Below are 54,670 nucleotides of genomic sequence, written 5' to 3'. Positions count from 1 at the left end.
ATTGGTGATGCATCGCGCGTCGTGCGCTACCGAAGATGATCAGGCCCCCGCCCGCCGCGATCGCCAGGATCGCCCCGAGCCGCCACATCGCTGGATCCTCCGCACGCTTGCTGGCGAGCGCGAGCAGCGCGCCCAGTGCCGCGAGCACAAGTCCGGCAAGCCGGGTCCTGCGTGCGACCCCGCGCAATTCGCTGCGGTAGGCGGCGCGTTCGGCCGGATCGCTCAGATCGGGCGGCCGCAGTTCGGTCACCGCCATTCCTCCCCAAGCATTCCGAAGATCAGGCTGTCGCGCACGCCGATATGCGTGTGCCATTCGGCGCGCAGATGCCCCTCCAGACGAAAGCCGAGGCGTTCGAGCACGCGGATCGACCCCACATTGTCGGGATCGCAATCGGCGAAGATGCGCCGCAAGCCCATCACGGCGAACCCATGATCGACGACAGCGGCGGCCGCTTCGCCGACATAGCCCCGCCCCCAGCGATCACGATGCAGGATATAGCCGAGTTCGCGCACGCCATCGCGATGCGCGCTCAGCACCACCCAGCCAAGCGCCGGTCCACCGCCCTCGGTGATCGCCCAGGTAAGCCATTGATCCTGTTCGGCATTGCCCGCGACATAGTCGCGAGTCTCAGCGATCGCCTCGTGCGGCGGCGTCGCCCAATAACGCATCGTTTCCTCATCGGAGAGGACAGCATGAAGCCCATCGGCATCGTCGGAGACGAGCGGACGCAGGACAAGCCGATCGGTGGTGAATGTCGGGAGGTTCACTGCCCGGCCAGCGCCGCAACCAGCGCCTTCACCTTCTTCTGGCGCCATTGCGGCAAGGGCGCGATCAACCAATAGGCGAGCGGCGACGACTTCACCTCGCCGACCAAGGCCACGCGCCCCGACGCGATGTCGCTCTCGGCGAGCAAGGCCGGAACGCAGGCGCGACCGAAGCCGGCGGCCGCCGCGTCGATCGCCAGGCCAGCATCCGCGACGCTGACCTGCGCGGCGTCGGCATCGGCCGGACAGCCGGGCCAGGAGATCCGCGCATCCGCGCCATCGGGCGCGGCGACGGTGACGAAGCCGCCTTCCGCCAATGCCATGCCTTCGTGCTCGCCCGGCCCCTGGACGAGGCGAATGGCGAGGTCGAGATTGGCCTCGGTGAAGTCGAGATCGCCTTCGGCCGCGATCAGCGTGAAGCGCAGTTCCGGGTCCGAACGGCCATATTCGGCGAGCCGGGGGCTGAGCCATTTCGCGGTGAAGTCGCGCGGAGCGGCGATGGTGAGCGACTTGCTGCTTTGCCCCGCCTGCATCGCGCGAACCGACTCCTCGAACTGGAGGAAGCCGGCGCGCAGCGCGCCGAGGCCGGCATCGCCCTCCGGCGTCAGTTCCAGTCCCTTGGCGGTACGGCGGAACAGCACGACGCCCAGCGTATCCTCTAGCGCGCGGATCTGTTGCCCGACCGCCGCCGGCGTCACCGCAAGCTCGTCCGCCGCGCGCGTGAAGCTGAGATGGCGGGCGGCCGCGTCGAGGACGCGCAGGCCATTCAACGGAAGGTGCGTACGCTTCATGCCGTCACTCCGCCCCGACCGGTGCCAGCAGCGGGAAGCGGGGGATCTTCACGTCGAAGCCCGAACCATCCTCGCCGATCATGTGATAGCTGCCCTGCATCGATCCCGTGGGCGTGCTGAGCGGACAGCCGGAGACATAGTCATAGGCGGCCCCCGGCGCGATCACCGGCTGTTCGCCGACCACGCCCTCACCCTCCACCGAATGGCGGGCGCCGCGCCCGTCGGTGATCACCCAATGGCGCGCGAGAAGCTGGACAGCGGCATCGCCGCCATTCTCGACGCGGATGTGATAGGCCCAGAACCAGCGCCCGCGCTCGGGCTCGGACTGTTCGGGCAGATAGCTCACCGACACCCGCACGGTGACGCCGCGCGTGGTTTCCGCATAGGGAAACAGCGCGTTCATCGAGCGGGAAGGCGTGTTCATAGCCCGACCGCGCGCAGAGCCTGGTCGAAATCCTCGATCAGGTCATCAGGATCTTCCAGGCCGACATTCAGCCGCAACATGCCTTCCTCCACGCCCATCTCCGCGCGCACCTCGGCGGTCAGGCCGGCATGCGTCGTCGAACAGGGGTGCGTCATCAGGCTGCGCGAGTCGCCGATATTGTTCGAGATGTCGACAAGCTTCAGCGCATCGAGCAGGCCGTGCGCCTGGGCGCGGCCGCCATCGAGATAGATCGAGAAGATCGGCCCGCACGCCTTCATCTGGCGCATCGCCAGCGCGTGCTGCGGATGGCTCTCCAGCCCCGGATGCAGGATGCGCGGCACGCGGCCTTCCAGAAAACGGCCGACCTTCATCGCATTCTCGCTCTGCCGATGGATACGAAGATCCAGCGTCTCGAGTCCCTTGAGCACGACCCAGGCGTTGAACGCCGACAGCGTCGGGCCGGTGTTGCGTGTGAAAGGCAGCAGCACATCGTCGATAAAAGCGCGCGTTCCGCAGACCGCGCCGGCCAGCACCCTGCCCTGCCCGTCCATCATCTTCGTCGCCGAATAGGCGACGACATCGGCGCCGAAATCCATCGGCCGCTGCAAGACCGGCGTGGCGAAGGCGTTGTCGACCACCGTGGTGATGCCGTTTTCGCGTGCGATGCCGCACACCGCCGCCATATCGACGATATCCATCGTCGGGTTGGCCGGGGTTTCGAAGAAGAACACCTTGGTGTTGGGCTGGATCGCGTCGCGCCAGGCATCGGTGTCGCGGCCGTCGATAATCGTCGAGGTGATGCCGAAGCGCGGCATCAGCGAGTCGGTGAGCCAGCGGCACGATCCGAACGCCGCGCGACCGGCGACGACATGGTCGCCCTGGCTGAGCTGGCACAGCAGGGCCGCAGTCATCGCCGCCATGCCCGATGCCTGGCAGCGCGCGGCCTCCGCGCCTTCGAGCAGGGCGATGCGCTGTTCCAGCATCTCGACCGTGGGGTTCTGCAGCCGGCTATAGGTCATGCCCTGCTGCTCGCCAGCGAAGCGCGCGGCCGCGTCGCCCGCGCAGTCGTATGCGTAGCCGGAGGTCAGGAAGAGCGCCTCGCTCGTCTCCCCCCATTCCGAACGCGCGGTTCCGCCGCGCACGGCCTGCGTCGCCGGACGCCATGTTTCGGTGATCGAACGATCCTGGCCAGTCTTTCTTTTCATCGCGCGCCGCTTTGCAGCGCGGAGGCCGGGTGCGTCAATGCGCGATGCGCGTCCGACGCCTCCTGAAAACACAAAACCCCGCCGGGCGAGCTGCCGGGCGGGGCTTCGAAAGGGGGTTTTGGCCAAGCCGGGGATGCTCCGCATCCACGCCCTGGAACGCTCAGGCGCCCCGCTGGCCTGACCGGGCTTCGATGAGCAAGCTCATCAAGGCCCGGTTCAAGCCGCGAAGATCACGCCGATGGTGAGCGCCTGGGTGGCGAGAACCAGCACGATGCTGATCGCCGTTTCGAACGACTTCATTTCATTTCTCCTGTGAAGCGTGCCCGTGCAGGCAGGCGTGCGCGAACACGTCCACCTGAGCGGGTATCTTCTTTCCCTGCGAACTGCGGACATTGCCGCGCACCGCAATCTTGTCATGCGGTGAGGTTGAGATAATATTATTTCAAACTATCGCAACTTTGAAACCGGCAATCGCACATGCAGCTTTTGCAACCGGGGATCAGGCGAGCTGTTCGCCGATCGGCAGGCTGCGGATTCTCTTGCCGCTCGCCGCATAGATCGCGTTGGTGAGCGCGGCCGTGAACGGCGGCAGGCTGGGTTCACCCATGCCGCGCGGCGGCGCATCGCTCGGCACGATATGCGTTTCGATCCGCGTCGCGGCGCGATCGATCCGCATCATGGGATAATCGGCGAAGTTGCTCTGCTCCACCCGGCCGCCGCGAATCGTGATCGCCTGGCCCAGGGCGGTCGACAGCGCGTCGTTGATCGATCCCTCGTTCTGCATCGCGATGCCATTGGGATTGACCGCGATGCCGCAATCGATCGCGCTCGTCACGCGATCGACACTGAAGGCCCCGCCCGGCTTCATCGTGACCTGCACGACATGCGCGACATAGGATCCGAAGGAGAAGTGGCCGGCGATACCGCGACCGCTGCCCTTCGACAAAGCCCTTCCCCAATCGCCCTTCTCCGCCGCCAGCCGCAACACACCGGCCAGGCGCCCTGTCGAGAAGATAGGCCCACCATGGCTGTCATAGGGCAGGTCGCGGGCTTCACCGAGCAACGTCAGACGGAATGCCAGCGGATCCTGGCCCGCCGCCTCCGCCACTTCGTCCAGAAAGGCCTGCATCGTCCAGCCATTGATATTGTGGCCGGGCGCGCGCCAGGCGCCGCGCGGCGCCGCGCTCACGATCGGCACATAGTCGAAGCGCCGATTGGGAACGAGCGCGCCAGGATAATCAACGACAGGCACCTCGGACGCCGCGAGCGACGCCGCGCTCTGATCGGCCGGGCCGCGATAGCGGCGCGACTGGCTGGCAACGCCATGCATCCAGCCTGTCAACGCACCCTTGGCATCAAGCGCCGCGCGGAACCGGTGCGCGCCACCGGGCCGGTACAGATCGGTCGCGATATCGCATTCGCGCGTCCAGACCAGCTTCACTGGCACGCCAACCGCCCTGGCGATCAGCGCCGCCTCGGCGGTCATATCGGTATAGAGCCGTCGTCCGAACCCGCCGCCACAGCGCACGGGCACCACTTTCACCTTCTCCACAGGGATGCCGAGTATTTCCGCGACGGTGGCCGCGACACCCATCGGTTGCTGTGTTGGGGTCACCACCGTCGCACCATCGGCGGTCACGTGCGCCAGCGTATTCTGTGGCTCCATCGGCGCATGCGCCACCATCGGAGCGTCATAGCGCGCCTCGACCAGCTTCGCCGCGCGCGCGAAGGCAGCATCGACATCGCCGGCCTCGCCCAGGCGATGTCCCTTGCCTGCCGCCAGATCGGCCCAGGCGGCGGCGATCCGTTCGTCGCCATTCTCGTCCACGGCGCCGCCCGCCCATTCCACCTTGAGCGCCTCGCGCCCCTTGAGCGCCGCCCAATGGCTGTCGGCGACCACCGCCACGCCTTCCGCGAGCGGACGGTTGCGAAAGGCGCTGCCGGCCGTGATCGCGGGCAGGCGGACGATATGGCGAACGCCCGGCACGGCCCTCGCCGCCTTGTCGTCGACCGCGGCGACCGATGCGTCGAGAACAGGCGCACGGAGGATAACCGCATGGAGCATGCCGGGCATTGTCTGGTCGATGCCGAACAGCCGCTCGCCGGTGACGATCGCTCGCGCTTCCTTTTGCTTCTGCGGCGTCCCGATCAGCCGATGTTCGGCGCGCGCCTTCAGTGGTAGCGCTCCGGCGGGCACGGGCCGCCGCGCCGCGCCCTCGGCCAACGCGCCATAGGCCAGCCGCCGCTTGCTCGCGGCATGCATCACGAAACCATCCTGGGTCGACAGGTCAGCGATCGGCACCGACCAGCGCGCCGCCGCCTCCTGCATCAGCAGGTTGCGCGCGACGGCGCCCACCTGGCGCGCCGAATCATAGCTTTCCCAGATCGCAGTCGATCCGCCGGCACCGTCTGCGAAGGCGGCCGACTCGATCCGTCCCTCGGCATTGCGGCGCAGCGGCGGCGCGATATTCTCCACGCCCGTCCGCGCGAACGGAAAATCGAGTTCCTCGACGATCAGCATCGGGATCGACGTGTTCGTGCCCTGCCCGATCTCGGTCGTCGCGGTCCGGATGATCAGCCGGTTGTCGGGCGTCAGCCGGACATGAAGGCCGATATCGGCGCCGCTCCCGGCGGCGGCGAACGAATGGGGGCGCATCGTCAGCACCATCGCGCCCGAAACGGCGGCGACGCGCAGGAAGGCGCGGCGATCGAGCTGGATCGTCATGCCCCCTTCCCCTTCATCAGCGCCGCCGCACGATGGACGCCCTTGCGCAACCGCGCATAGCTGCCGCAACGGCAAAGATTGTTGAGGTTCTGGTCGATTTCCTCGTCGCTCGGATTCGGATTGCGTGCCAGCAGATCGGCGACCGCCATGATCTGCCCGGTCTGGCAATAGCCGCATTGCGCGACATCCTCGTCGATCCAGGCCTGCTGAACCGGATGGAGCATATCGCCCTTCGCCATGCCCTCGATGGTGGTGACCTTCACGCCATCGAGCTCCGACATCGGCGTGGAACAGGACCGGCGCGCCTCGCCCGCGACATGGACAGTGCAGGCCCCGCAGCTCGCGATGCCACAGCCAAACTTGGTGCCGACGAGATCGAGCTCGTCGCGCAGATACCAGAGCAGCGGCATGTCCGGATCGCCGCCATAGCGCCGCTGCGTGCCGTTGACCGTGAGCGTGATCGCCATTGTCGAAGTCCTCCCCAGGCGGATCGTAGCCATCAAAAGCTCCACTTTTGATGGTGGTTCGATCCGCACATCATCATTGCGCGGAGGCTATCGCGCACGATTGCGCCGCGCAAACCCCGTGGCCGCGCGGCGCAACAATTTTCGACGAACGACGCTGCGTTCGATCAGATCGCGATCAGGCGCCGAACACCCGCGCGAAGATCGTATCGACATGCTTGAAGTGATAATCGAGATCGAAGCGCGCCTCGATCTCCTCCGCCGACAGCGCGGCGCTCACTTCGGGATCGGCCTTGAGCAGTTCGAGCAGCGAGAGCTGACCATCCGATTCCCAAACCTTCATCGCGTTGCGCTGCACGAGGCGATAGGCGTCCTCGCGGCTGACACCCGCCTGGGTGAGCGCGAGCAGCACGCGCTGCGAATGAACGAGCCCGCCCATGCGATCGAGATTCTTCTGCATGCGCTCGGGATAGACGACCAGCTTGTCCATCACGCCGGTCAGCCTTGCCAGCGCGAAATCGAGCGTGATCGTGGCGTCGGGGCCGACATAGCGCTCGACCGAGCTGTGGCTGATATCGCGTTCGTGCCACAGCGCCACATTCTCGAGCGCGGGCGTGACATAGCCGCGCACCATCCGCGCCAGACCCGTCAGATTCTCGGTCAACACCGGGTTGCGCTTGTGCGGCATGGCGGAGCTGCCCTTCTGGCCGGGCGAGAAATATTCCTCCGCTTCCAGCACTTCGGTGCGCTGCAGGTGACGGACCTCCGTGGCGAGGCGCTCGATCGAGCTGGCGATGACGCCGAGCGTCGCGAAATACATCGCATGGCGGTCGCGCGGGATCACCTGGGTCGAAACGGGCTCGACGGTCAGCCCCATCTTCTCGGCGACATGCGCCTCGACGCGGGGATCGATATTGGCGAAGGTGCCGACCGCACCGGAAATCGCACAGGTGGCGACGTCGGCGCGCGCCGCGACGAGCCGGTCGCGATTGCGCGCGAACTCGGCATAGGCCTGGGCGAGCTTGAGGCCGAAGGTTACCGGCTCGGCATGGATGCCATGGCTGCGACCGATCGTCGGGGTCAGCTTGTGCTCGATCGCGCGGCGCTTGAGCACGTCGAGCAGCTTGTCGAGATCGTCGAGCAGGATATCGGACGCGCGCGCGAGCTGGACGGCCAGGCAGGTGTCGAGCACGTCGGAACTGGTCATGCCCTGGTGCATGAAGCGCGCTTCGTCACCGACATGCTCGGCGACGTTGGTGAGGAACGCGATCACGTCGTGCTTCACCTCGGCCTCGATCGCATCGATGCGATCGACCTCGAATGCGCCGCGTTCCCAGATCGCCTCGGCCGCCGCCTTGGGCACCACGCCCAGCTCGGCCAGTGCATCGGTGGCATGCGCCTCGATCTCGAACCAGATGCGGAATTTCGATTCGGGTTCCCAGATCGCGGTCATCGCGGGGCGGGCATAACGGGGGACCATGGCTGACCTTCGAATTTCGCCCCATCGCATTTGGAGCACGGTTGTGGACGGGGCGGGCGATAGCAGGGGCCGGACGCGGCATCAATCGAGCCGAACGCTGGCCTTTTCGATCAACGCGCGGCAGTCCATATGAGCGGTGCGCGGATATCCCCGGTCCGCGCGCCGCGCCTGGGGGACCAGTTGGAGCAACGTCATGATCCGTCCTCTCATAGCCCTTCTCGGCATATTGGCTGCGGGGCCGGCGCTTGCACAGACAACGCCCCAGTCCAACGCGGCGAACACCAGCGCCGCGGCTCAGATCGGCGCCGCAGTTGCCGCCGAGTGGCCCAAATATGACCAGGGCGGCAAAGGCCATCTGACCGAAAGCGAATTCGCGACCTGGCTGATCGCCCTGCGCGCCCGCGCTGGGAAGACCGAGGATGCCGCAAAGCTGAAGGCATGGGCCGATGGCGCGTTCCTGCAGGCCGACTCCAATGTTGATGCCAAAGTGACGCCGGAAGAGCTCACCGCGTTCCTGCAGAAGAAAGTGCGCCGTCCCGCCTCCGCAGGCCGCTGAATCCGAACGGATCGCCCCCGAGTCGGTTTTCCCGGACGACGAAGCGTTGCCGGTCTGGAAACCCCCGCCCCTACTGTTGGTTATATACCAAGTGGCGGAAAAACCGCGATTTCCCTTGATCGTTCCGCTGCGGAAAATGAGAATCCAGGAGAATGCAATGATACGCAACCTCATGCTCGTCAGCGCTTTCGCGCTCGCCGCACCCGCCTTTGCCCAGCAGACCCAGCCACCTCAGGAGTCCGCGACGGAAAGCACGGCGACCCAACCGCCAGCCGAAGCGCAGACCGCGCCTGAAGCCACAACGCCGAGCGCGACCACCACGCCGAGCCCGGCACCGGCCGAAGCCGCTCCCGCCAATAGCGCGAATACCGTCGCGGCTGTGGTCGATAATGATTTCCCCGCTTTCGACGCCGACAAGAACGGCGAACTGAGCAAGGAAGAGTTCGCGGCGTGGATGACCAAGCTGCGCGCCGCCCAGCCCAACGCCGCAGCGGCCAGCACTGATACGACAGCTTGGACCGAAGCAGCCTTCGCCCAGGCGGATACCGACAAGAACAAGTCGGTCAGCAAGGGCGAACTCACCACCTTCCTGCAGGGCTGACGCTTCGACAATCGGCTGATGGGGCGGCTCCCGGCGACGGGAGCCGCCCTTCATTTTTCAGGCAACAAGCCCCCAACGATATCGACCGGTGATCCGGTGATCGCCGAGCGCGTCTTCCTCGCGCGCACCTGCGCCGATATTGTGGATGACGAGCCACCCGTTCGCACCACGCCGATCCGAAACCAGACCTATATGCGGTAGCCGCCCATCGATCAGACTCGTGAAGATATCACCCGGCCGCCAGTCGGCCGGATCACGCGGAATCGCAAGCGCCGCGCCCTTGCGCGCCAGCCACGTCCGCAAATTGGGCACGCGGCGATGATCGATACTGCGATCCGGCCCACGCAGGCCCCAAAGTTTCGGATAGGTGGAGAACGCCGCCCGCATATCCGCATTGACCAGCGATTGAAGATCGCGCGCGAAGGCGTCGCGATAGGCGCGGACGATCACATCGGTGCACACACCCTTCGCCCTGGGTACGTCGCCATTGGGAAACGGCAATGTGGTATAGGCCGGATCGTAGCGGAGCGTGACGCCAACCTGTCGCCGCGCGGCGCCGATCAGCCGAGCCGCCGTTCGTTCCGACGCCTGGGCGTGCGCCGGCAGGGCGAATATCGCACCAAGGCCAACCAGAAGATCGCGGCGGTTCATATCAGGCCCAGCGCGCGCAGACTGGCATGGCCCTGCGTGCCGATAATCACATGATCATGCACCGCGATACCGAGGCCGCGCCCGGCCTCGACGATCTCGCGCGTCAGCGCGATGTCCTGGCGGCTGGGCGATGGATCGCCACTCGGATGGTTGTGGACCAAAATAATCGCGGCGGACCCCAGATCGATCGCGCGGCGGATCACCTCGCGAACATGCACCGCGGCTTCGTTGATCGAACCCTCACTCATCAGTTCGTCGCGGATCAGGAGATTGCGGCTGTTGAGGTGGAGCACGCGGACGCGCTCGACCATCGCATGCGCCATGTCCGCCCGCAGATAGTCGAGCAGCGCCTGCCAGCTTCCCAGCACCGGCCGATCGACGATCTCGGCACGAAGCAGGCGAACCGCCGTCGCCTGGACGATCTTGATCGCGGCGACGGCGCCCTCACCCACGCCATCGACGCGCGCCAACGCCTCGGCATCGGCGGCGAAAAGCCCGCCCATGCCACCGAATTCCTTCAGCAGCCTCTTGGCGAGCGGCTTGGTGTCGCGGCGCGGAATCGCGGTGGCCAGCAGATATTCGACGATCTCATGATCGAGCAGGGCTTCGCCGCCCCCTTCCAGCAACCGCTTGCGCAGCCGCGCGCGATGCCCCGTGCCGCCATGATCGCTTCCGCCTTCGTTCATCGCGGCACGCTATCCCACGATATGCGTTGCCACAATTGCGCGATGACGATTGCGGCCTATTCTGGTGGTGGCGCGTTGTGACGATGTCGACGGGGCAGGTGGCCGGGTGAACGAGAGTGAAGAACGCGCAGCAGCGGAGGTGCCGAAACGCCGGCGCGCGCGGCGCGTTGCGCTCGCGACCGGCGCGATTCTGCTCGTCGCGCTCGCCCTGGCCTGGACGCAGCGCAAGCCCATCGCCGACAGTTTCGTGGCCGATGCGCTGGAACAGCGCGGCGTTTCCGCGCGCTACGAGATCGCGGGAATCGGCTTCCGCACGCAGCGGCTGGAAAACATCAGCATCGGCGACCCCGCTCATCCGGACCTGACCGCTGATTGGGCGGAGATATTGATCGCGATTCGCGGCGGCGGCCCGACCGTTACCGGCGTTCGCGCCGGCGGCGTGCGGCTGCGCGGACGGCTGATCGACGGCAGCGTCTCGTTCGGCAGCGTCGATCGACTGCTGCCCGCTCCGTCGGGCAAGCCCTTCGCCCTGCCTGATCTCGATCTCGATCTGAACGACGCGCGTATGCGGCTCGATCTGCCAAACGGCGCTGTCGGCCTGAAGCTCGACGGACGCGGCAATCTGACCGGCGGATTCCGCGGCAAGCTGGCGGCGGTCGCACCCGAACTGACGATCGGCGGCTGCCCCTTGCGCGGCGCGACCGCCTGGCTCGACCTTTCGGTGTCCGACAAGGCGCCGCACGTTGCCGGTCCCGTGCGCGCCGCCGCTTTCGCCTGCCCCGACGCGTCGCTTGGATTGACCGCGCCGCAGGCCCGGGTCGACGCGATTTTCAACGAAGCATTGAACCGCTGGAAAGGATCGATGCGGCTGGACCTGCCGCGCGCGGCGCTGGGCGCCAATCGGCTCGACGGCGTCAGCGGCGCCATCGGTTTCGACGGCGGTCGAGCACGCACCGGCGGCGATTTGCGGATTGCCGCGAAGGCACTGACGCTACCGGGCGGATCGGGACAGGGTCTGACGCTCACCGGCGCCTATCGCATCGGCAACACGCCGCGCGGTTTCCAAGTCGGCCTGGGCGGCAAGGCGGCGATGGACAATGCCGCGCTCGATCGCGCGACTCTCGCACGGCTGGCATCGCTGAGCGGGACGGCCAAGGGCACGCCCGTAGCACCACTCGCCGCCGCGCTGGCCGAGGCGATCGGACGCGCCGGCGCGGGCATGCGCCTCTCCGGCGATTTCACGGTCGCCCAGCTCGGGAACACAGGCTCGCTTCAGCTCAATGCGCTCGACGCATCCAGCCGCAGCGGCGCGCGGTTCGTCATGGCCGGAGGCGTGAAGATCGGCTGGCCAGCCGGACTCCCGCAGGTCAACGGCCGCCTGAACCTGGCGGGCGGCGGTTTTCCCCAAACCATCATCGACCTTACCCAACCCGCTCCCGGCGCCCCCATTCGCGGCAATGCAACGATCGCCCCCTTCGCCTCGGGCGGGGCCCGGCTGGCGTTGAACAGGATCGATTTCACCGCAGCCCCCGATGGCGGAACCCGATTCGCGACCCGCATGACGCTGGACGGTCCCTTGGCGGACGGGCGCGTCACCGGGCTCACCCTGCCACTTGCGGGCCACATCGATGTCCGTGGCGGCTTCGCGCTCAATCCCGGCTGCGCACCGCTCGGCCTGACCTCGCTCAAGGCGGCGGCGCTCACCCTGGGTGCCACGCGACTGACGCTGTGCCCGATCGAAGGCCAGACGCTGTTCGCGCGCAGCGCCGGAGGCGGGATGAGCGGCGGCGCGCGCATCGCGGCGCCAAGGCTGTCGGGCCGATTGGGCGACAACCCGATCGAGATTGCCGCCGCCGATGCGCGCCTTGCGCTCCGCGCCGGCACGCTCGCCGCACAGGATATCGCGATCCGGCTCGGCGCGCCGGACCGGGCGACGCGGCTGGATATCGGCATATTGGAAGGCCGCATTGCCGGTTCGGGAATGGCCGGCCGCTTCGATCGGCTGGGCGGCCAGATCGGCAATGTTCCACTGATCGTGTCCGAAGCGGCCGGCAACTGGCGATTCGCTGGCGGATCACTCAAGCTCGATGGCGGACTCAAGGTTGCCGACACTGCCTCAACACCGCGATTCAACCCGTTGATTTCGGATGATTTCAACCTCAGCCTGATCGACGGAAAGATCGCCGCGAGCGGGTTGCTCCGCGAACCCACAGGGCGAACGCCGGTCACCGCCGTCACTATCGCGCATGATCTGTCGGCCGGAACCGGCCAGGCCATTCTCGACGTCCCCGAGCTCCGCTTCGGCAAGGCGCTCCAGCCCGATGCGCTGACACATCTGGCGTTCGGCGTGGTCGCGAATGTCGACGCACTGGTCAGCGGTCGCGGAGAGATCCGCTGGACGCCGGACGGCGTGACGAGCGACGGCATTTTCCGGACAAGCGGCGCCAATCTCGCGGCGGCGTTCGGCCCCGTCTCCAATCTCAGCGGCGAAATCCGCTTCACCGACCTGCTCGGCCTGGTGACGGCGCCCGGCCAGTCGGTCTCGATCGGCGAGATCAATCCCGGCCTGCCAGTCACCAACGGCGTGCTCCGCTACCATCTGCTTCCCAACCAGCAGGTCGCGATCGAGGGCGGCGAGTGGCCGTTCGCGAGCGGGCGACTGACGCTGGATCCCACCATTCTCGATCTGGGCGCGGCCAAGCCCCGCCACCTGACCTTCCGGGTCAGCGGCATGGACGCCGCCGCCTTCCTCCAGGGCTTCGATTTCGAGAATATCAACGCCACCGGCATCTTCGACGGCGTGTTGCCGATCGTCTTCGACGAGAAGGGCGGCCGGATCGTCGATGGACGACTCACCGTGCGCGAAGGCGGCGGATCGCTCGCCTATGTCGGCCAACTCACGCAGGAGGATCTCGGCAATTGGGGCAATATCGCTTTCCAGGCGCTGCGTGCCGTCCGCTACCGGTCGCTGGAGGTCATCCTCAACGGCGATCTCGATGGCGAAATGGTCACCCAGGTGCGATTCGCCGGACTGGGCCAGGGCGAGGGCACCAAGCAGAATTTCATCACGCGCAAGATCGCGGCGCTGCCGATCCGCTTCAACGTCACGATTCGCGCGCCGTTCCGGCAACTGCTTTTCTCCGCGCGCTCGCTTTACGATCCGACGTTGCTGATCGAGCAGAATCTGCCGGCGCTCATCGACGCGCAGAAGGCGCGCACGCAAGCCGCCCCGCCTCAGCCCGCCCCACCCCAGGCCGATAGCCCCAAGCCGCGCGGGCAAACGGCCGTTCAGCCTGCCGAAAGCGAAAACAAGCGATGAAGAATGCGATGTTGACCGAGGGACCGCAGGGTGAGATTCCCCCTTATATGGGGAAGACAACCGGATCGGCGATCGCCTTGGGCCTGACGTTGGCGGCGGCGTGCGCGGGCCTTGCGGGCTGCGTGACGCTTCAGGCGCCCGACAAGCCCATCGAGATCAACCTGAATATCAACATCAAGCAGGAAGTGGTCTATCGTCTCGATGGCGAGGCGAAGAACCTCATCAAGCAGGAAGCGGACATATTCTGATGAAGCGCATCACTCTGATCGGCCTCGGCCTCTCCATCGCCCTCGCGGCGGCGGCGGGCACTGCTTATGCGCAGCGCGACCCCGCCTATGAAGCCGCGCGCTCGGCCGGCAAGGTCGGCGAGAAGGTAGACGGCTATCTCGGCGTCGTCGGCAGCCAGGGTGCCGATGTCGAGGCGCTCGTCCGCGACATCAACATCAAGCGCAAGGCCGCCTACACGGCAAAGGCCGGATCGACAGGCTCGACGATCGAGCAGTTCGCCTTCACCACGGGCTGCAACCTGATCGCCAACACCAAGCCGGGCGAGAAGTACCAGGCGCCTGATGGAAGTTGGCAGACGCGCGGCAGCGGCGCACCGCAGCGCGACGGCCGCTGCGTATAAGCGGCTGCGATTCGATGGAAACCGGCCCGCCATTCCGATGGGGGCCGGAATCGGGGTGAAACGCCTGCCATGTGAACCGACGACGGAGATTCGCCGATCAAGCACCGATTACGGATAATACCGGAATTTCATGGCATTTGCGGCGGATTCGGCCTTCCCCTCCACTACGGTTGACTTCGCCCCACCCCCTCCCTAAACGGACCGCGCCTTGGCGGGTTCGCTCGTCTTTCATGCTTTGTCGATCGTCCGGAAAGCCTCGGCTCAAGGAGGAACGCGCATGGCGGAACGCGAATCCGGGCAAGACCCAATCGGCGAGAATGCGCGACTCCAGTCCCTCGATGAGCGGCTGAAGCGTGCACAGCACGACGAAGCGGTCAGGACCGGCATTGCACAAAAGGGCCAGGACGAAAGCTATCGTCTCGGCAACCGGGTGCTGGCGGAACTGATCGGGGGCATTGCTGGCGGCGCGCTGATCGGCTGGGTCATAGACCGTTTTGCCGGCACGTCGCCCTGGGGCCTGCTGGTGATGTTGTTCCTTGGGATCATCGTCGCCTTCAGAAACATCATCAGGATTTCGAACCAGCGTCCGAAGTGATATTTCGGGCGCTTTGGTCGCAGGATTTTGGGGTTTTTCGTGGCCGAGCCAGGTAAAGTCGATCCGATGCATCAGTTCACGATCGAGCCGTTGTTCGGCACCGATCATCTGTCCATCGCCGGCTATAATATCGCATTCACCAATTCAGCGCTCTGGATGGCGATCACCGCCGTCGTGCTGTGGGTGTTCATGCTGGGCGGCATGAAGCGCCAGCTCGTTCCCGGTCGCTGGCAGATGGCGGTCGAGAGCATGACCGGTTTCATCGATTCGATGCTGGCGGCCAATATCGGCCCCGCCGGGCGCAAATATGTGCCCTACATCTTTTCGATCTTCATGTTCATCCTGTTCGCCAACCTGCTGGGATTGCTTCCCCTCGGCCTGTTCGGCATCCACCCCTTCACCTTCACCAGCCACTTCACCGTCACCGGTGTGCTCGCGATCATGAGCTTCTCGATCGTGCTCATCGTCGGCTTCTGGCGGCACGGCCTCCACTTCTTCTCGTTGTTCGTGCCGCACGGCACGCCGATCTGGCTGATGTGGCTGATTCCGGTGATCGAGTTGATCTCGTTCCTCGTCCGCCCGTTCAGCCTTGGCCTGCGACTCTTCGTCGCGATGATGGCTGGCCACGTGCTGCTCGAGGTGCTTTCCAGCTTCGTGATCGACAGCGCCAATGCCGGTGCCGCCTATGGCGTGCTGATCGGCGGCCCCAGCTTCATCCTGATGATCGCGATCTGTGCCCTGGAAGTGCTGGTCGCCGGTATCCAGGCCTATGTCTTCGCATTGCTGACGTCGCTGTACCTCAACGACGCAGAGAATCTTCACTGAGTTTTCAACCCACTGTCATTTGAATTTACGAAGGGAGTTTAGAAATGGACGCAGAAGCAGCAAAGCTCGTCGGTGCCGGCCTGGCAGCCATCGGTGCGGGCATGGCCGCGATCGGCGTGGGCAACGTCTTCGGCTCGTTCCTCGAGAGCGCGCTCCGCAACCCGGCGGCCGCTGACGGCCAGCAGGGCCGCCTGTTCATCGGCTTCGCCGCTGCCGAACTTCTCGGCCTGCTGGCGTTCGTCGTCGCGATGATCCTGATCTTCGTCGCCTGATCACGACGACTCAAACCCTCCGCCCGGCCCCGGCCGGGCGGCAGGACAGGATACAGGTGCAATGCCCCAGATAGCTCAGCTCGCTGCGACCTATTCATCGCAGATTTTCTGGCTGCTGCTGACCTTCGGCTTCGTCTTCTTCGTGATCGGCCTCGGCATGGTGCCGAAGATCCAGGGGACGGTGGACCGCAGGGATCGGCAGATCGCGGACGATCTCGCGGCCGCCGAACGCGCTCGCCAGGAAGCGGACGCGCAGGACGAAGCCTATCGGGCGAAGGCGGAAGCCAGCCGCGCCGAAGCGCTCAAGCTGACGCAGGCCGCCAAGGCCGACGCGACCGCGGAGTCCGACAAGACCCTCGCCAAGGCCGATGCCGAATCGGCCGAGGTCCTGTCGGCTGCCGAAGCCCGTATCGCCGCAGCAACCGCCCAGGCGCTCGGTGAAATCGAGTCCGTCGCGGCCGAAGCCGCGCAGGACATGGTCGCCAAGCTTTCAGGCGCCAAGGTCAACGCGGCGGATGCCGCCAAGGCAGTAAAGGCTGCGCTCGCCAATGGCTGACACGGAAACCAACGGTTCGGCCGAAGTGGCCGCCAACCTGGCGCATGCCGATACCGCCGAAGGCCTGCACGCGGGCACCGAGGCGCATGGCGGCGGCGCGGAACACGCCACGCCTTCCGCCCTGGGGCTCAATCCAACGGCGTGGGTGGCACTGGCGATGGCGGTGTTCATCGTCATCCTGCTGGTGAAGAAGGTGCCGGCGCTGCTCGGCGGCGCGCTCGACAAGAAGATCGCGGCGATCCGTGAACAGCTTGACGAAGCCAAGGCGCTGCGCGCCGAAGCCGAAGCCCTCCGCGCCGAATATGCCGCCAAGGTGAAGGCCGCCGAGGCCGAAACTGTCGCGATGCGCGAACATGCCGAGGCCGAGGCGCAGCAGATCCTGGCCGACGCCCGCACGGCCGCCAAGGATCTCACTGTCCGCCGCGCCCGCATGGCCGAGGACAAGATCGCCGCCGCCGAGCGCGCCGCGATCGCCGAGATCCGCGAAAAGACCGTCAACGCTGCCGCCACGGCCGCCGCGACCCTGATCGCGCAAGGCCATGGCGCCGCGCAGGACAAGGCGCTCGTCGATCAGACCATTTCGGGTCTGGGCACACGCCTCAACTAAGCGGTTCGAACCGAATAACCGGGCCCTCCCCGCGCAAGCGGTGGAGGGCCTTGTTGTTTCAGGTCTCCGCGCGGCCATTCCTTCAGATCGCGACATGAGTTGGAGCGCTGGCATAGGCGCGCCAACCAAAGCTGTTCGCTGTCGCATCGTTTTTGCGGAAAACCGGTTCCCACTTTTCTACACGATGCTCTAAATCCCCTCCATGTCCGCCCCTTCCTCCCCCGATCGCTTCAACGAGGAAACCGCCACCTACGCCGTGCGTGGGGCGGAGAAGCCCGATCTGGATGCCGGCGTCGCGGCAATCCGCAACGTGCTGAAGACGCTGCCGTCGCGCCCCGGCGTCTACCGCATGCTCGATGCGCGCGGCGACGTGCTCTATGTCGGGAAGGCGCGCTCGCTCAAGAACCGGGTCAACAACTATACTCAGCCAGCACGCCTCTCGATCCGGCTGAAGCGGATGGTGGCGCAGACCCGGTCGATGACGATCGTCACGACCAACAACGAGGCGGAAGCGCTGCTGCTCGAAGCACAGCTCATCAAGCGTTATCGCCCCGCCTATAATGTGCTGCTGCGCGACGACAAAAGCTTCCCTTTCATCCTGCTGCGCGCCGACCATGCCTTCCCGCGCATCCAGAAGCATCGCGGCGCGCGCAAGATCAAGGGCGACTATTTCGGCCCGTTCGCCAGCGCCGGAGAGGTCGGCCGAACGCTCAACGCGCTGCAGAAGCTGTTCCTGTTGCGTAGCTGCACCGACAGCTTCTTCTCCAATCGTGACCGCCCCTGCCTCCTCTACCAGATCAAGCGCTGCTCGGCGCCTTGCGTGGGCCGTATCGACGAGGGGGACTATGCCGAACTGGTCGCGGACGCGCGCGACTTCCTGTCGGGCAAGTCGACCAAGGTCCAGGCCAAGCTGGCCGACGCGATGCAGACCGCCAGCGGCAACATGGATTTCGAGATGGCAGCCGTCTATCGCGACCGGCTGAAGGCGCTCACCTTCATCCAGGGCAGTCAGGCGGTGAATGCCGAGGGTGTCGGCGACGCCGATATCTTCGCGCTCGCCTGCAAGGGCGGCACGATGTGCATCCAGGCGTTTTTCATCCGAGGCGGGCAGAATTGGGGCCATCGCAGCTTCTTCCCCGCGCACACCAACGACGTGCCTGAGGACGAGGTGCTGACCAGCTTCCTGGTGCAGTTCTACGAGGATGTGCCGCCACCGCGCACAATCCTGCTCGATCGCGCGCTTGCCGAGGGTGAGTTGCTCGCCGAGGCGCTGGGCGAGGCGGCGGGCGGCAAGGTCGCGATCGCGGTGCCGCAGCGCGGCGACCGCGTCCGCCTGATCAAGCAGGCGACGCGCAATGCGGAGGAAGCGCTCGACCGTCACCTCGCCGAAAGCACCACCCAGGCCAAGATCTTCCGCGAAATGGCCGAACTGTTCGAGCTGGACGGACCACCCGACCGTATCGAAATCTACGACAACAGCCATATCCAGGGCACCAACGCCGTCGGCGCGATGGTCGTCGCGGGGCCAGAAGGCTTTCGCAAGGGCGCCTATCGCAAGTTCAACATCAAGCGCGCCGAGACCGTGCCCGGCGATGACTTCGCGATGATGCGCGAAGTGATGGAGCGCCGGTTCGGCCGCGCCCAGCGCGAGGATCCCGATCGTGAGGGCAAGGAATGGCCCGATCTGGTGCTGATCGACGGGGGCAAGGGGCAGGTCAGCGCGGTGAAGGCGATCCTCGACGAACTCGGGATCGAGGATGTGCCCTTTATCGGTGTCTCCAAGGGGCCGGACCGTAATGCCGGCCGCGAAACCTTTCATTTTCCCGACGGCCGCGAATTCACCCTGCCCGTCAACGCGCCGGTGATGTTCCACCTCCAGCGGCTGCGCGACGAGGCGCATCGCTTCGCGATCGGCGCGCATCGGCAGAAACGTGCCAAGGCGATCGGCGTGAGCACGCTCGACGATGTTCCCGGCATCGGCCCCGCGCGCAAGCGCGCGCTGCTGCTGCATTTCGGCACCGCCCGCGCAGTGCGCAACGCGGCGCTTGAGGATCTGCAAAAGGCGCCCGGCGTCTCCAAGGCGATGGCGCAGGGCATTTACGACTTCTTCCACGGCGGGCGCTGAGCATGCACGTCCGTGCCCGCGCGATCATCTGTTCGGTGCGGGCGCATGGCGAACATGGCGCAATCGTGCGGGCGCTGACCGCCGATGACGGGCTGCTTGCTGGCTATGTCCGCGGCGGACGATCGCGGACGATGCGGCCGGTGCTGATGCCATCGAACGTCGTGGTCGCCGAGTTCCGCGCGCGGACCGAAGACCAGCTCGCCGGATTGACCGTCGAACTCGTCCATAGCCGCGCGCCGCTGATGAGCGAGCCGCTCGCCGCCGCCGCGCTCGACTGGGCGACCGCGCTGAGCGCGAGCGCCTTGCCGGAGGGACTTGGCGACGCGCCGATGTTCCAGGCGCTGGAGGGCGTTCTCGACGCGATCGAGGCCGCCCCCTCCGCGCGGGGCTGGGCGCGGGCACTGGTGCTGTTCGAAGCGCTGGTGCTCGCCCGGTTGGGGCTGGGTCCACCGGCGACCGCCCGCCTCGACGACGAGGCGCAATGGCCCGCGATCCTCGCCGCGCTCGCCGACACCGGCCGACAGCTTGACGCCCATATCTTCGCCGAGCGCAGGATTGACGTCATGGCGGCGCGCGATCGCCTGACCGAACGGCTCAAAAGGACGGTTGCGTAAGCCCGACCATCCGGGCATTGGCGGCGCGACCCACCTGCTCCGTTCATCCCGAACCTGCCGCAGGCGCCGTCCCGCTGATATCGGATCGGCGGGGACAGGGCCTCAGCAGGTTCGATCCGAACGGCCTTTTTGAAAGATCGTGCCGATGCTGATCGCCTTGTTGCCCGGAGATGGAATTGGCCCTGAAGTGATCGCGCAGACGGTGCGCGTGCTCGATGCGGCAGGGTGCGGACTGACCTTCGAGACGGCCCCCGTGGGCGGCGCGGCATACAAGGCGACCGGCCATCCGCTCCCGACGTCGACGCTCGACCTGGCGCGCCGCGCCGACGCGATCCTGTTCGGCGCGGTCGGCGATCCCGAATGCGATGCGCTGGAACGCCATCTGCGCCCCGAACAGGCGATCCTGGGCCTGCGCAAGGAACTGGGCCTGTTCGCCAATCTGCGGCCGGTGAAGCTGTTCGCCGATCTGGCGGATGCGTCCACGCTCCGTCCCGACGTGGCGCGCGGCATCGACATGGTGATCGTCCGCGAGCTCAATGGCGACGTCTATTTCGGCGAGAAGGCGATGCGCACCACCCCTGAGGGGCTGCGCGAGGGCTATGATGTGATGTCGTACGACGAAAGCGAAGTCCGCCGCATCGCGCATAGCGGCTTTCAGACGGCCCGCGCGCGGCGCGGCAAGCTGTGCTCGGTCGACAAGGCCAATGTCCTCGAAACATCTCAGCTCTGGCGCGACGTGGTGATCGAGGTGGCGGCCGAATATCCCGACGTCGCGCTCAGCCATATGTATGTCGATAATGCCGCGATGCAGATCGTGCGCGATCCCGCGCAGTTCGACGTGATCGTCACCGGCAATCTGTTTGGCGACATCCTGTCGGACTTGGCGAGCATGTGCGCGGGATCGATCGGCATGCTGCCCTCGGCCGCGCTCGATACGTCGAGCAAGGGCCTGTACGAGCCCATCCACGGCAGCGCGCCCGATATCGCCGGACAGGGCAAGGCGAATCCGCTGGCGACGATCCTCTCCGCCGCGATGATGCTGCGCTATTCGCTCGGCATGGCCGAAGCCGCCGACCGGATCGAAGCTGCCGTCGCGGGCGCGCTGGCAAGCGGCGCCCGTACGCCCGACCTGGGTGGCGCGATGGACACCGTGACCATGGGCGACGCTGTGATCGCGGCATTGTAATAAGGCGTCATTCCGGCCTTCGTCGGAATGACGCCTATTCTGTGATATCAGGAGCGGACTAGAGCTCGTCCCACATCGTCTTGAGCTTCGAGAAGAAGCCCGTCGATTGCGGGCACTCCTCGCCGGTCTCGGTCTCGCGGAACTCCTCAAGCAGTTCCTTCTGCCGCGCTGAGAGGCGCGACGGCGTTTCCACGTCGATCTGCACGACCATGTCGCCATTGCCCCTGCCCTGCAGCACGGGCATGCCCGCACCACGCTGGCGCAACTGCTTGCCCGACTGGATGCCGGCGGGAATACGGATCTCGTGATCGACCTTGTCGAGACCGGGCACGGTGATCGAGCCGCCCAGCGCGGCGGTCGTGAAGCTGATCGGCGCGCGCGCGAACAGGGTGGTGCCCTCGCGCTGGAACACCGGGTGACGCTTCACATGGATGAAGATGTAGAGATCGCCCGCAGGCGCGCCGCGCGCGCCGGCTTCACCCTCGCCCGACAGGCGGATGCGCGTGCCCTCGTCAACGCCCGCCGGGATGTTGACCTCCAGCGTCTTCTGGCGATCGACCCGGCCTTCACCACGGCATGAGGTGCATGGTTCGGCGATCACCTGCCCCGCGCCATGGCAAGCGGGGCAGGTCCGCTCGACCACGAAGAAGCCCTGCTGTGCCCGCACCTGACCGCGCCCGCCACACTGACTGCATGTGTGGATGCTCGTGCCCGGCTTGGCGCCTGAACCGCTGCAAGGTTCGCACTGCGCCGACACGTCCAGCGCCACGCTGGTGCGCTTGCCGTGATAGGCCTCTTCCAGGCTGATCTCGAGATCGTAGCGCAGATCGGCGCCACGGCGCACATGCTGGCGCTGGTTGCCTCCACCGCCAAAGCCGGCGCCGAAGATCGTTTCGAATATGTCGCTGAAACCTTCGAAGCCGGCGCCCGGGCCGGCACCGCCGCCGCCGCCATTCTGGAAGGCGGCATGGCCGAAACGATCATAGGCGGCGCGCTTCTGCGGGTCCTTCAGGCAATCATAGGCTTCGCTGATCGCCTTGAACTTGCCCTCCGCATCCTTGCATCCGCCATTCTTGTCCGGATGATATTGCATCGCCAGCCGGCGATAGGACGACTTGATCCTGGCGTCGTCCGCTGTCCGCTCGACTTCGAGCAGCTCATAATAATCGACCTGACTGCTCATGCCGCCCCCGGCGCGATGCCCCTCCCCCGCGTACGGGGGAGGGTGTTCACGATGTTCGCCTTCATCGGCTTATGCCTTGTTATCGTCCACTTCCGAGAATTCGGCATCGACGACGTCGTCATCGGCCTTGGGCGCATCGCCTTCGGCAGCCGGAGACGCGGCCGAAGCCTGCTCCTTCTCGTAGATCGCCTGGCCAAGCTTCATCGCGACCTGGGCAAGTGCCTGGGCCTTCTCGGTCATCGCGGCAGCGTCACCACCCTCGACCGCGGACTTCGCCTCGGCGACAGCCGCCTCGATTTCGGACTTGAGCGCCGCATCGACCTTGTCGCCATGCTCCTCGAGCTGGCGCTCGGTCGTGTGGATCAGGCTTTCGGCGTTGTTCTTCGCCTCGGCCGCCTCACGGCGCTTCTTGTCGTCCTCGGCGAACTGCTCGGCGTCGCGAACCATCTGGTCGATGTCTGAATCGCTGAGCCCGCCCGAGGCCTGGATCTTGATCTGTTGTTCCTTGCCTGTGCCCTTGTCCTTGGCAGTCACGTTGACGATGCCATTGGCGTCGATGTCGAAGATGACCTCGATCTGCGGCACGCCGCGCGGCGCGGGCGGAATGCCGACCAGATCGAACTGGCCGAGCAGCTTGTTGTCCGCCGCCATCTCACGTTCGCCCTGAAACACGCGGATCGTCACGGCCTGCTGATTGTCATCTGCGGTCGAATAGACCTGCGACTTCTTGGTCGGGATCGTGGTGTTACGGTCGATCATGCGCGTGAACACGCCGCCCAGCGTCTCGATGCCCAGCGACAGCGGGGTCACGTCGAGCAACAGCACGTCCTTGACGTCGCCCTGGAGCACGCCGGCCTGGATCGCGGCGCCCATCGCGACGACCTCATCGGGGTTGACGCCCGTATGCGGTTCCTTGCCGAAAAAGCCCTTCACGACTTCGCGAACCTTGGGCATGCGCGTCATGCCGCCGACGAGCACCACCTCAGCGATCTCGTCCGCCTTCACGCCGGCATCGGCGAGCGCCTTCTTGCAGGGTTCAAGCGTGCGCTTGATCAGATCGTCGACCAGACGCTCCAGATCGGCGCGCGTGATCGCCTTCACCAAATGCTTGGGACCATTCTGGTCAGCGGTGATGAAAGGCAGGTTCACTTCGGTGCTTGCCGCCGAGCTCAGCTCGATCTTCGCCTTTTCCGAGGCTTCCTTGAGACGCTGGAGAGCCAGCTTGTCCTTGGTGAGGTCGATGCCTTCAGCCTTCTTGAAATCCTCCGCGAGGAAGGAAACCAGCTTGGCGTCGAAATCCTCGCCGCCCAGGAAGGTGTCGCCATTGGTGGCCTTCACCTCGAACACGCCATCGCCGATCTCGAGAATCGAGATGTCGAAGGTACCGCCGCCAAGGTCGTAGACCGCGATGGTCTTGCCGTCCTGCTTATCAAGCCCATAGGCGAGCGCGGCCGCGGTCGGCTCGTTGATGATGCGCAGCACTTCGAGGCCCGCGATCTTGCCGGCATCCTTGGTCGCCTGCCGCTGCGCGTCGTTGAAATAGGCCGGAACGGTGATGACCGCCTGCGTCACCGTCTCACCCAGATAGGATTCGGCGGTTTCCTTCATCTTCTGCAGCGTGAAGGCCGAGATCTGCGACGGCGAATAATCCTCGCCGCCCGCCTTCACCCAGGCGTCGCCATTCGAGCCCTTGACGATCGTATAGGGAACCAGTTCGGTGTCCTTGCGCGTCACCGGATCGTCAAAGCGGCGGCCGATCAGGCGCTTCACCGCGAAAATGGTGTTGTCCGGATTGGTGACCGCCTGGCGCTTGGCCGGCTGGCCGATCAGGCGCTCGCCATCCTTCGCGAACGCGACGATCGAGGGCGTGGTGCGCGCGCCCTCGGCATTTTCGATGACCTTCGGCTTGCCACCTTCCATAACGGCAACGCAGCTATTCGTTGTGCCGAGATCGATCCCGATAACCTTCGCCATATTCTTCCCTCATACCCCGCATAATCATGTGGACGGCCCGGACCTCGAAAGCATCCGAACCGAAGTAACCCGCGCGATATAGGTGGGCTTTTTCTTGTCGCAAGCATAAGCGGGGAGTAGTTGATCGCTATGTCCCATTCAGGAGCCAAATCGATGCGCCTGCCCGTCGTCGTCGCCGCGCTGTTTTCGGCCCTCGCCTTGTCGAGCTGCGCGAAGGATGAGTATCTCTATATCGACAAGGGATGGGTCAATCTCGCCGCGGTGGATGGTAATCCGGCTGCCGCTTATTTCACGATTCACGGCGGGCCGCAGGCGGATACGCTGATCGGCGTCAGCTCTCCTGTCGCGATCCGGTCTGAAATGCACGACATGTCCAACGAGGGCGGCGTGATGAAGATGCAGCCGCTCAAATCCGTGCCGGTTCCAGCCAAGGGCACCGTCGAATTCGCGCCCGGCGGCAAGCATGTGATGCTTTTCGAACTGCGCCCCAACTACAAGACGGGCGACAAGATCCGGCTCGACTTCACCTTCGCCAGCGGCGAACAGGTCTATATCGAGGCACTCGCGCAGTCCGCAGGCGCGCCCTCGCCGCACGATAAGCATTGACCCGCCGCCCCCTGACCGAAGGCGAGCGCGTGCTCGCCGCATCGGTCTTCGGCGACGCGATCGATTATACGCGCGTCACCGTCAACAATCGCAAATGGTGGCCGTTCCAGCCACAGGGCGTCACCATGGCGCCAGATGGCCATTTATGGTTCCACCCGGGTGGCGGCCGCTACTGCGGCGATTTCGCCTGTGCCGACCTGTCCGCACAAGGCCTGTTCATCCATGAAATGACGCATGTCGCGCAGACCGCGCATGGCGGCCGTTGGTATCTTCCGCTGATGCGTCATGCCTTCTGCCGGTATGACTATCGGATCGAGGCGGGAAAGCCCTTTCATCGCTATGGCATCGAGCAACAAGCCGAGATCGTCCGCCATGCCTTCCTGATGCGCCGGGGCATGATCCTGGCGGACAAGCCGCCGCTCGACGTCTATGAGGCGCTGCTGCCGTACGGGCGCTGACCTGCCGTCCCCGGCGTCGTGGATCAACGTTTGCGCCTGAATGTCGGCGCATGGAAATCCGCTGGTTTGTTCGCGATCCATTTGAGGAATTTCGCGATTTCTCCATCCGCGCGAAGCGCCTCGGCCGACGCATGGGCCTTCGCCAGATCCGTATTGCCGAACGATGCGTGGATCGCGCGGTGACAGATCGGATGAAGCGCGGCCACCTCGCGTCCGCCACGGCTTTTGGGCACCCAGTGATGCCATTCGATCCGCCGCCCCAGCGGGCGTTCGCACAGGGCGCAGGTTTCGGGAGCGCTTGTGCTCATCGCCCTGACGATACACACTCCGTTCCAGAACAGGGAGATGCCAGATGCCCCAACCGCTCGACTCGTTCCGCTCGTCCACCTGGGGCTGGCTGCGCGGCACCCTGCTCGGCTGGCTCACGCTGGCGCTCTGCCTCGTCCTGGTCGGTTTCGTCATCATCCTGATCAAATGGGTCCAGAATCTGGCGACCACCTATGAAGTGAGCGAGGATCGACTGATCCTGCGCAAGGGCATCTTCGTGAAGTCGATCGATGAGATCGAACTTTATCGGGTCAAGGATATCCGGATCGATTTCACGTTGATCAACCAATGGGCGGGCATCGGGACGATCACCGTGCTGTCGAGCGACGAGACGACGCGAGACGCGCCGCTCATCATGCCCGACATCGAAAATGCCCAGGCCCGGCGCGAATCGCTCCGCCTGCTTGTCGACACCGCCCGGCAGAAGCGCCGCGTTCGCGAGGTCGACATGGTTCATGAGGATCTCTGATCCCGCGATGTCACATTCCATCGTCCCCGATCGTCTCGGGTGCGAAGGAGACAAGATATGACGATCGATTCGATGAAACCGGCAGCGTTGGCGATGACAGCGCTGGCGCTGCTGCTTGGCGCACTGATGCTGGCAAATGGCATTGCGATGCTGGCAAATCCGCTTGCCTGGTATGGCCACGTGCCCGGTGTGGTCCAGACTGGTCCGTTCAACCAGCATTTCATCCGCGATATCGGACTGATCTATGCGATGACCGGCATCGGTTTCGCCCTGGGCGCCGTGATTGCGCGCCAACGCCTGCTGTTATGGAGCGCCGCGACCGTGTTCCTGACCGGCCATGCCTTGTTCCATTTCTGGGAAGTCGCCGTCGGCATCTGTTCGGCGGATGCCATTCCGCGTGACTTTATCGGCGTCACGCTCCCGGCATTGATCGGTCTGTTGCTGTCAGGCTGGGCGGTCATGCCGCGTCGAAACACGGCATGACCTTTTGAACGGCAATCAGCCTGCCTTCGCTACGCCCACCAGCGCCGGGCGCAGCAGGCGATCCTTGATCATGTAGCCCGCCTGCATTTCCTGTACGATCGTGCCGGGCGCGGCATCGGCGCTCGGAATCTCGACCATCGCCTGGTGGCGATTGGGATCGAGCACCTCACCCAGCGCGGTGATGCGTGTGATGCCGTTACGCTCGAAAACGCTGGTCAGTTCGCGGCCCGTGGCATCCAGGCCGGTCACCAGGCCCTTGAACTTGTCGTCCTCGCGCAGTTCCGCCGGGATCGCATCGAGCGCGCGTTGCAAATTATCAGCCACCGAGAGGATGTCGCGGGCAAAGCCGGTCGCCGCATATGCGCGGGCGTCCTGCGCATCCTTTTCCAGCCTGCGGCGGACATTCTGCGTCTCGGCCTGCGCATAGAGCACTGCCTGCCTGGCTTCCGCCAGATCGCGCTCCAGCCTCACGAGATCGCCTCCAAGGCTCAATGCCTCGTCATGCTCCTTCACCTCGGGCGCGGAGTCCGCGGTCTCGGCGCGCAGCGTGTCGTCAAGCTTCTGTTCTTCGTTCATCCGATCAATCTCGATAATGTCTGTGCGGTGAAATCCACCATGGGAACCACGCGGGCATAGTTCAAGCGCGTCGGCCCGATCACACCGACCACACCGACCACGCGTCCGTCCTGCCCGCGATAAGGAGCGGCTATGACCGACGAACCCGATAACGAAAAGAGCTTGTTTTCGGATCCGATGAAGATCCGCGTCGCGGTTCCCTCACGCGCGCTGTCGAGCAGCCGGGCGATTTCCTCGGCGCTTTCGAGTTCGTCGAGCAGTTGACGGACGCGTTCCAGATCGGCCGATGCAGCCGCGTCGATCAGATTCGCCTGGCCACGCACGATCAGCACCGGGCGCCGCGCCGGATCCTCGGACCAGACCGCCAGACCACGCGAAACCAGTTCCTGCGAAGCCGAATCGAGAGCCGCACGCCCCTGCCCGATCTCGCGCGCGATGCGCATGCGCGCATCGGAGAGGGTCAAGCCCGACAACCGGGCATTCATATAGTTCGCGGCCTCGACGAGCGCGACATGGCCCATGCCCGGCGGAAGATCGACCACACGGTTCTCGACCGAACCATCGGCGCCGACCAACACCGCCAAAGCCTGGGTTTCCGAAAGCGACACGAATCCCACCTGCCGGAGAACCGGCTCGCGCTTGGGTACCAGCACAAGTCCGGCACAGGCGGATAGGCCGGACAGGGTGGCCGTAGCGGCCGCAAGCGCTTCCTCGATCGGGCCACCGCGTTCGACACGCGATTCGATCGCGGCGCGCTCCTCGGCTGAAGGCTCAGCCGCCTGCATCATGCCGTCGACGAACAGACGCAGCCCGGTTTCAGTGGGCATGCGGCCCGCCGAGGTGTGCGGCGCCGCGAGCAGGCCCAGTTCCTCCAGATCCTGCATGACATTGCGGATCGAGGCCGGCGACAGGCTGAGCGCGGACAATTTCGAAATGGTCCGCGAGCCAACGGGAGCGCCGCTCTCCAGATAGCTCTCGACAACGACGCGAAAAATATCGCGCGCGCGGTCGGTCAATTCGGAGACGGGCGGTGTCGTCATGTCCCCGATGTAGGCGCGGCCGGCCCGATGCTCAATCCGCGTCGACCGACCAGCCTATTTCCGCGCCAGCACGATCAGCAGCAGCCCGGCGGCAGCCATCATCGCGCCCCGCACCGTCCATTCCCGCATGCCGATCATGAAGCTGTCCGCCGGCCAGTGCACCAGGCCCAACCCCTGCCCCATCCAGAGCAGTCCGAGCGCCACCGCCAATGTCGCGAGCGCGGTGATCGCGAACTTGAATATCGCCATCGCTTCCCCTCCCCACATGTCCAGTCTATCCGCTTGTCGCGTCATGAAAAGCGGAATGACTGGATTGCAGGGTCCAGCCGGTCTAAAGCCCGCGCCGAACCGTCATAGTCCAGGAGACCAGCATGCGCCCTTCCGGCCGCGCACCCGATCAGATGCGTCCCATCACCATCGAGCCCCGCTTTACCCGCCATGCGGAGGGATCGTGCCTGATCGGATTCGGCGATACCAAGGTGCTGGTGACCGCGTCCGTCGAGGAGCGCCTGCCGCCTTGGCTGCGCGGCAAGGGCGAAGGCTGGGTGACGGCCGAATACGGCATGCTGCCGCGCGCCACCCACACGCGCGGAAATCGCGAGGCGGCCAAGGGCAAGCAATCGGGCCGCACCCAGGAAATCCAGCGGCTCATCGGCCGTTCGCTGCGCGCGGTGGTCGATCTGAAGGCACTGGGTGAGCGCCAGATCACGCTCGATTGCGACGTGATCCAGGCCGATGGCGGCACACGCACCGCCTCGATTTCTGGCGCATGGGTCGCGCTGCGGCTCGCCGTCGATTCGCTGATCGAACGCAAGCTCATCGAAACCGATCCGATCCGCCAGAAGGTCGCCGCGATCTCGTGCGGCATCCATCAGGGCGTGCCTGTGCTCGATCTCGATTATGTCGAGGATTCGAACGCCGGCGCCGACGCCAATTTCGTACTGACCGAGGACGGGAATATCGCAGAGGCGCAGGCGACCGCCGAAGGCGAGACCTATGACGAGGAAGCGCTGCTGCGCCTGCTGCGTCTGGCCCGGATCGGCTGCCGCGAAATCTTCGCCGCGCAGGCGGCGGCAACCGGACGCGCGGCGTGACGATCGCGCCGCAGGCCATCCGCAAGCTCGGCCCCGGCAAGCTTGTCGTGGCCAGCCACAACGAAGGCAAGGTCCGCGAGATCGCGGCCTTGCTTGCGGGGCATGGCGTGGAACCGGTCTCGGCTGCGGCGCTCGATCTGCCTGAACCCGAGGAAACCGGCACGACCTTCATCGCCAATGCGGAATTGAAGGCACGCCAGGCGGCCGATCTCTCGGGTCTTCCCGCACTCGCCGACGATAGCGGCCTGTGCGTCGAGGCGCTGGGTGGCGAACCCGGCATCTTCTCCGCCCGCTGGGCAGGCTCCAAGCGCGATTTCGGCGATGCGATGCGGCTGGTCGAGCAAAAGCTGGAACAGGCGGGCGAGGATGCCGGTCGCGATGCGCACTTCGTCTGCGCGCTCGCGCTCGCCTGGCCAGACGGCCATATCGAAAGCTTCGAAGGGCGCGTCGATGGCGTGATGGTCTGGCCGCCGCGCGGCACACAGGGCTTCGGCTATGATCCGGTGTTCCAGCCGATCGGCCATGACCAGACCTTTGGCGAGATGGAGCCCGAAGCGAAGCATGCGATGAGCCATCGTGCCGACGCCTTCGCCAAGCTTGTGGCGGCGGTGTTCTGACCGAAACCCGATCTCGCGCGGAGCGGAACGGGCCGCTTGCCCTTTATGTCCACTGGCCCTTCTGCGTCTCCAAATGCCCCTATTGCGATTTCAACAGCCATGTTCGCGATACGGTGGACCAAGCGGCATGGCGCGGCGCGCTGCTCGCCGACCTCGCGCATGAAGCCGCGCAGACGCCGGGCCGCGAACTTGGCTCGATCTTCTTCGGTGGCGGCACGCCATCGCTGATGCCTCCCGACACGGTCGCCGCGCTGATCGATGCAGCAGCAGGCCACTGGGCGATCGCCAATGATGTCGAGATCACGCTGGAGGCGAATCCTTCCTCGGTCGAAGCCGCGCGCTTCGGCGATCTCGCGCGCGCCGGCGTCAATCGCGTCTCGCTGGGTCTCCAGGCGCTCGACGACGAGGCGCTTGTCTTTCTCGGTCGCGCGCACGGCGTCGCCGAGGGGCTGGGCGCGCTCGACACCGCTCAGGCAGCCTTTGCGCGGGTCAGTTTCGATCTGATCTATGCCCGGCCGGGCCAGTCGCCCGAGGACTGGGATGCGGAACTCGCCCGCGCGCTCGGCTTCGGCACCGAACACCTTTCGCTCTACCAGCTCACCATCGAACCCGGCACCCGCTTCGCGACGCTGGCAGCGCAAGGCCGGCTCGATCCCGTCGATCCCGATCTCGGCGCGGACCTGTTCGAGCAGACCCGCGCAATGACGGCAACGGCCGGGTTGCCGGCCTATGAGATCTCAAATCATGCCCGCCCCGGCGCGGAAAGCCGCCACAACCTGACCTATTGGCGTTATGGCGATTATGTTGGCGTCGGCCCCGGCGCGCATGGCCGTCGCAGGGGGATGGCCACCATTCGCCGCAAGAAACCGGAAAACTGGATGTCGGCGGTCGAGCGCAATGGCCACGGCACCGAAAGCGAGACCGCGCTCGCCGCGGACGAGCAAGCTTCGGAAGCCCTGCTGATGGGATTGCGGCTCGGCGAGGGCATCGATCTCGCGCGCATCGCCAAACGGAGCGGCATCGCACAGGAAGCACTGCTCGATGGCAAGGCGGTCGCGTCCCTGTCTCGGCAAGGACTGCTCTCGATCGAGGGCAGCCGGCTGATCGTCACCGACGCCGGAATGCCCCTGCTCGACCGCGTGCTCGCTGAAATCGTCGCGGTCTGACCGTCCTACTCGGCGAAGCGTGCAGGTGCGGCGCTTACCGTGGTGAACTTGCCCGCGTCGATCTGCTGCACCTCCAGCGAGCGTTCGGCGATGCCGTCGCGGCCGAAGCGGAATGCGCCATCGATGCCGGAGAAACCGCCCTGATCGGCGAGCGCGCGCGCCGGGAAGGCGGTGCCCGGCTTCCAGTCGCGCGCGACGCGAGTCACCAGCAGCACCGCATCATAACCCAGGCTGGACAGCCGATAGGGCGCCTTCCCGTAACGGGCACGGTATTTGGCGGCGAGCTGGTTGTAGAGACCGTTGGAAACGCTGGCGAACCAGGCGCCACGCAGCGCCGGGCTGGTGGCAAGCGACGGTTCGGTGTTCCACAATTCCGTACCCAGGAAGCGGGCCGAAGGGCCGCTGCCCTTGCGGACGAGCGGTGCGGCCTGAAGCGCCACGCCGCCGCTGTCGGCGATCAACAGCGCATCATAGGAGCTGGTCTGGCCAAGCCGGGTGACCGCCGCCGCGATCGAACGCTGCGACCGGTCGTAATTCTGCATGCCGACCACGCGCCCGCCCGCCCCTTCGACCGCGCGGATGAAGGCGGTGGAGGCGCGCTGGCCATAAACACCGTTGGGCATCAAGCCGGCAAAGCTGGTCACGCCGCGCGAACGCGCATGGCCGACGACGCGCTCGATCGCCTGCGCGGGACTGTAGCCGAGCAGATAGACGCCGTTACCGGCAACCGTCGAATCGTTGGAGAAGCTGAGCAATGGCACGTTCGCCCGCCGGGAGATCGGCGCGACCGCCGCGACATCCTCGCTCAGCAGCGGCCCAAGAATGACCCGATTGCCCTCCGCGATCGCCTTTTGCGCGGCCGCGGCGGCACCCAGCGCCGTGTCGTAGGTGGTGATGCGGATGCGCTGGCCGCCCGTATCGAGCACGGCGAGATTGGCCGCGTTGGCGATCGACTGGCCCACAGCCGCATTGGCGCCGGTCATCGGTACCAGCAGCGCGATACGATGCCGCTCCTGATCGTCCGGGAGGCCCGGCGTGATCGGCGTGTCGACCTGCGGCGGACGATCCGGCCCCTGTGTCGGCGGCTTGTCGCCGCGCGGTACGATCGTCTGGCAGCCGGCGACGAGCAAAGCCGCCACAAGCACCCCCAGGCGCAACCGCATCCTACCTGCCGGTTGCGGCGCAACCCCTGCCTCTGCCATGACATCCTCCGATGAACGCAAAACTTGATCCCGGTCTCTACATCGTTGCCACCCCGATCGGCAATCTGTCCGATCTATCGCCGCGCGCGGGAGCGATCCTGTCGTCCGCCGACGCGATCGCGTGCGAAGACAGCCGTGTAACCGCCAAACTGCTCAACCATCTCGGCGTCAGGCGGCCGATGATCCCCTATCACGATCACAGCACGCCGCATGTGCGCGAGGGACTGATCGCGCGCATGGCGCGCGAATCGATCGCACTCGTCAGCGATGCGGGCACGCCGCTCATCTCCGATCCCGGCTATAAGCTGGTCCGCGAGGCGCGGGCCGCAGGCATAGCGGTGACGACGATTCCCGGCCCCTCGGCGGCGATCGCCGCGCTCACGCTGGCCGGACTCCCCACGGACCGCTTCCTGTTCCTGGGCTTCCTGCCCAACAAGGCGAAAGCGCGCGCCGACACCATTGCGGAGGTGGCGGGCGTGCGCGCCACCCTGATCTTCTACGAATCGGGGCCGCGCCTGGCCGCCACGCTCGCCGCACTGGCCGAAGGACTGGGTGATCGCGAAGCGGGAGTCGCGCGCGAGATCAGCAAACGCTTCGAGGAATGCGTGACCGATACGCTTTCGGCGCTGGCCGAACGCTATGCCGAACATCCGCCCAAGGGTGAGATCGTCGTCGTCGTCGCGCCGCCCGGCGAAGCGCCGCCGCCGGCGGCCGGGGATGCGGACGCCGCGCTGGCCGAGGCATTGACCCGCCTGCCCCCGGCGAAGGCCGCGGGCGAAGTCGCCAAGGCGTTTGGCCTCGACCGCAAGACGCTTTACGCGCGCGCCATGGCGATGAAGAACGCGGGATGACGCGACGCGCCGCCGAACGGCGCGGTCGAGCGGCCGAATCGCTGGCCGCCTGGTGGCTTCGCTTCCATGGCTGGCGCATATTGGACCGGCGGGTACGGACACGGGTGGGTGAAGTCGACCTGATCGTAAGGCGTGGACGCGTCGTCGCCTTTGTCGAGGTGAAGGCGCGCACCACGAGCGCCGCGCTCGATCTGGCTATCGACCGGCACAGGCTGTCACGCGTCGCCGCGGCCGCGAATGCCGTGGCGGCACGCTATGCTTCAGGCGGAGAGGATATCCGCATCGACGTGATCCTGCTCGCGCCATGGCGTTGCCCACGACATATCGTCAACGCGTGGCATGGGTGACAGCTTCGCCACTCTCGCCTAAAGCCGCGCAACCCGCAGGCGGAGCACAAGCATGTCCCTGAATGTCGCCGTCCAGATGGACCCGATGGAGACCATCAACATCGCGGGGGATTCGACCTTCGCTCTCATGCTGTCGGCGCAATCGCGCGGCCATCGCCTATGGCATTATGACGCGTCCGACCTCAGCTATTCAGCCGGAAAGGTCTGGGCGCGCGCGCATCCCGTGATGGTCCAGCGTGTCGCCGGCGATCATTTCGCGTTCGGCGCCGCCGAGAATATCGATCTGGGCGAACAGATCGACGTGGTGCTGATGCGCCAGGATCCACCCTTCGACCTCGGCTACATCACCGCGACTCACCTGCTCGAACGGATCAGCGATCGCACGCTTATCGTCAACGATCCGGAATCGGTGCGCAACGCGCCCGAAAAGATCTTTGTGCTCGATTACGCCCAGTTCATGCCGCCGACACTGGTGACGCGTTCGCTCGACGAAGCGCGTGCCTTCCTGGCCGAACATGGAGAGATCGTCGTCAAGCCGCTGCACGGCAATGGCGGCAAGGCAATCTTCAAGGTCGGCAGCGACGGCGCCAATCTCGCCTCGCTGATCGAGGTGTTCAACACCGCGTATCGCGAACCGCACATGATCCAGGCATTCATTCCGGCAGTCAGCCAGGGCGACAAGCGGATCGTGCTTGTCGACGGCGAAGTTGCCGGCGCGGTCAATCGCATCCCCGGCGAAGGCGAGATCCGCTCCAACCTGGCCGTCGGCGGATCGGCGGCGAAGACCGAACTCACGGAACGCGAGGCGGAGATCTGCGCGGTGCTTGGGCCCGAACTCAAGCGGCGCGGCCTCCTGTTCGTCGGCATCGACGTGATCGGCGGCGAATGGCTGACCGAGATCAATGTGACGAGCCCGACCGGTATCGTCGCGATCGACCGTTTCAACGGCACCGATACCAGGGCGATGATCTGGGATGCGATCGAGCGGAAGGTTGCGGCGAAGCGCTGATGTCCGAGTGGATCGTCAATCTCATCGACCAGTCGGGCTATCTCGGCGTCGCGTTCCTGATGTTCTTGGAGACGATGTTTCCGCCGATCCCGTCGGAAGTGATCATGCCGATCGCCGGAGTGCACGCGGCCAAGGGAGATATGTCGCTTGGTCTCGTCATCGCCAGCGGCACGGCCGGCGCGATGCTCGGCAATTATTTCTGGTATCTCGCCGCGCGCGTGATCGGCGTCGAACGCTTCCGCCCCTTCATCGAGCGGTTCGGCCGCTGGCTCACCATCGACTGGCATGAAGTGGAACGTGCTGAAAAGCTGTTCGGCCGCTATGGATCCGCCTTCGTTTTCTTCGCGCGCATGCTGCCCACGCTGCGGTCGCTGATCTCGATTCCCGCTGGCCTGCTGCACATGCGGCTCTCCACCTTCGTGATCTGGTCGACGATCGGCACGGCGGGATGGACCAGCCTGCTCGCCGTCTCCGGCTGGATGCTCGGGCGCAATGTCGACAAGGTCGATGATTTCGTCGGTCCGGTTTCGAGCGCGGTCATCGTGTTGATCATCGCCGCCTATGTGTGGCGGGTGATCTTTTGGCGCCCCAAGCGCTGATGTGACGCTGGCGCCGGCGCGATTCATAGTTCGATCGAACCATCGACTACAAATCACGGCAGAATAGCAACACGCTTCCGTCTCACCGCTCCGCCAACCAGGAATCGCGAAACATCATCGACATCATAGCAGCCCAGCGCTCGGTGGGGTCGACGATCTTCTGATAACACGGCGGCCCTATTTCCCTGGACGCCACGTCGATATGCCGCAGCTTCGCGCGATGACACCGGCCGTGACGGAGACCTTCAAGGGGGGCGATCGCTTCACGGCAGTTTTGGGCTCTCCGAATTGAGCCCACCCGTAGCCGGTGCCCTGGCCAAAGGAAAAGGGGCGGCCCTTTCGGACCACCCCTGATTCCTGTTCCCGATCTCTACGATCAGAAGTTGCGATACTGCTCGTTGCCGACGAAGCCCATTTTGGTGACTTCGGACTTCTTGATGATCGCAAGCACCTGATCGACCGTGTCGTAACGGGCCTGCGCGTCGGGCGCGAAGTGCAGCTCGGGCTCGGGCTCCATCACCTTGGTGCGGTCGAGATACTGGCGCAGCGTGACCCGATCGATCGGGGCGCCGTTCCAATAGACCACGCCAGCGGGGTCGATGGTGATCTTGTTCTTCTCGGGATCGATCGGCGGCGGGTTCTGCCGCGCATTCGGATCGTCGATCGGAAGGTCGATCTTAACCGCATGGGTCTGGATCGGGATGGTGATGATGAACATGATGAGGAGCACGAGCATGACGTCGATCAACGGCGTCGTGTTCATTTCCATCATCGGCTCGCCGTCGTCGCGGCCACCGCTCATTGCCATGTCAAACTACTCCTGATCTCAGAGGCGCTGGGCCACGAAGCTGCCCGCAGGCGGCTCCGAGATGAAACCGACACGCGCGAAACCGGCCATCTGCATCGTGAAGATCGTACCGCCGATGCAGCGATAAGGTGTGTTCACGTCGCCGCGAATATGCGCTTCGGGCATGTCTTCCGCAGTGAAGTTCTGCAGGCCGCCCTTCTTGTCGATTTCCGCCTTGAGCTTGGTAACCGCACGATCGAGCAGTTCCTGCGAATTGACGCGCGTGAGGTTCCAATAAACCTCGCACTCGCCGTTCGAGCTTGCCCTGACCGAAAGCGAAACGTTTTCGGGCTTGGTGGTCGTCGGATCGTGGCGAACTTCGGGAAGCTTCACGTCGATCGTCTGAATCACGACGGGAACGGCGATCAGGAAGATGATGAGGAGCACCAGCATGACGTCCACGAGAGGCGTCGTGTTGATGTCGGACATCGGGGTTTCGTCGCCACCCGCGTCGCCTACGCTCATTGCCATTGTATTAGGATCCTATCCTGCTGAATTCGGGGAGCCCTTGCGGCCGCCCCCAAATGGCGGCGGCGATACTCCCGAGAGAGCATCGCCGCTGTCCGTTCAGGCCTTGGGCGCACCAGCCGTGGTCGTGCCGACGCCGGGCTTCGGAGCCGCAGCCGGAGGAGCAACCTTGGCGGCGCCACGAGCGGCGACGGTCGGCTTCACAGCGCCGTTCGAAGCCATGTAGCCGAGCACGTCGTTCGCGAAGGCCGACAGGTCTTCGGCGATCGACTTGTTGCGGCGCTGCAGCCAGTTGTACGCGAGCACCGCAGGAACGGCGACGACCAGGCCGAGCGCGGTCATGATGAGCGCTTCACCGACCGGACCGGCGACGACGTCGATCGACGCCTGACCCGACGCACCGATCTTCACGAGCGCGCGGTAGATGCCGACCACGGTACCGAACAGGCCGATGAAGGGAGCCGTCGCGCCGACGGTGGCGAGGAAGGCCAGGCCGCCGTTGAGCTTCGAATTGATCGCAGCCTGGCTGCGGCTGAGCGAACCGTGCAGCCAGTCATGGGCCTCGACGGGATCGGTCAGCTTGCTGTGCTGATCCTGCGCGGTCAGGCCGTCGTCGACGATCTGCTTGTAGGCCGAGTTCTTCTCGAGCTTCGCGGCGCCTTCACGCAGGCTGGGGTTGCCCCAGAAGCTGGCGCGGACGCGCTTCGACTGGTTGATGATCTTCTGCTGATCGAACAGCTTGGTGAACATGATGTAGAACGAGAAGATCGACATCGCGACCAGGATCAGGAACACGGCCCAGGCGATGGCACCGCCCTGCTCGAGCGCGGCCCACAGACCATAGGGGTTCTCCCCGCCATGTGCGGCGGCGGCGTTGGCGGCTCCGGCCGCAGCAGCAAACTGGATCAACATTCGGGTTATTCCTCTTCAAAATCTGAAAATGTTCAGGATGTTCTGGTTTACGTTATTTCGAGAACTCAATCTTCCGGCAGCACCCACCGCACACGGCGCGACGACTTGGAACGGGTCGGTGCTCCATTCGAATCGACGGCTGGCGTGTAGCGGGCGCGGCGCGTCAGCGCGGCACAGGCGGCGCGATCGAGATCGGAGTTGCCGCTCGAAGCGGTCACCACGCAATTCTCGACGCGGCCTTCGGCATTGATATCCCAAGAGATTCCGGTGGTACCCTGCGCGCCGGCGCGGATGGCCGAAGGCGGATAGTCGTCGTTGGTGATCCATTTGGCCGGATCACCCTTGGCGCCGGCGGCCTTGCTGACAGTCGGAGCTGGCGGCGGCGGCGGCGGCGGAGCGACCGGCGTCGGCGGAACCGGCGGACGGATGACCGGAGTCATCTGGATCGGCGGCGGCGGCGCGACGTTCGTCTGGACGATCGGCGGCGGAGTCACGACGGGCGGCGGCTCGATCTGCTTTTCGGGCGGCGGCGGCGGCGGCTCTTCCTCGGGTGGCGGGGGTTCGTCTTCGACATCGAAGACGTTCAGATCCTCGGCCGCCTTCTTGACCACATTGAAGGCCAATCCGGTGACGAAGGCGTAGCCGAGTACCGCATGCAATAGGACGACGATAACAATCGCCACCATGCGGCTCGAACTCATCGATTGATCAGCGTAAGCCATTCAGAAACGACACTCCCTCATATTCCTCGGATCGCGGAGGCTTCGGACGATGGACGCACCAAGGCAAGGCGCCAGGAGAACATCCACGATCCGGTCCCGCCACGATTTTATGTCCTAAGGCAGAACGCGAGTCTCTATCGCTCCGTGCATTTTGACGCAATTGCTTTGTTTCGCCCGCAACGCTCGGCATCTCAGGAGAGTTGCATGCCCCGTTAATCCGATTTTTGCCATAAGCCCGCTGCCACGTTACGGAGAGTTTATGACGTTTGAAAGACTGGCGTTTCCGCTGTTCGCGGCACTCGCCCTCGCCCCCGCGGATCTCCTCGCGCAGACCCCGGCCGCGCCTACCGCCGCGGCATCGGGTTATGCCGCCACGGCATACACCTATGCCGATTTGGCCGATCTTTCGGTCAATGCGCCCGTTGTCATCGACGCACAGATCAAGTCGGCGATTCGCATCGAGGAGGGCGCGCCTGCCGGCATGGCGCGCTTCTATGTGGAAGCGACCGTCCGCTCACTGATTCGCGGCCCGGCGGGCAGCCCGGCACTGGTCACCTATGTCGCCGACGTGCCGATAGACGCGCGCGGGAAGCCACCCAAGCTGAAGAAGATGCGCGTATTGCTGCTTGCCCGTCAGGTTCCGGGCAAGCCCGGGGCGCTGCAATTGCTCGCCCCACACGCCCAGATCCCGTGGAGTCAACCGGTGGACACCCAGCTCCGCGCCATCCTGGGTGAGTTGACCGCGGCCGGCGCGCCGCCCAGGATCACCGGCATCCGCAGCGCCTTCCACGTGCCTGGCACCGTCCAGGGCGAGGGCGAGACACAGATCTTCATTCAGACCGAGACTGGAAATCCCGTTTCCTTCTCGATCCTACGGCGCCCTGGCGAGATCGCGCGCTGGTCGGTCGCGCTCGGCGAGATCGTCGATGAAGCCGCCGGCCCGCCCAAGCCGGGCACGCTGCTCTGGTACAGGCTCGCCTGCTCACTGCCGCCGCAACTGCCCGAACGCGCGATCGATCCCGGCGATCCTGCCAATGCCGCCCGCGCGCGCGAGGATTATCGCGTCGTGCGTGACGGGTTGGGCGCCTGCGAGCGCAAACACCCGGCGATTCAGGCCTCTTCACGCCCCAGATAGAGGAAATCGCGGCCGAAGCTGCGCAGATGCGCGCCGCCATCGACGAAGATCGTCTGACCGGTGACCGCGTTGGCCCCGGCCAGATAGACGACGGCCTCCGCCACATCCTCAGGATCGGGGAGCATGCCCAAGGGCATTTCCTGCTCCAGCCGGACCATCTGCGCGGGCAGATAATCCTCCGTCGGCAGCGTCAGCCCCGGCGCGACCGCACAGACGCGCGCTTGCGGTGCCAGCGCACGCGCGAGCATGTCGGTGGCGCCAGCCAGCGCCAGCTTGGAGAGCGTATAGCTCGCCTGGTCGCCCGCCGGATGGACGATGCGCTGATCCAGGATGTTGACGATCGCCGCCGGCGCGCCCGGTTGCGCGCGCGCCGCCACATCGCGCGCCAGCAGCACTGGCGCGGCACTGTTGATCGTGAAATGCGCGAGCAGCGTATCCGCCGTCATGTCCTCCGGCCCGTCGAGCCCGAACATAGAGGCATTGTTGACCAGCAATGTCGGCGGCTGGCCGAAATGAGCGGTCACGCGATCCACCAGCCCGGCCACCTGTCCGGTATCCGAAAGATCGGCGGCGAAGCCGTCCCAGATCGCACCCCATTGGGTCAACCGGGCACGCAAGGCGGGATCGGGCTCCGGATGCTCGCGCGAATGGAGCGCCAATGCCCAGCCCGACTCGGCGAGACGGCCCGAGATCGCGGCACCCAGCCTGTGGCAACCGCCGGTGACGAGTGCGAGTTTCACCGCGCGCTCACCGCCGGTGCCTCACCAGCGAAATGCCGATCGACTCGTCCGCCTCGGCGATGGCGATCTTGACGATCTCGACTTCGACTCGCTGCACCCGCGCATCCTGCACCATCAGCGTTTCAACGATATGATCGGCGATCGCCTCGACCAGCGTGAAATGCTGCCCCTCCGGCAAGGCCGAGGTCACCGCATGCTTCAGGTCCATGTAGTTCTTCGACGCGGAAAGCGGCGTTTCCGGCGCGAAATGCGCGGGGCAGTCGATATCGACACGCACCGAGATCCGCAGCGGCTGGGGAAGATGCGTTTCCTCTGAATAGATGCCGGTGAGCACCGGAACCTCCAGATCGAGCACGCGCAACTGAAGACGATCGTCCATTGAGACCCTGTTCCAAGGCTGTTTCGGCCTCCGTATCACGGCTGGCGCGCGATTCACGCTTTTCTTGCGTGCCGGAATCGCTAAATGCCCGCGACCGCCGGCCCCTGCCCGGCCCGATGAAAGGATCCAGGTGTCGCATCCCGTAAAGATCGACGCCGCGAACATAAACGCGGCGGACGCGATCGATATCGTCCCTATCGCCCATGTCTCCGAAGACGCGGTCGAAGCCTTGCTCGACGATGCGTTCGGGACCGATCGACACGGCCGCACCGCCTATCGCCTGCGCGCAGGGACCCGCGCGATTCCCGCGCTGAGCTTCGCCGCGCTCGACAGGGCCGGTGCGCTGCTCGGCACGATCCAGTGCTGGCCGGTCAGGATCGGCGACGCAGCGATGGTGATGGTCGGGCCGGTCGCGGTGGAGCCCGCCGTGCAACGCGGGGGCATCGGCCGCGCGCTGATGCAGGCGATGCTCGACGCTGCGGATGCCGGCGGCTGGCCACCGCTGATGATGATCGGCGATCCCGAATATTATGGGCGCTTCTTCGGTTTCAGCGCCGATGGAACCGCGGGCTGGATCGTGGACGGGCCGGTCGAGCGCCGCCGCCTGCTCGCCCGCGCCCGCGCCGGGCAACCGATGCCTGCCGCTGGCGAAGTCCTGCCGCGCCCCGCGTGACGCGCCAATATCCGACCAGATGACAGCCGGATGACATTGCGTACGTCTCGCCGACGCCCTAACTCCGCGCCATGCCTTCGATCGAACCGCCCGCCGACCTGACCGGCCTTTCGCTCGCCGAGATCGCTCGGCTTGCCGAGGAGCGGCGGCTGCCGCCTGTCGAGAAATGGAATCCCACCCATTGCGGCGATAGCGAGATGCGGATTGCGCGCGACGGCACCTGGTATCATCAAGGTTCGCCAATTGGCCGGCCAGCGATGGTGCGGCTCTTCTCGACGATCCTGCGGCGCGAGCCCGATGGCGGCTATGTGCTCGTCACGCCGGTCGAGAAACTCGACATCATGGTCGACGACGCCCCGTTCGTCGCGGTCGAGGTCAGGGCGGAGAGCGAAGCGCTCGCCTTTCGGCTGAATACCGGCGACATCATCGTGGCCGGCCCGGATCATCCGCTGCGTTTCGCCGAAACCGCGGACGGCCCGCATCTCTATCTTCATGTGCGCAGCGGGCTTGAGGCGCTTGTCGCCCGCTCTGTCTGGTATGAACTCGCCGATCTCGCGCTCGATCATGATCCGCCCGGCCTGTGGAGCCGTGACACCTTTTTTCCGATCGAGGAGGCGGCATGATCCTGGTGGACAAATTGCGCCGTGCGCTCGACGCCGGGCACCGAGGATCGCCGATCCTGCTGGCGGGCGACAATCGTGACGCCGTGCCCGGCAAGCAGGATATATTGGTTCCGGCTGCCGTGCTCGTCGCGGTGACAGATCGCACCGATCCCGGCGTGATCCTGACGCAGCGCACCGAGACGCTGCGCAAACATGCCGGCCAGATCGCCTTTCCCGGCGGCAGGATCGACGCCGGAGATACGGGCGCAGTGGGTGCCGCATTGCGCGAGGCCGAGGAAGAGATCGCGCTGCCGCCATCGGCGGTCACGGTGATCGGAGAGACCGATCCCTATCGTACCATCACGGGCTTTCAGGTGACCCCGGTGGTGGGCGTGGTGCGACCCGACATTGTGCTACGCGCCAACGACGCCGAGGTCGCCGACGTCTTCGAAGTGCCCCTTTCCTTCCTGCTCGAACCCATGAACCATCTCGAACAGGCGGTGGAGTGGCAGGGCCGGGAGCGCCATTATTACGAGATCACATATGGTGAACGGCGAATCTGGGGGGCGACCGCAGCGATGATCGTGAACCTGGCGCGGAGGCTCGCTTGGACGGAGTGACGCTGCCTGAAGCCGCGTGGCGGACACGCGAAGGACTGGACAGGCTGCTCCATGCGATGGGCGCCGATGACGGGCTGGCGCGCTATGTCGGCGGCGCCGTGCGCGACACGATCATGGGCATTGCGGTCAACGATATCGATATCGCCACGCCGCTGGCGCCCGACGATGCGATGCGCCGGCTGCAACAGGCGGGAATCAAGGTGATTCCCACCGGCATCGCGCATGGCACGGTGACCGCCGTGCTGGCCGGCGGGCCGATCGAGATCACCACGCTGCGGCGCGACGTTTCCACCGACGGCCGCCGCGCGACCGTCGCCTTTTCCAACGATTGGCGCGAGGACGCGGCACGGCGCGATTTCACGATCAACGCGCTTTACGCCGATCCACTGACTGGCGCCGTGTTCGATTATTTCGGCGGCCTGGCCGATCTGGAGGCCGGACGCATCCGCTTCATCGGCGACGCGCTGACCCGGATCGCCGAGGATCATCTGCGGATCCTGCGCTTCTTCCGTTTCCACGCCCGGTTCGGCCGTGGCGCGCCCGACGCGGAAGCGCTCACCGCCTGCAGGCAACGCGCGCGCGACCTGATGGCGCTTTCGCGCGAGCGCATCGCCGACGAACTGACAAAACTGCTCACGCTGCCCGATCCCTTTCCCACCATCGCGCTGATGCTGGAGAACGGCATATTGGCACCTGCCCTGCCAGAGATCGATCAAGCCGGGCTCGACCGGCTTGGCGCCCTGCTGATCCAGGAACGGGAGATCGGCGCTTCGCCGGATGCGATCCGCCGGCTGATCGCGCTGCTGCCCCAGGATACCGCCGCCGCCGATGGCGTGGCTTCACGGCTGCGCCTGTCCAATGCGCAGCGCAAACGCATCGCCGCCGCGCTTGCACCCGATCCCAGGGATCCGGTGGAAGCCCTCTACCGGCTTGGCGAAGAGGGCGCGCTCGATCGGCTGCTGCTGGATTGTGATGCGGCCACGCAATGGGCGCGCATCCGTGATCGCGATCGCCCAGTCTTCCCGCTGCGCGGCGGCACGCTGGTCGCGCGCGGACTAACCGCCGGCCCGCGCGTGGCGCAGGCAATGCAGGCGATCGAGCGGCGCTGGATCGAGGAAGGCTTTCCGGGAGGAGCACGCATCGACGAAATCGCCGACGCCGAAGTCGATCAGCTGTTGCGCGCGAGCAGATAATTGTAGGCCTGATCCGTATCGAGCGGATCGGAGTAGAAATAGCCCTGCCCCGTCGCGCAGCCCAGCGCGGCTAGGGTTCGCGAAAGCTCGAACGACTCGATGCCTTCCGCGGTGGTCTTCATGCCCAGCGCGTCGGCGAGCGACAGCACGGCGCGGACGATCGCGATCTTGTTCTTGTCGAGCAGCATGCCGGTGATGAAACTGCGGTCGATCTTCAATATGTCGATCGGCAGGCGCTGGAGATAGGCGAGGCTGGAATAACCCGTGCCGAAATCGTCCATCGCGATCGTGGTATCGAGCGCCTTCAGCCCGTCCAGCACGCGCACCGCGCGTTCCGGATCGGCGATGATCGCGCTTTCGGTCAGCTCCAGCGTCAGTCGATTGCCTGCGATGCCCGTCGCTGCCAGCGCTTCCGCCACGGCGGCGCACATATCATCTCGCACGATCTGGATCGCGGACAGGTTGACGCTCATCCGCACCGGCAGCGCCGATCCCGCGCGTCGATCCCATTCAGCAAGAGTGCGGGCAGCATTGGTCAGCGCCCAACGGCCGAGCGGGACGATCAGCCCCGACTCCTCTGCGACGGGGATGAAATCCTGCGGGCCGATCGTGCCATGTTCGGGATGCTCCCAGCGCGCCAGTGCCTCGAAGCCAGACACATTTTCCGAGGAGAGATCGATAAGTGGCTGAAAGGCAAGGTGGAGCTGCCCGACTTCGATCGCGCGGCGCAGTTCGGTCTCCATGCTGAAACGATGGCGCGCGAGATGGAAGGCGGTGGGTTGGTAGATCTCGATCTTGCCGGTTTCCTTCGCGCGCTTGAGCGCGAACTGGGCGTGGCGGACAAGCTTTTCGACATCACTCTGCTCGTCAAGCATCAGCGCGCAGCCGACGCTGCAATCGACGCGAATCTCAAGATCGGTGAGCCTGAACGGCGATGCCAGCGCCTCCTTGATCCGGCGGCCGACATGCAGCGCGTCACCCGGCCCGTCGACAAGCCGGATCAGCATGCCGAACTCATCCCCCCCGGTGCGCGCCAGCCGATCGCCCGAACGCATCGCCTTGAGCAGGCGTCGTGCGACGGTGATGATCAGTTCGTCGCCAGCGATCGCGCCGATACATTCATTGATCCGGCTGAAACGGACCAGATCGATGACAAGCACCGCGAAATGCCCGTCCTGTTCGGCGGCGTCCTCGAGCAACTCGGTGAAACCGGCGCGATTGGGCAAGCCGGTCAGGCTGTCCGACAGCATCTCCCGACGGAGATTCTGTTCGGTCCGCACCTGCGCCGTCTGGTCAAGCAGGAAGACCATACAGCGCCGCTTGTCGTCGGGCGTATCGACCAGCCGCGTCATCTTGACGGTGAAATGGCGCTGTTCGATCGGGCTGCCGTCATTCCAGACGAACTCGTCGCTCGCCTCTCCGCTCGCCAGGAAGGCGCAGACACGCGCGCCCAATCCGTTGCGCTCCAGGATCGGCGCATCGTCGCCATCGAAGGTCGAGATCGGCGTTTCATACCGCTTGAAGATCGGATTGCTGCATTCGACGAACGGCTTGCCGGACTTGCTGACGGCAACCAGCGCGGCGGCGATCGGCAAGGTATCCAGAAGCTGCTGGCGCGCCTCGAAAAACTGCTGAAGCGGGGTTTCGGCCACGCGCAGCCCAAGGGGTAGCTGCGCCGGAATTCCGGCCTGCCGTTCGGGGCGTTTGTCGCCCCTGATTTTCGACACAACACGCATGCAGATCCGGCCTAGCCCGGATCAGGTAAATTCTTCGTGAAACGAGGTTAATGGCAACGATAACACCGCCACATCGAAGAAGGGGCCAAAGCCCCCCTTCTCACACGAAGCGGTTGTTGCGGGGAAAGCCCGTGGGCGGCATGCGGCCTGCCGCGCCGCGGGCGACACGCCATGGCGTCAGATCGGTCTCCGTCCGCGTACGACCGGTCTCGCCGCCCATCGTCCAGCTCAGCCCTTCCTCGAAGCGGAAGGCGATCACATCGGACAGGCCGCCATCGCGATATTTCTGGATGGTGACGCCCTGTCCGCGCCCCATCTCCGGAAGCTCGTTCAGCGGGAATACCACCAGCTTGCGATTATCGCCGATCGCCGCGACATAGTCGGCCTCGGCCGGAACCGCCCTTACCACCTTCAGCTTGGCGCCGGGGCGGAGATTGACGAGTTGCTTGCCCTTGCGCGTCTCCGCGACCGCCTCCGCCGTCGCGGCGACGAAACCGCGACCGTCGGACGATGCGACCAGCAGCTTGGCCGATGCCGAAACCGGCACCAGCGCGACGATTCCCGCATCGCCCTCCATGTCGATCATCAGCCGCACCGGCTCACCGAAGCCGCGACCGCCCGGCAACTTGTCGCCACCCAGCGTGTAGAACCGCCCGGTATCGGCGGCGAGCAGGATCTTGTCGGTGGTCTGCGCGTGAAAAGCGAAGGCGGGCCCATCGCCTTCCTTGAACTTGACCGCATCGGCCGACGCGAGATCGATATGGCCGCGCATCGCACGGATCCAGCCACGCTGCGACATGATCACCGTGATCGGCTCGCGCTCGATCATCGCCTCCAGCGGGATTTCGCGCGCGGGCGCGGCTTCCTCGATCGTGGTCCGTCGCGCACCAAGCGCGGTTTCCAGTCCATAACGTTCGCGCAGCACGCCCAGATCGCGCTTCAGCCGGGTGCGCTGACGCGCCGGGCTTTCGATCAGCGCGACCAGCCCCTCGCGCTCCTTGGCCAGATCGTCACGCTCCTTGCGGATCTCCATTTCCTCAAGCTTGCGCAGCGAACGCAGCCGCATGTTGAGGATCGCTTCGGTCTGACGGTCGGTCAGCCCGAACTCGGCCATCATCACTGCCTTGGGCTCATCCTCCGTCCGGATGATCTCGATCACGCGGTCGAGATTGAGATAGGCGATCAGATAGCCGTCGAGCAGTTCGACGCGGTCGTCGATCTTTGCCAGCCGGTGTTGCGAGCGGCGGATCAGCACTTCGATCTGATGACGAAGCCATGACGTCAGAACCTCCTTCAGCCCCATGACACGGGGTGTCCGGTTCGCATCGAGCACGTTCAGGTTGAGCGAGATGCGCGATTCGAGATCGGTGAGCCGGAACAGGCTTTCCATCAGCATCTCGGGCTCGACGGTGCGGCTGCGCGGTTCGAGCACCAGCCGGATCTTCTCGTCGGATTCGTCACGGACATCCGCCAGGATCGGCAGCTTCTTGTCGTTGATCAGCGTCGCGATCTGCTCGATCAGCTTCGATTTCTGGACGCCATAGGGAATCTCGGTGACCACCGCGACCCAGGTGCCCCGGCCCTCGTCCTGCTTTTCCCAACGCGAGCGGACGCGGAACCCGCCGCGCCCGGTGGCATAGGCCTCCGCGATCGACGCCGCGCTGTCGATCACGATGCCGCCGGTCGGGAAATCGGGCCCCTTCACATATTGCAGCAATTGCGCGGGCTCGGCTGCGGGCTGGTCGATCAGCAGCATCGCGGCGTCGATCAGTTCGGCCGCGTTGTGCGGCGGGATGTTCGTCGCCATGCCCACCGCGATTCCGCTCGCGCCATTGGCGAGCAGATTGGGGAACAGGCCGGGCATCACCTCCGGCTCTTCATCCTCGCCATTATAAGTCGGACGATAATCGACCGTGCCTTCGTCGAGCCCGGCCATCAGATCGATCGCGACCTGGGTCAACCGCGCTTCGGTGTAGCGATAGGCCGCGGCATTATCGCCGTCGATATTGCCGAAATTGCCCTGGCCGTCGACCAGCGGGTACCGCAGCGCGAAATCCTGCGCCAGGCGCACCATCGCGTCATAGACCGAGACGTCGCCATGCGGATGATATTTACCGATCACGTCACCGACGACGCGCGCGCATTTTTTGTAGCCCTGCCCCGGATCGAGCTTGAGCAGCCGCATCGCCCAAAGCAGCCGCCGGTGCACCGGTTTCAGCCCGTCGCGCACATCCGGCAGCGATCGCGCGGTGATGGTCGACAGGGCATAGACCAGATAGCGTTCGCTGAGCGCGGTATCGAAGGGAGCGTCGACGATCTGATCGAAAGGATCGGAAAATTCAGTGGCCATGACCAGGCGATAGCAGCGCGGATTCGGCGTGGCGAGTACCCCCGATCATCTCGACAGCGCTTTCCGGGACCGCCCTATCGAAGACACAATCGCATGTGAGGCTGAGCAGATGACGGCGGGGAGATCCGTGTGGCAGCCTTTTTCCTGTTCGCTTTGCAGGCAACCGCCGCGCTGGCCGCCCCAGACATCCCTGCCGATTTCGACTTGCGCAAGCTGCCCGAACATGAGGAGGAACCGCTTGATCTGACCGGATCGCGGCATTGCCGATCGGAAGACGGCACGGAGATCGTTGTCTGCGCGCGTCGCGGCGGCGAGCAACGCCATCGGCTGCGCGCTCTTTCGGATGCCGCTTATGCAAGCGCGCCAGTGCGCGCCGAAATGAGCGCCTTCGGTAACAGCAAAGTCGCGGTCGAAACCGATAGCGTCACCATGGTTGGAAGCGCCGCGACGAACGGTCTACGGAGCAATCGCTCTATGATCCGGCTCAAGACCCCTTTCTGATCGTTCGACGGTTCGGTACGCGGCTTGGAGCGGTTGACCGCACCGCCTATCTTCACCCGACCCCTTCCCCGGCCCTGGAGACCTGCCATGCGTTACAACCAGTTCGGCAATACCGGCCTGTTCGTTTCGGAAATCTGCCTTGGCGCGATGACCTTCGGCTCCTCGACCCAGGATACTATGTGGGGTCAGATCGCCGGCCTCGATCAGGACGGCGTCGATCGGATCGTCGAACGCGCGCTGGCAGCCGGGGTCAATTTCATCGACACCGCCAATGTCTATTCGGGCGGCGAGTCCGAACGGCTGCTCGGTCAATCGCTCCAGAACCTCCAGGTCAGGCGCAGCGACGTCGTCGTCGCCACAAAGGCGTTCATCCGCATGGGGGCCGGCCCTAACGACGCCGGCGCTTCGCGCGGCCACATCATGGATGCGGTCCAGCAAAGCCTCGACCGACTGCAAACCGACCATATCGATCTCTACCAGATCCACGGCAATGACAGCGTTACCGGCATCGACGAGACGCTGCGCGCGCTGGACGATCTCGTGAGCCGCGGCCTTGTCCGCTATATCGGGGTTTCCAACTGGGCGGCGTGGAAGATGATGAAGGCGCTCGGCATCTCCGAGCGTCGCTGCTTCGCCCGCTTCGAGAGCGTACAGGCCTATTATTCGATCGCGGGCCGCGATCTGGAACGCGAGATCGTGCCCTTCATCGAATCCGAGAAGATGGGATTGATGGTCTGGTCCCCGCTCGCGGGCGGATTGCTGTCAGGCAAATATGGCCCCGGCGGCAGCGAAGGCGAGGGCCGCCGCGCCAATTTCGATTTCCCGCCGGTCGATCGCGGCCGCGCCGACCGGGCGATCGCGGTGATGCGCGATGTGGCCGCAGCCCATGGCGCGACGGTGCCGCAGGTCGCCCTGGCCTGGATCCTCGCCAAACCATTCGTGACCAGCGTCATCATCGGTGCGAAGCGGCTCGACCAGCTCGACGACAATCTGAGCGCATCCGGGCTCACCCTGACCAGCGAGGATATGGCCCGGCTCGACGCCGTGAGCGCGCTTCCCGAGGAATATCCGGGCTGGATGCTCTCGCGCCAGGGCAACGGCCGGATCCCGGCCCCCTTCACGCCCACGTCCACGCGCAAAGAACCCTAACGCCTCGTTCACCGCTGCCGGTTACCATTAGCCAAGTTCGCATCCCCTTATACTGACTCCCGCGCGCTCCGGAGGGGCCGCGCGCCTGGGGATCCGGTATGACGAAGCGGACATGGCTGGCGAAGACTGCGCTGCTGCTGGGGCTGGCCCCGGCACTGACCGGCGCCGTGGCGCCCGATCGCGACACGCTGATCCTGTCGGCACATAATCGCGAGCGCGCGACGCTCGGTCTGCCCGCGATGCACTGGGACACGAAGCTGGCCACTGATGCGCGGGAATGGGCGCAATATCTCGCGGCGAGCGGCGAGTTCGAGCATTTCGAGGAGGAATCGGACGATCCCGACGCGCAGGGCGAAAATCTCTGGATGGGCACGCGCGGTGCGTTCCGGCCCGAAACGATGGTCGGCCACTGGATCGGCGAGAAGAAGGATTTCGTCTACGGCACCTTCCCCGCCAACAGCCGCACCGGCGATCTCGAGGATGTGGGCCACTATACCCAGATCGTCTGGCGCGACACCGGCGCCGTAGGCTGCGCCATCGCGAGCAATGACGAGGACGATTATCTGGTCTGCCGCTACTCGGCGAGCGGCAATGTGATGGGCGAGCGGCCCTTCTGATACGGACGGCTCATGCCGTCCAGCCCGCTTCGTCCTTCGCGATCTCGGCAAGCAGCCATTCTCGGAAGCGCTTGATCTTCGGAACATTGCGGCGCTGTTCCGGGCAGACCAGCCAATAGGCGTAGCCCCGTGACGAGAGCTGGTCCGACAATCGCACGAGCCGCCCTTCCGCCAGGTCGTTGCGCCAGAAGAAGGGCGTCAGCATCGCCACCCCCTGCCCCGCCATCGCCGCATTGCCTTCATTGGCCTGTGAGTCGAGCCTGACGCCCGGCTTGATCGTGCCGTCGGGCACATCGACACCCGCCTCGCGCAGCCAAAAGGCCCACCACGGGTCCTGCGGGCTGATCAGCGGAAGATCGAGCAGGTCGGTGGCGCCGATCCTGCCACCATGGCGCGCCAGGAATTCCGGGCTGCACATCGGCGTGAAATCGATCCGCAGCAGCAGATCCGCCGTCAGCCCCGGCCAGGGGCCGAGCCCGACGCGTACCGCCACATCGACATCGTCACTGAAATCGGTGAGCGCATCACTGGCCAGCAGCCGCACCGCCATATCCGGGTGCTGGACCTGGAAGCCGCCCAATCGCCAGGCGAACCAGGTGTTGGCGAAGGTCTGCGAGGTCGAGATCGTCAGCATCGACTCATCCTCGGCGCGCACACTCGCGAAGGCGCCGTCGAGCGCATCGAACGCGCCAGACACCAGGGGCGCGATGCGACGTCCGACTTCGGTGAGACTGACCTGGCGCCGGACGCGATGAAACAATGCGACGCCCAATCGCTCCTCGAGCAATTTCATCTGATAGCTGACCGCCGCCTGGGTCATGCCGAGTTCCTCGGCCGCACGCGTGAAATTGCCATGACGTGCCGCGGCTTCGAACACCCGGACGGCGGCGAGAGGCGGTAATCTGCGCATGGCCCAATCATAAGGCACACTTATGATATCGGTCCAGCCTTTGATTGGCGAAACCACCAAGGATCCGCCATTTCGGTGTCAGCCGGCCAGTCCGGAAAAACCCGAAAGGAGCATCATCATGCGCGACGCTTATGACGCCCGGATGTGGGGCGAACACCATCAGTCCTTCACGAGCGCAATCAATAACATCATCGCCGCAACCATGGCGGCGATGACCAAGCTGAACGAAATCCAGTTCGAGGCGCCATGGCGAGCACAGCCCCGTGGCGGAAAAATTATCGGCCCCGCGCGGTAAACACCGACCAGCCGGTAGCGTCCGACAGGCGTTCGAGCGCGAGCGATCCCAATTGGGAATTGCCGCGCTCGTTCAGCCCCGGCGACCAGACCGCGACCGACGCCTCCCCCGGCACGATCGCGAGGATGCCGCCGCCGACACCCGATTTCCCCGGAATGCCGACGCGAAAGGCGAATTCGCCCGATCCGTCATAATGGCCGCAGGTGAGCATCAGCGCGTTGATCCGCCGAGCGCGCAACGCCGAGACCACGCGCCGCCCCGTGCCGGGATGCATACCGTCATGCACCAGGAAGCGCCCGGCCATCGCGAGCTGACGGCAGCTCATCGCCAGCGCGCACTGGTTGAAATAGACATTCAGCGCATCCTCGACGCGCCGTTCGATATTGCCGAACGCCTTCATGTAATTGGCGAGCGCGATATTGCGGAATCCGGTCTGTGCCTCCGATCCCGCGACCTCCATGTCGATCTCGATGTCGTCGTCATCCGCCAGATAGCGGACGAAACGCAGGATCTCGCCGATCGTCGCGCGCGGGTCGCCGGTGCCGAGAACCACGTCGCTCACCACCAGCGCACCCGCGTTGATGAAGGGATTGCGCGGTATGCCATGTTCCTGCTCGAGCTGGACGATCGAATTGAACGCCGATCCCGAAGGTTCTCGCCCGACCCGCTTCCACAGGCCCTGCCCGGCCTTGCCCAGCGCCATCGTCAGCGTGAACACCTTGGATATGCTCTGGATCGAGAAGGCGGCATCCGCTTCACCCGCGGTGAAAACCCGCCCATCCGCCGCAACCACCGCGATGCCGAATCGCTTCGGATCGACCTTGGCCAGCGCCGGAATATAATCGGCGACCTCACCGCGATGCGGTGCTGCCATCATCTCGTCAGCGATCATGTCGATGATACGTTGAATATCAGGCACACCGCCTCCCCTTCACCGCCCCCTTAACCGCTTCGCGGCCGCGCATCACTTGATTTGCGAGCGTGGCCTTTGCGCAACAGCTCGTCGACATATTTGCACGATTGACCGCAATCTCAACCAATGAGCTAATATAACATCAACAAGGAGGAGAAGGCGCATGCGCAGGTTTTCCGGACTGGTTCTGGTATCGATGCTCTCCACACTGGCGCTTGCCGGCTGCGACAAGCCGGCGCCATCGGAGAATGCGGTGGAAATGCAGGCGCTGTCCGTCGAAGACGCGAGCGAACCGCCCGCCGCTGGGCGAGCCAGTCCTCCCGGCATCGCGCCCACCGCCGCGCCGGGTGTCGCCTTCAACTATCGCTATGATTTCCGCATGGACGCCGCGAAGATCGGCGGAACCCAGGAAAAACATGCCCAAGCCTGCGAGAAGCTGGGCATCGATCGCTGCCGGATCACCGGCATGTCCTACCGGCTGATCAATGATCGAGATATCGCGGCGATGCTGGCGTTCAAGCTCGAACCGTCACTCGCCAGGCAATTCGGCAAGGACGGGATCGGGCTGGTCAACGCCGCGGAAGGCATGCTCGTTCGCAGCGAGATCAGCGGCGTAGATGCGGGTTCGGCGATCAGCGCGGCCGGCCGCGCGCAAGGACGGCTTCGCGACGAACGCACGCGGCTGGAAGCGCGCCTGAAACAGCCCAAGCTCACCGAGGCGGAACGCGCCGAGATCAACAGCCGGCTGGAGGAGGTCTCGCGCCAGATCGAATCGGCAAGCGTCACGCGCGAGGAGAATCGGGAATCGCTCGCCAGCACGCCAATGGTGTTCAACTACGGATCGGGCGAGATCGTGCCCGGCTTCGATGCCGGTTCGCCGCTGCGCGATGCCTTCCGCACGGCCGGCGAAACCTTTGTCGGCGCGATCGCGGCTTTCATCGTCGTGCTCGGTGCGTTGCTGCCGCTGGCGCTGCTCGCGGCGCTGGGCTGGGGCCTTTGGCGGCTGTTGCTGCGCCCGCTCGTCCGCAAATGGCGGGAATCGGGCACGCCCGCCCCGCTATCGACGGCGGACTGAAACCCCGCAATTGCGCCACCGTTCCCATTGAGCTATAGGCGCCCCCTTCCCGCCCCGGCCTGCGCACCATCCGCGTTGCGCGGCCGGGGCCGCTTTTTTCAGGGGTTCGTGCCGATGTCCCGCCGCCGCCAGATCTACGAAGGCAAGGCCAAGATTCTTTACGAGGGTCCGGAGCCCGGCACCCTGATCCAGTATTTCAAGGACGACGCGACCGCGTTCAATGCCCAGAAAAAGGGCACGATCAACGGCAAGGGCGTGCTCAACAACCGGATTTCCGAGCATATCTTCACGCTGCTCGGCAATATCGGCATTCCGCATCACTTCATCCGCCGGCTCAACATGCGCGAGCAGTTGATCCGCCAGGTCGAGATCGTTCCGATCGAAGTGGTGGTGCGCAACGTCGCGGCGGGTACGCTGTCGAAGCGGCTCGGCATCGAGGAGGGAACCCAGCTTCCCCGCACGATCATCGAATATTGCTACAAGGACGATGCGCTCGGCGATCCGATGATCTCCGACGAGCATATCGCGTGCTTCGGCTGGGCCAGCCAGGAAGAGATGCACGACATCGCCGACATGGCGATCCGCATCAACGATTTCATGAGCGGGCTGTTCGCTGGCATCGGCATCCGCCTGGTCGATTTCAAGCTCGAGTTCGGGCGGATCTGGGACAATGACTATGCCCGGATCATCCTGGCGGACGAGATCAGCCCCGATGGCTGCCGCCTGTGGGACATGACCACCAACGAGAAGCTCGACAAGGACCGGTTCCGCCGCGACTTGGGCGGCGAGGTGGAAGCCTATCAGGAGGTCGCGCGCCGGCTGGGCCTGCTGCCCGAGGGTGGCGATAATCCGGTGCTCGACCTGGAAAGCCACCGCAAGAAGCGCGGCAAGTAAGTCGAGTTCGGTGAGCTGACGCAGCATTTCGGAAGCTCACCGTCCGAAACATCCAATTCCGATTCGCATGTGCACGCTATCGCACCTCCAGGCCTTCGAGCCTGGCGGAGGCGATGCTCATGCGACCCGCATCGCCTCCGCCGATGCTTGCCTGCCGCCCCGCTCCATGCTTGATCGCCCGTCGATGACGCGCCCCACCCTGATCCTGGCCCTGCTAGGCCTGTCACTGCTTTCCGCCTGCCAGTTTCCCGCCCGGGGGCCATCGTCAAACGCCACGATCGCGCCACCTTCAAAACCGGCGGCCAACGCCTGGGGCCTGCGCGGCAGCGATCTGACGCCCGATCCGGATATCCATTACGGCGTGCTCCGCAACGGCATGCGCTATGCCATCCGCCGCAACACTACGCCGCTGCATGCCGCCTCGATCCGGCTGCGCTTCGATGTCGGATCGACCGCCGAGGCCGACGACCAGCGCGGCCTCGCGCATTTCCTCGAACATATGGCGTTCAACGGCTCGAAGCGCGTTCCCGAAGGCGAGATGATCAAGATCCTGGAGCGCCACGGCCTCGCCTTCGGCCCCGACACCAACGCATCCACCTCGTTCACCCAGACCGTTTATTCGCTCGACCTGCCCAATGCCGGCCATGCCACGCTCGACAGCGGCCTGATGCTGATGCGCGAGATCGCGGGCGAATTGACCATTTCCCCCGAAGCCGTCGATCGCGAGCGCGGCGTGATCCTGTCCGAACGCCGCTCACGCGACCAGTTCTCACTGCGGAGACTGGAGCATTTCATCGATTTCGCCCTGCCCGGCGCCCCCGTGTCGCGCGCATTGCCGATCGGCGATCCGCACGTGATCGGGA

The 54,670-nt window shown here is 65.2% G+C and carries 63 protein-coding genes (1 of these 63 cut by a window edge); 36 read left to right on the top strand and 27 right to left on the bottom strand.

Annotated elements, in window-relative coordinates; translation table 11 throughout:
• From ACODTA_RS23385 to purB, 8 genes are all read right to left on the bottom strand, one after another.
• A protein-coding gene (locus ACODTA_RS23385; RefSeq protein ID WP_489069149.1) for a hypothetical protein crosses the window boundary here: on the bottom strand, window positions 1-250 show its 5' portion. Its footprint begins 44 nt before the window's first position; 250 of the gene's 294 nt are visible here — the first part of the coding sequence; its start codon is at window positions 248-250; its stop codon lies off the left edge, out of view.
• On the bottom strand, window positions 247-768 hold the full coding sequence (locus ACODTA_RS23380; RefSeq protein WP_489069147.1) for a GNAT family N-acetyltransferase: 522 nt from the start codon (window positions 766-768) through the stop codon (window positions 247-249). The genes ACODTA_RS23385 and ACODTA_RS23380 overlap by 4 nt, the downstream gene beginning before the upstream one ends.
• Entirely contained in the window at window positions 765-1,556 is a 792-nt protein-coding gene (locus ACODTA_RS23375) for a LysR family transcriptional regulator (RefSeq protein WP_489069145.1), read from the bottom strand. Before ACODTA_RS23375 ends, ACODTA_RS23380 begins: the two co-directional genes overlap by 4 nt.
• Window positions 1,557-1,560: 4 nt before the next feature.
• Window positions 1,561-1,959 (bottom strand): Co2+/Mg2+ efflux protein ApaG, encoded by a 399-nt coding sequence (apaG, locus tag ACODTA_RS23370; RefSeq protein WP_489069278.1) that lies wholly within the window; start codon window positions 1,957-1,959, stop codon window positions 1,561-1,563.
• A gap of 17 nt (window positions 1,960-1,976) precedes the next feature.
• Entirely contained in the window at window positions 1,977-3,185 is a 1,209-nt protein-coding gene (locus tag ACODTA_RS23365; protein ID WP_222989776.1) for a trans-sulfuration enzyme family protein, read from the bottom strand.
• 499 nt (window positions 3,186-3,684) lie between these two features.
• Window positions 3,685-5,910 (bottom strand): xanthine dehydrogenase family protein molybdopterin-binding subunit, encoded by a 2,226-nt coding sequence (locus ACODTA_RS23360; protein ID WP_489069143.1) that lies wholly within the window; start codon window positions 5,908-5,910, stop codon window positions 3,685-3,687.
• Window positions 5,907-6,377 (bottom strand): (2Fe-2S)-binding protein, encoded by a 471-nt coding sequence (locus tag ACODTA_RS23355; protein WP_489069141.1) that lies wholly within the window; start codon window positions 6,375-6,377, stop codon window positions 5,907-5,909. The genes ACODTA_RS23360 and ACODTA_RS23355 overlap by 4 nt, the downstream gene beginning before the upstream one ends.
• A gap of 175 nt (window positions 6,378-6,552) precedes the next feature.
• Window positions 6,553-7,854, bottom strand: coding sequence for an adenylosuccinate lyase (gene purB, locus ACODTA_RS23350; protein WP_489069139.1), 1,302 nt, complete (start codon window positions 7,852-7,854; stop codon window positions 6,553-6,555).
• 193 nt (window positions 7,855-8,047) lie between these two features.
• On the opposite strand from purB, the gene ACODTA_RS23345 reads away from it, so the two are divergent.
• A complete protein-coding gene (locus ACODTA_RS23345; protein WP_489069137.1) occupies window positions 8,048-8,410 on the top strand; it encodes an EF-hand domain-containing protein in 363 nt (120 codons plus the stop codon).
• Window positions 8,411-8,567: 157 nt separating this feature from the next.
• Window positions 8,568-9,011, top strand: a complete 444-nt coding sequence (locus tag ACODTA_RS23340; protein WP_489069136.1) for an EF-hand domain-containing protein — start codon at window positions 8,568-8,570, stop codon at window positions 9,009-9,011.
• 57 nt (window positions 9,012-9,068) lie between these two features.
• Here the strand turns inward: ACODTA_RS23340 and ACODTA_RS23335 are convergent, their stop codons facing one another.
• Together ACODTA_RS23335 and radC are read right to left on the bottom strand one after the other, a co-directional pair.
• Window positions 9,069-9,662: a DUF1287 domain-containing protein gene (locus ACODTA_RS23335; protein ID WP_489069134.1), complete on the bottom strand. Its 594-nt coding sequence runs from the start codon at window positions 9,660-9,662 to the stop codon at window positions 9,069-9,071.
• Window positions 9,659-10,348 (bottom strand): RadC family protein, encoded by a 690-nt coding sequence (gene radC / locus ACODTA_RS23330; RefSeq protein WP_489069132.1) that lies wholly within the window; start codon window positions 10,346-10,348, stop codon window positions 9,659-9,661. The genes ACODTA_RS23335 and radC overlap by 4 nt, the downstream gene beginning before the upstream one ends.
• Before the next feature lie 64 nt (window positions 10,349-10,412).
• Between radC and ACODTA_RS23325 the strand changes: the two genes are divergently transcribed.
• The 11 genes from ACODTA_RS23325 to leuB all read left to right on the top strand — a co-directional run bounded on the left by ACODTA_RS23325 (window position 10,413) and on the right by leuB (window position 21,075).
• The gene (locus ACODTA_RS23325; RefSeq protein WP_489069130.1) at window positions 10,413-13,667 is read left to right on the top strand and encodes an intermembrane phospholipid transport YdbH family protein; all 3,255 of its coding nucleotides are present in this window, start codon (window positions 10,413-10,415) and stop codon (window positions 13,665-13,667) included.
• 47 nt (window positions 13,668-13,714) lie between these two features.
• On the top strand, window positions 13,715-13,915 hold the full coding sequence (locus tag ACODTA_RS23320) for a YnbE family lipoprotein (protein ID WP_489069128.1): 201 nt from the start codon (window positions 13,715-13,717) through the stop codon (window positions 13,913-13,915).
• A complete protein-coding gene (locus ACODTA_RS23315) occupies window positions 13,915-14,295 on the top strand; it encodes a YdbL family probable chaperone protein (RefSeq protein ID WP_489069126.1) in 381 nt (126 codons plus the stop codon). Before ACODTA_RS23320 ends, ACODTA_RS23315 begins: the two co-directional genes overlap by 1 nt.
• A gap of 277 nt (window positions 14,296-14,572) precedes the next feature.
• Entirely contained in the window at window positions 14,573-14,890 is a 318-nt protein-coding gene (locus ACODTA_RS23310; protein WP_489069124.1) for an AtpZ/AtpI family protein, read from the top strand.
• Between the two features lie 39 nt (window positions 14,891-14,929).
• Window positions 14,930-15,715, top strand: coding sequence for a F0F1 ATP synthase subunit A (locus ACODTA_RS23305; RefSeq protein WP_222989764.1), 786 nt, complete (start codon window positions 14,930-14,932; stop codon window positions 15,713-15,715).
• A 44-nt stretch (window positions 15,716-15,759) separates the two neighbouring features.
• A complete protein-coding gene (locus ACODTA_RS23300; RefSeq protein WP_023839593.1) occupies window positions 15,760-15,987 on the top strand; it encodes a F0F1 ATP synthase subunit C in 228 nt (75 codons plus the stop codon).
• Between the two features lie 61 nt (window positions 15,988-16,048).
• Window positions 16,049-16,543 carry a F0F1 ATP synthase subunit B family protein gene (locus ACODTA_RS23295; RefSeq protein ID WP_489069122.1) on the top strand — a complete coding sequence of 165 codons (495 nt, stop codon included), beginning with the start codon at window positions 16,049-16,051 and terminating at the stop codon, window positions 16,541-16,543.
• Window positions 16,536-17,150, top strand: coding sequence for a F0F1 ATP synthase subunit B family protein (locus tag ACODTA_RS23290; protein WP_489069120.1), 615 nt, complete (start codon window positions 16,536-16,538; stop codon window positions 17,148-17,150). Before ACODTA_RS23295 ends, ACODTA_RS23290 begins: the two co-directional genes overlap by 8 nt.
• Window positions 17,151-17,352: 202 nt before the next feature.
• Entirely contained in the window at window positions 17,353-19,275 is a 1,923-nt protein-coding gene (gene uvrC / locus ACODTA_RS23285) for an excinuclease ABC subunit UvrC (RefSeq protein ID WP_489069118.1), read from the top strand.
• Between the two features lie 2 nt (window positions 19,276-19,277).
• On the top strand, window positions 19,278-19,889 hold the full coding sequence (recO, locus tag ACODTA_RS23280; protein WP_489069116.1) for a DNA repair protein RecO: 612 nt from the start codon (window positions 19,278-19,280) through the stop codon (window positions 19,887-19,889).
• 145 nt (window positions 19,890-20,034) lie between these two features.
• On the top strand, window positions 20,035-21,075 hold the full coding sequence (gene leuB / locus ACODTA_RS23275) for a 3-isopropylmalate dehydrogenase (protein ID WP_489069114.1): 1,041 nt from the start codon (window positions 20,035-20,037) through the stop codon (window positions 21,073-21,075).
• A gap of 58 nt (window positions 21,076-21,133) precedes the next feature.
• On the opposite strand, the gene dnaJ is transcribed toward leuB, so the two are convergent.
• On the bottom strand, window positions 21,134-22,258 hold the full coding sequence (dnaJ, locus tag ACODTA_RS23270) for a molecular chaperone DnaJ (protein ID WP_489069112.1): 1,125 nt from the start codon (window positions 22,256-22,258) through the stop codon (window positions 21,134-21,136).
• A gap of 69 nt (window positions 22,259-22,327) precedes the next feature.
• Window positions 22,328-24,232 carry a molecular chaperone DnaK gene (dnaK, locus tag ACODTA_RS23265; RefSeq protein ID WP_489069110.1) on the bottom strand — a complete coding sequence of 635 codons (1,905 nt, stop codon included), beginning with the start codon at window positions 24,230-24,232 and terminating at the stop codon, window positions 22,328-22,330.
• A 153-nt stretch (window positions 24,233-24,385) separates the two neighbouring features.
• Here dnaK and ACODTA_RS23260 point away from each other — a divergent pair, with 153 nt between their 5' ends.
• Together ACODTA_RS23260 and ACODTA_RS23255 are read left to right on the top strand one after the other, a co-directional pair.
• Window positions 24,386-24,838 (top strand): copper chaperone PCu(A)C, encoded by a 453-nt coding sequence (locus tag ACODTA_RS23260; RefSeq protein WP_489069108.1) that lies wholly within the window; start codon window positions 24,386-24,388, stop codon window positions 24,836-24,838.
• Complete coding sequence (locus ACODTA_RS23255) at window positions 24,835-25,296, top strand: vgr related protein (RefSeq protein WP_489069106.1); 462 nt, start codon at window positions 24,835-24,837, stop codon at window positions 25,294-25,296. Before ACODTA_RS23260 ends, ACODTA_RS23255 begins: the two co-directional genes overlap by 4 nt.
• 23 nt (window positions 25,297-25,319) lie before the next feature.
• On the opposite strand, the gene ACODTA_RS23250 is transcribed toward ACODTA_RS23255, so the two are convergent.
• Window positions 25,320-25,604: an HNH endonuclease gene (locus tag ACODTA_RS23250; protein WP_489069104.1), complete on the bottom strand. Its 285-nt coding sequence runs from the start codon at window positions 25,602-25,604 to the stop codon at window positions 25,320-25,322.
• A gap of 44 nt (window positions 25,605-25,648) precedes the next feature.
• Between ACODTA_RS23250 and ACODTA_RS23245 the strand changes: the two genes are divergently transcribed.
• Entirely contained in the window at window positions 25,649-26,092 is a 444-nt protein-coding gene (locus tag ACODTA_RS23245; protein ID WP_489069102.1) for a PH domain-containing protein, read from the top strand.
• A gap of 57 nt (window positions 26,093-26,149) precedes the next feature.
• The gene (locus tag ACODTA_RS23240) at window positions 26,150-26,575 is read left to right on the top strand and encodes a hypothetical protein (protein WP_489069100.1); all 426 of its coding nucleotides are present in this window, start codon (window positions 26,150-26,152) and stop codon (window positions 26,573-26,575) included.
• A 15-nt stretch (window positions 26,576-26,590) separates the two neighbouring features.
• Here the strand turns inward: ACODTA_RS23240 and grpE are convergent, their stop codons facing one another.
• The 3 genes from grpE to ACODTA_RS23225 are packed head-to-tail and all read right to left on the bottom strand — an operon-like array spanning window position 26,591 to window position 28,440.
• Window positions 26,591-27,151, bottom strand: coding sequence for a nucleotide exchange factor GrpE (gene grpE, locus ACODTA_RS23235; protein ID WP_489069098.1), 561 nt, complete (start codon window positions 27,149-27,151; stop codon window positions 26,591-26,593).
• Window positions 27,148-28,191, bottom strand: a complete 1,044-nt coding sequence (gene hrcA, locus ACODTA_RS23230) for a heat-inducible transcriptional repressor HrcA (RefSeq protein WP_222989750.1) — start codon at window positions 28,189-28,191, stop codon at window positions 27,148-27,150. Before hrcA ends, grpE begins: the two co-directional genes overlap by 4 nt.
• Before the next feature lie 54 nt (window positions 28,192-28,245).
• Entirely contained in the window at window positions 28,246-28,440 is a 195-nt protein-coding gene (locus tag ACODTA_RS23225) for a hypothetical protein (protein WP_489069096.1), read from the bottom strand.
• A 122-nt stretch (window positions 28,441-28,562) separates the two neighbouring features.
• On the opposite strand from ACODTA_RS23225, the gene rph reads away from it, so the two are divergent.
• Genes rph through hemW form a run of 3 tightly spaced genes read left to right on the top strand, consistent with a single transcriptional unit; the run spans window position 28,563 to window position 31,068 of the window.
• Window positions 28,563-29,285 (top strand): ribonuclease PH, encoded by a 723-nt coding sequence (gene rph / locus ACODTA_RS23220; RefSeq protein ID WP_489069094.1) that lies wholly within the window; start codon window positions 28,563-28,565, stop codon window positions 29,283-29,285.
• Entirely contained in the window at window positions 29,282-29,902 is a 621-nt protein-coding gene (gene rdgB, locus ACODTA_RS23215) for an RdgB/HAM1 family non-canonical purine NTP pyrophosphatase (protein WP_489069092.1), read from the top strand. The genes rph and rdgB overlap by 4 nt, the downstream gene beginning before the upstream one ends.
• Complete coding sequence (gene hemW / locus ACODTA_RS23210; protein ID WP_489069276.1) at window positions 29,899-31,068, top strand: radical SAM family heme chaperone HemW; 1,170 nt, start codon at window positions 29,899-29,901, stop codon at window positions 31,066-31,068. The genes rdgB and hemW overlap by 4 nt, the downstream gene beginning before the upstream one ends.
• A gap of 5 nt (window positions 31,069-31,073) precedes the next feature.
• Here hemW and ACODTA_RS23205 read toward each other — a convergent pair whose 3' ends face one another.
• Window positions 31,074-32,270 (bottom strand): penicillin-binding protein activator, encoded by a 1,197-nt coding sequence (locus ACODTA_RS23205; RefSeq protein ID WP_489069091.1) that lies wholly within the window; start codon window positions 32,268-32,270, stop codon window positions 31,074-31,076.
• A gap of 11 nt (window positions 32,271-32,281) precedes the next feature.
• Between ACODTA_RS23205 and rsmI the strand changes: the two genes are divergently transcribed.
• Genes rsmI through ACODTA_RS23185 form a run of 4 tightly spaced genes read left to right on the top strand, consistent with a single transcriptional unit; the run spans window position 32,282 to window position 35,076 of the window.
• Window positions 32,282-33,121 (top strand): 16S rRNA (cytidine(1402)-2'-O)-methyltransferase, encoded by an 840-nt coding sequence (gene rsmI, locus ACODTA_RS23200; RefSeq protein WP_489069089.1) that lies wholly within the window; start codon window positions 32,282-32,284, stop codon window positions 33,119-33,121.
• The gene (locus ACODTA_RS23195) at window positions 33,118-33,468 is read left to right on the top strand and encodes a YraN family protein (RefSeq protein WP_489069087.1); all 351 of its coding nucleotides are present in this window, start codon (window positions 33,118-33,120) and stop codon (window positions 33,466-33,468) included. The genes rsmI and ACODTA_RS23195 overlap by 4 nt, the downstream gene beginning before the upstream one ends.
• A 52-nt stretch (window positions 33,469-33,520) precedes the next feature.
• Window positions 33,521-34,477 (top strand): glutathione synthase, encoded by a 957-nt coding sequence (gene gshB, locus ACODTA_RS23190; protein WP_489069085.1) that lies wholly within the window; start codon window positions 33,521-33,523, stop codon window positions 34,475-34,477.
• Window positions 34,477-35,076: a DedA family protein gene (locus ACODTA_RS23185; protein WP_222989743.1), complete on the top strand. Its 600-nt coding sequence runs from the start codon at window positions 34,477-34,479 to the stop codon at window positions 35,074-35,076. The genes gshB and ACODTA_RS23185 overlap by 1 nt, the downstream gene beginning before the upstream one ends.
• A 376-nt stretch (window positions 35,077-35,452) precedes the next feature.
• Here the strand turns inward: ACODTA_RS23185 and ACODTA_RS23180 are convergent, their stop codons facing one another.
• The 4 genes from ACODTA_RS23180 to ACODTA_RS23165 form a co-directional block, all read right to left on the bottom strand.
• Window positions 35,453-35,884 carry an ExbD/TolR family protein gene (locus ACODTA_RS23180; protein WP_489069083.1) on the bottom strand — a complete coding sequence of 144 codons (432 nt, stop codon included), beginning with the start codon at window positions 35,882-35,884 and terminating at the stop codon, window positions 35,453-35,455.
• 18 nt (window positions 35,885-35,902) lie between these two features.
• The gene (locus tag ACODTA_RS23175) at window positions 35,903-36,394 is read right to left on the bottom strand and encodes an ExbD/TolR family protein (protein ID WP_489069081.1); all 492 of its coding nucleotides are present in this window, start codon (window positions 36,392-36,394) and stop codon (window positions 35,903-35,905) included.
• A 96-nt stretch (window positions 36,395-36,490) separates the two neighbouring features.
• Complete coding sequence (locus ACODTA_RS23170; protein WP_489069079.1) at window positions 36,491-37,303, bottom strand: MotA/TolQ/ExbB proton channel family protein; 813 nt, start codon at window positions 37,301-37,303, stop codon at window positions 36,491-36,493.
• Window positions 37,304-37,368: 65 nt separating this feature from the next.
• On the bottom strand, window positions 37,369-38,025 hold the full coding sequence (locus ACODTA_RS23165) for an energy transducer TonB (RefSeq protein ID WP_489069077.1): 657 nt from the start codon (window positions 38,023-38,025) through the stop codon (window positions 37,369-37,371).
• 259 nt (window positions 38,026-38,284) lie between these two features.
• Between ACODTA_RS23165 and ACODTA_RS23160 the strand changes: the two genes are divergently transcribed.
• Window positions 38,285-39,160 (top strand): hypothetical protein, encoded by an 876-nt coding sequence (locus ACODTA_RS23160; RefSeq protein ID WP_489069075.1) that lies wholly within the window; start codon window positions 38,285-38,287, stop codon window positions 39,158-39,160.
• Here the strand turns inward: ACODTA_RS23160 and ACODTA_RS23155 are convergent.
• The gene (locus ACODTA_RS23155; protein WP_489069073.1) at window positions 39,136-39,900 is read right to left on the bottom strand and encodes an SDR family oxidoreductase; all 765 of its coding nucleotides are present in this window, start codon (window positions 39,898-39,900) and stop codon (window positions 39,136-39,138) included. The two genes, ACODTA_RS23160 and ACODTA_RS23155, sit on opposite strands and share 25 nt — an antisense overlap.
• A gap of 7 nt (window positions 39,901-39,907) precedes the next feature.
• The gene (locus ACODTA_RS23150) at window positions 39,908-40,279 is read right to left on the bottom strand and encodes a dihydroneopterin aldolase (protein WP_489069071.1); all 372 of its coding nucleotides are present in this window, start codon (window positions 40,277-40,279) and stop codon (window positions 39,908-39,910) included.
• Window positions 40,280-40,409: 130 nt separating this feature from the next.
• Here ACODTA_RS23150 and ACODTA_RS23145 point away from each other — a divergent pair, with 130 nt between their 5' ends.
• From ACODTA_RS23145 to ACODTA_RS23130, 4 genes are all read left to right on the top strand, one after another.
• Window positions 40,410-40,952 carry a GNAT family N-acetyltransferase gene (locus ACODTA_RS23145; protein WP_489069069.1) on the top strand — a complete coding sequence of 181 codons (543 nt, stop codon included), beginning with the start codon at window positions 40,410-40,412 and terminating at the stop codon, window positions 40,950-40,952.
• 71 nt (window positions 40,953-41,023) lie between these two features.
• Window positions 41,024-41,575 (top strand): DUF1285 domain-containing protein, encoded by a 552-nt coding sequence (locus ACODTA_RS23140; protein ID WP_489069067.1) that lies wholly within the window; start codon window positions 41,024-41,026, stop codon window positions 41,573-41,575.
• On the top strand, window positions 41,572-42,174 hold the full coding sequence (locus ACODTA_RS23135; RefSeq protein ID WP_489069065.1) for a CoA pyrophosphatase: 603 nt from the start codon (window positions 41,572-41,574) through the stop codon (window positions 42,172-42,174). Before ACODTA_RS23140 ends, ACODTA_RS23135 begins: the two co-directional genes overlap by 4 nt.
• A complete protein-coding gene (locus tag ACODTA_RS23130) occupies window positions 42,162-43,367 on the top strand; it encodes a CCA tRNA nucleotidyltransferase (RefSeq protein WP_489069063.1) in 1,206 nt (401 codons plus the stop codon). Before ACODTA_RS23135 ends, ACODTA_RS23130 begins: the two co-directional genes overlap by 13 nt.
• On the opposite strand, the gene ACODTA_RS23125 is transcribed toward ACODTA_RS23130, so the two are convergent.
• Entirely contained in the window at window positions 43,343-45,019 is a 1,677-nt protein-coding gene (locus ACODTA_RS23125; RefSeq protein WP_489069061.1) for a putative bifunctional diguanylate cyclase/phosphodiesterase, read from the bottom strand. The two genes, ACODTA_RS23130 and ACODTA_RS23125, sit on opposite strands and share 25 nt — an antisense overlap.
• Window positions 45,020-45,203: 184 nt before the next feature.
• Window positions 45,204-47,453, bottom strand: coding sequence for a DNA topoisomerase IV subunit A (gene parC, locus ACODTA_RS23120; protein ID WP_489069059.1), 2,250 nt, complete (start codon window positions 47,451-47,453; stop codon window positions 45,204-45,206).
• Between the two features lie 129 nt (window positions 47,454-47,582).
• On the opposite strand from parC, the gene ACODTA_RS23115 reads away from it, so the two are divergent.
• The 3 genes from ACODTA_RS23115 to ACODTA_RS23105 all read left to right on the top strand — a co-directional run bounded on the left by ACODTA_RS23115 (window position 47,583) and on the right by ACODTA_RS23105 (window position 49,720).
• Window positions 47,583-47,954 (top strand): hypothetical protein, encoded by a 372-nt coding sequence (locus ACODTA_RS23115; RefSeq protein ID WP_489069057.1) that lies wholly within the window; start codon window positions 47,583-47,585, stop codon window positions 47,952-47,954.
• 87 nt (window positions 47,955-48,041) lie between these two features.
• Window positions 48,042-49,103 (top strand): aldo/keto reductase, encoded by a 1,062-nt coding sequence (locus ACODTA_RS23110; protein WP_489069055.1) that lies wholly within the window; start codon window positions 48,042-48,044, stop codon window positions 49,101-49,103.
• Between the two features lie 98 nt (window positions 49,104-49,201).
• Complete coding sequence (locus ACODTA_RS23105; RefSeq protein WP_489069053.1) at window positions 49,202-49,720, top strand: CAP domain-containing protein; 519 nt, start codon at window positions 49,202-49,204, stop codon at window positions 49,718-49,720.
• A 10-nt stretch (window positions 49,721-49,730) separates the two neighbouring features.
• Here the strand turns inward: ACODTA_RS23105 and gcvA are convergent, their stop codons facing one another.
• Window positions 49,731-50,630 (bottom strand): transcriptional regulator GcvA, encoded by a 900-nt coding sequence (gene gcvA / locus ACODTA_RS23100; protein ID WP_489069051.1) that lies wholly within the window; start codon window positions 50,628-50,630, stop codon window positions 49,731-49,733.
• 118 nt (window positions 50,631-50,748) lie between these two features.
• Between gcvA and ACODTA_RS23095 the strand changes: the two genes are divergently transcribed.
• Window positions 50,749-50,925 (top strand): hypothetical protein, encoded by a 177-nt coding sequence (locus tag ACODTA_RS23095; protein WP_489069049.1) that lies wholly within the window; start codon window positions 50,749-50,751, stop codon window positions 50,923-50,925.
• Here ACODTA_RS23095 and ACODTA_RS23090 read toward each other — a convergent pair.
• Window positions 50,906-51,844 carry a glutaminase gene (locus tag ACODTA_RS23090; protein ID WP_489069047.1) on the bottom strand — a complete coding sequence of 313 codons (939 nt, stop codon included), beginning with the start codon at window positions 51,842-51,844 and terminating at the stop codon, window positions 50,906-50,908. The genes ACODTA_RS23095 and ACODTA_RS23090 overlap by 20 nt on opposite strands.
• A 157-nt stretch (window positions 51,845-52,001) precedes the next feature.
• Here ACODTA_RS23090 and ACODTA_RS23085 point away from each other — a divergent pair, with 157 nt between their 5' ends.
• From ACODTA_RS23085 to ACODTA_RS23075, 3 genes are all read left to right on the top strand, one after another.
• On the top strand, window positions 52,002-52,913 hold the full coding sequence (locus ACODTA_RS23085) for a DUF4349 domain-containing protein (RefSeq protein WP_489069045.1): 912 nt from the start codon (window positions 52,002-52,004) through the stop codon (window positions 52,911-52,913).
• 114 nt (window positions 52,914-53,027) lie between these two features.
• Entirely contained in the window at window positions 53,028-53,807 is a 780-nt protein-coding gene (purC, locus tag ACODTA_RS23080; RefSeq protein ID WP_222989725.1) for a phosphoribosylaminoimidazolesuccinocarboxamide synthase, read from the top strand.
• A gap of 184 nt (window positions 53,808-53,991) precedes the next feature.
• The coding region (locus ACODTA_RS23075) for a M16 family metallopeptidase (protein WP_489069043.1) at window positions 53,992-54,670 on the top strand (679 nt) is incomplete at its 3' end.

It is taken from the genome of Sphingomonas sp. FG14, from assembly GCF_057809675.1.
This window is presented reverse-complemented; position numbering and strand designations above follow the sequence as displayed.

Coding starts and splice junctions, on each gene's coding strand:
- rsmI (WP_489069089.1), top strand. CDS start 32,282: ATGAACGCAAAACTTGATCCCGGTCTCTACATCGTTGCCACCCCGATC.
- ACODTA_RS23260 (WP_489069108.1), top strand. CDS start 24,386: ATGCGCCTGCCCGTCGTCGTCGCCGCGCTGTTTTCGGCCCTCGCCTTG.
- hrcA (WP_222989750.1), bottom strand. CDS start 28,191: ATGACGACACCGCCCGTCTCCGAATTGACCGACCGCGCGCGCGATATT.
- ACODTA_RS23165 (WP_489069077.1), bottom strand. CDS start 38,025: ATGGCTTACGCTGATCAATCGATGAGTTCGAGCCGCATGGTGGCGATT.
- ACODTA_RS23360 (WP_489069143.1), bottom strand. CDS start 5,910: ATGACGATCCAGCTCGATCGCCGCGCCTTCCTGCGCGTCGCCGCCGTT.
- ACODTA_RS23335 (WP_489069134.1), bottom strand. CDS start 9,662: ATGAACCGCCGCGATCTTCTGGTTGGCCTTGGTGCGATATTCGCCCTG.
- ACODTA_RS23195 (WP_489069087.1), top strand. CDS start 33,118: ATGACGCGACGCGCCGCCGAACGGCGCGGTCGAGCGGCCGAATCGCTG.
- ACODTA_RS23085 (WP_489069045.1), top strand. CDS start 52,002: ATGCGCAGGTTTTCCGGACTGGTTCTGGTATCGATGCTCTCCACACTG.
- ACODTA_RS23185 (WP_222989743.1), top strand. CDS start 34,477: ATGTCCGAGTGGATCGTCAATCTCATCGACCAGTCGGGCTATCTCGGC.
- gshB (WP_489069085.1), top strand. CDS start 33,521: ATGTCCCTGAATGTCGCCGTCCAGATGGACCCGATGGAGACCATCAAC.
- recO (WP_489069116.1), top strand. CDS start 19,278: ATGCACGTCCGTGCCCGCGCGATCATCTGTTCGGTGCGGGCGCATGGC.
- ACODTA_RS23365 (WP_222989776.1), bottom strand. CDS start 3,185: ATGAAAAGAAAGACTGGCCAGGATCGTTCGATCACCGAAACATGGCGT.
- ACODTA_RS23110 (WP_489069055.1), top strand. CDS start 48,042: ATGCGTTACAACCAGTTCGGCAATACCGGCCTGTTCGTTTCGGAAATC.
- grpE (WP_489069098.1), bottom strand. CDS start 27,151: ATGAACGAAGAACAGAAGCTTGACGACACGCTGCGCGCCGAGACCGCG.
- ACODTA_RS23355 (WP_489069141.1), bottom strand. CDS start 6,377: ATGGCGATCACGCTCACGGTCAACGGCACGCAGCGGCGCTATGGCGGC.
- ACODTA_RS23300 (WP_023839593.1), top strand. CDS start 15,760: ATGGACGCAGAAGCAGCAAAGCTCGTCGGTGCCGGCCTGGCAGCCATC.
- ACODTA_RS23295 (WP_489069122.1), top strand. CDS start 16,049: ATGCCCCAGATAGCTCAGCTCGCTGCGACCTATTCATCGCAGATTTTC.
- ACODTA_RS23135 (WP_489069065.1), top strand. CDS start 41,572: ATGATCCTGGTGGACAAATTGCGCCGTGCGCTCGACGCCGGGCACCGA.
- uvrC (WP_489069118.1), top strand. CDS start 17,353: ATGTCCGCCCCTTCCTCCCCCGATCGCTTCAACGAGGAAACCGCCACC.
- ACODTA_RS23340 (WP_489069136.1), top strand. CDS start 8,568: ATGATACGCAACCTCATGCTCGTCAGCGCTTTCGCGCTCGCCGCACCC.
- ACODTA_RS23315 (WP_489069126.1), top strand. CDS start 13,915: ATGAAGCGCATCACTCTGATCGGCCTCGGCCTCTCCATCGCCCTCGCG.
- dnaK (WP_489069110.1), bottom strand. CDS start 24,232: ATGGCGAAGGTTATCGGGATCGATCTCGGCACAACGAATAGCTGCGTT.
- ACODTA_RS23160 (WP_489069075.1), top strand. CDS start 38,285: ATGACGTTTGAAAGACTGGCGTTTCCGCTGTTCGCGGCACTCGCCCTC.
- purB (WP_489069139.1), bottom strand. CDS start 7,854: ATGGTCCCCCGTTATGCCCGCCCCGCGATGACCGCGATCTGGGAACCC.
- ACODTA_RS23105 (WP_489069053.1), top strand. CDS start 49,202: ATGACGAAGCGGACATGGCTGGCGAAGACTGCGCTGCTGCTGGGGCTG.
- ACODTA_RS23205 (WP_489069091.1), bottom strand. CDS start 32,270: ATGGCAGAGGCAGGGGTTGCGCCGCAACCGGCAGGTAGGATGCGGTTG.
- ACODTA_RS23320 (WP_489069128.1), top strand. CDS start 13,715: ATGGGGAAGACAACCGGATCGGCGATCGCCTTGGGCCTGACGTTGGCG.
- parC (WP_489069059.1), bottom strand. CDS start 47,453: ATGGCCACTGAATTTTCCGATCCTTTCGATCAGATCGTCGACGCTCCC.
- ACODTA_RS23225 (WP_489069096.1), bottom strand. CDS start 28,440: ATGGCGATATTCAAGTTCGCGATCACCGCGCTCGCGACATTGGCGGTG.
- leuB (WP_489069114.1), top strand. CDS start 20,035: ATGCTGATCGCCTTGTTGCCCGGAGATGGAATTGGCCCTGAAGTGATC.
- ACODTA_RS23240 (WP_489069100.1), top strand. CDS start 26,150: ATGACGATCGATTCGATGAAACCGGCAGCGTTGGCGATGACAGCGCTG.
- ACODTA_RS23250 (WP_489069104.1), bottom strand. CDS start 25,604: ATGAGCACAAGCGCTCCCGAAACCTGCGCCCTGTGCGAACGCCCGCTG.
- ACODTA_RS23095 (WP_489069049.1), top strand. CDS start 50,749: ATGCGCGACGCTTATGACGCCCGGATGTGGGGCGAACACCATCAGTCC.
- gcvA (WP_489069051.1), bottom strand. CDS start 50,630: ATGCGCAGATTACCGCCTCTCGCCGCCGTCCGGGTGTTCGAAGCCGCG.
- radC (WP_489069132.1), bottom strand. CDS start 10,348: ATGAACGAAGGCGGAAGCGATCATGGCGGCACGGGGCATCGCGCGCGG.
- ACODTA_RS23180 (WP_489069083.1), bottom strand. CDS start 35,884: ATGGCAATGAGCGGTGGCCGCGACGACGGCGAGCCGATGATGGAAATG.
- ACODTA_RS23290 (WP_489069120.1), top strand. CDS start 16,536: ATGGCTGACACGGAAACCAACGGTTCGGCCGAAGTGGCCGCCAACCTG.
- ACODTA_RS23310 (WP_489069124.1), top strand. CDS start 14,573: ATGGCGGAACGCGAATCCGGGCAAGACCCAATCGGCGAGAATGCGCGA.
- ACODTA_RS23150 (WP_489069071.1), bottom strand. CDS start 40,279: ATGGACGATCGTCTTCAGTTGCGCGTGCTCGATCTGGAGGTTCCGGTG.
- ACODTA_RS23140 (WP_489069067.1), top strand. CDS start 41,024: ATGCCTTCGATCGAACCGCCCGCCGACCTGACCGGCCTTTCGCTCGCC.
- ACODTA_RS23175 (WP_489069081.1), bottom strand. CDS start 36,394: ATGGCAATGAGCGTAGGCGACGCGGGTGGCGACGAAACCCCGATGTCC.
- ACODTA_RS23375 (WP_489069145.1), bottom strand. CDS start 1,556: ATGAAGCGTACGCACCTTCCGTTGAATGGCCTGCGCGTCCTCGACGCG.
- ACODTA_RS23345 (WP_489069137.1), top strand. CDS start 8,048: ATGATCCGTCCTCTCATAGCCCTTCTCGGCATATTGGCTGCGGGGCCG.
- apaG (WP_489069278.1), bottom strand. CDS start 1,959: ATGAACGCGCTGTTTCCCTATGCGGAAACCACGCGCGGCGTCACCGTG.
- dnaJ (WP_489069112.1), bottom strand. CDS start 22,258: ATGAGCAGTCAGGTCGATTATTATGAGCTGCTCGAAGTCGAGCGGACA.
- ACODTA_RS23170 (WP_489069079.1), bottom strand. CDS start 37,303: ATGTTGATCCAGTTTGCTGCTGCGGCCGGAGCCGCCAACGCCGCCGCC.
- purC (WP_222989725.1), top strand. CDS start 53,028: ATGTCCCGCCGCCGCCAGATCTACGAAGGCAAGGCCAAGATTCTTTAC.
- rph (WP_489069094.1), top strand. CDS start 28,563: ATGCGCCCTTCCGGCCGCGCACCCGATCAGATGCGTCCCATCACCATC.
- ACODTA_RS23245 (WP_489069102.1), top strand. CDS start 25,649: ATGCCCCAACCGCTCGACTCGTTCCGCTCGTCCACCTGGGGCTGGCTG.